A 56,564-nucleotide genomic window follows, 5' to 3' on the forward strand; every position below is an offset into this window, starting at 1 on the left:
AGCGCTCTTCCAGGCTGACCTGTTCCGTCGCGAACCCGCGGACCCGGACGCCGGCCGGCCCCCCCCCCCCCCCCACCCCCCCCCGCCCCCCCGCCCCCCCCGTCCTAACAGGCCTGTGCCTACAGGGCTGTGCTGCTGCCGCTTTTGCTGCTTAGGCCGTTTGCCCGGCGTGCTCGCCTTCTGCGATTTCCTCCAGGAGTTTGTCGTTGAAGGCCGGGAGGTCGTGCGGGTTCCGGCTGGTCACGAGTCCCTGGTCGACCACGACTTCCTGGTCGCTCCAGTTGGCACCGGCGTTCTTCAGGTCGGTCTGGAGCGTGTGGTACGAGGTGACGTTGCGGCCGTTGATGACGCCGGCGTCGATCAGCAGCCAGGGTCCGTGGCAGATCGAGGCCACCGGCTTGTGCTGCTCGAAGAAGGCGCGGGTGAAGGCCTGGGCGTCCTTGTCGACACGCAGATGGTCCGCGTTGACGACGCCGCCGGGGATCACCAGGGCGTGGAAATCGGAAGCGTTCGCCTCCGCGGCGGTGAGGTCGACGTCGAATGTCTGACCTTTTTCGGTGCCGTTGTAGCCCTGGAGCTTCCCGCTCTTGGGAGCCACCAGCGTGGGCTCGCCACCGGCTTCCTTGACGGCGTTCCAGGGGCTGGTCAGCTCCACCTGCTCCACGCCGTCCGTGAGCAGAAAGGCGACTTTCCTACCGGCAATGCTGTGCTTTGACATGCGTCCTCCTCTGGTGCCCGGGGAGGTCCGCGCAGCCGTTGCACCGGCCCGGATCCTCCGCTCGGGGAGTTTGATGCCTTACAGGATTCACTCTAGGAAGCAACAAACTAATAAGCAAACTGATTATGTCGGCTCCGGCTGCCGCATGCTGCGCGTCGCCTGCACCCATTGACTCCGCCGGCTGACGGTCCTCTGGCCAGCGCATCGCGCCCTCGATACTCTGGCGGAAGGACCGCTACCCGAAAGAAGGCCGTGATGGACGAACAACATATCCTGGAACGCATCTCAGCGCTGGTGGACGAGGAGCAGGCACTCCGCGAGAAGGCCCCGTCCTCTTCGGCGGACTACGAACACGGTCCGGAGCATGCCCGCCTGAAACGCATCGAGGAGGATCTGGACCAGTGCTGGGACCTCCTGCGGCAGCGGCGGGCGAAAAGGCAGTACGGGGAAAACCCGGATGAGGCGGAGCCCCGGCCGGTCAAGCAAGTGGAAGATTACGAGTCCTGAGCTCCCGGAGCGGCCCCGCTGAAGAGCCGGGCCTGATGGGGAAGCGCTGACAGGCGGGTGTGCCATGTTGATTGCGTTGTTGGGCGACGTCATGCTGGGCCGGCTGGTGAACGAGCGGCTGAGGCGGGTCGGCGCCGAGTACCCGTGGGGAGATACGGACTCCGTGCTGCGCCGGGCCGACCTCACGGTCGCCAACCTGGAATGCGTCCTGGCCGCCGGCGGGGAACCCGAAGCGGGGAAGGTGTTCCATTTCCGTTCCGACCCGAAGAACGTGGAGAGCCTCCGATCCGCGGGGATCGGGATGGTGTCGCTGGCCAACAACCATGTGCTGGACTACGGGGTCAGCGCCTTCCGGGAGATGCTGCCGGTGCTCGACTCGGCCGGTATCCTGCATGCCGGTGCCGGATTGGGCCGGGATGCCGCCCAACGCCCCGCGGTGCGCAGGGTGGCGGGTACCGCCGTCGGGCTCATTGCCATCACCGACAACCAGCCGGGCTGGGAAGCGGACCGCGGGCCCGGCGTCTACTACGTGCCAGTGGATCGCACCGACCGCCGGGTGGCGGAACTTCTGGCCCTGGTCGGGCGGACGAAGGCCCGCGTCGGGCTCCTGATCGTCTCCGCGCACTGGGGGCCGAACTGGGGCTCCGGGGTGCCGTCCGAGCACCGTGAGCTGGCGCGGGCCCTCATCGGGGCGGGGGCCGACGTCGTCTACGGGCACTCGCCGCACATCTTCCGCGGCGTCGAGATCTTCCGGGACCGGCCCATCATCTACAGTGCCGGGGACTTCGTAGACGACTATGCCGTGGATCCGCTGGAGCGCAACGACCAGTCGTTTATCTTCCTGCTCGACACGGACGGGGGCACGCCCCGCACGCTGCGGCTGCATCCGACCGTGATCACGGATTTCCAGGCCCGCCTGGCAGGCGGGAGTTCCCGGCAGATCGCGGAACGGATGCAGCGGCTAAGCCGGCACCTTGGGACCGCGGGCAGCTGGGACGCCGCCGGCGGGTTCCTGGCGATCCCGCTCGCGGCCGGCTGAGCTGCCGCCCGGCACCGGCGGGGCCGTTCCGATCTCCCGGTTCACGGCCGGCATGATTTCGGTGGCCAGCAGCTCGATGGACCGGGCCGTCTCGGCAAACGGCAGGCCGCCGAGGCCGATCTGGGCCATGTAGCGGCTGTTGCCGAGGGTCGCCTGGATTTCCAGCAGCTTCTCGATGACCTGCTGCGGGCTGCCCACCAGAAGGCCACCGCCGGGCTCGGTCCAGTCATCGAAGGTGGAGCGGGGAAAGTGATCCACCGGGCGGGGCATGTTCTGTTCAAAGTAGGCCCGGTAGTAGGGGTAGAACGTGTCACGGGCCCGCTGCGACGTCGGGGCCGCGTAGAAATGCCCGCCGGCCCCCACCTGCAGGGAGGCTGGATCGTGGCCGGCGTCAGCGGCGGACTGGTGGTAGAGCTCCACAAGACGGCGGAACCGGGCGGGTCCGGACAGGAGGGCGACGAACAGGGGAAGCCCCAGGCGTCCGGCCCTTGCGAAACTCGCCGGTGTTCCGCCGACGCCCGCCCAGACGGGGAGCCTGGCCTGGACCGGGCGCGGCGCGATGTCCATGCCGGGGATGTTCTGGGTCAGGGTCCCCTGCCAGGTCACTGCGGCGTTGTTCCTCAGCTTCAGCAGCAGCTGCAGCTTCTCCTCGAACAGGGCGTCATAATCCTCCAGTTCATGGCCGAACAACGGGTAGGACTCGAGGAATGCGCCGCGGCCGGCAATGATCTCCGCGCGTCCGTCGGAGATCAGGTCCAGGGTGGCGAACTGCTCGAAGAGCCGCACCGGGTCCTGGGTGGAGAGCACCGTGACGGCAGTGCTGAGCCGCAGCGTCGTGGTTTCCCTGGCGATGGCGGCCAGCACGATTTCCGGGGCGGACAGGGCGAAGTCGCGCCGGTGGTGTTCGCCGAGGCCCAGGAACCCCAGGCCTGCCTGGTCCGCCAGTTTGGCGAGCTCAATGATCTCCTTCAGGCGCCGCTGCGGAGACAGTGCCGTGCCGGTGCTGAGGTTGCGGGAAAGCTCGCCGAAGGTAAAAATGCCGAAGTCCATATTTCATTGAACATTCAACCATCGGATTTCATTCCGACCGTCCGCTTCCACCGGCCACGACGGCGGTGCGTCGCGGCATCGTCATGCCGTTAGCCGCCGGGCGCCAAGCCGGGCTATGATTTAAGCGGACCGCCGTTTGAGGCGTCCCGGCTCAAGCAGGGGGCATTCGCAGGGTAGCTTTTGCCCTCACGCCATAAGGCCCGCAAGTGCTTAACCAGCCATTCAACCCACTCCCCCTCGATGAACTGACCGCCGTTTTCGCGCGCATCAAAAACCTGCTCCTGACCGAGGACAAGGTGGACCATGCGCTGCAGCTGCTGGTGCAGGCTGTCAGGGATGCCATCCCGGGATCGTGCGGGGCCGGAATTTCACTGTTCGACGCCCAGGGGCGCGGAAGCAGCACTGCGGCGACGGAACGGCTCGTGGAGCAGGCGGACGCCGCCCAGCACCATTTGGGGCAGGGCCCGTGCGTCGCTGCCTGGACGGCAGGACGAACCATCCTGGTGCACGATGCTGCCGCGGATGCCCGGTGGCCGCTCTGGAGCCAGGCGGTCGCTGCGTTGCCGGTCCGCTCCCTCGTCAGCACTCCGCTGGGCTCAAGCGGCACACCAATCGGGACCCTGAAGATCTACGCCGCCCTGCCGGCTGCCTTTACCGCCGCGACCGGGCAACTGCTCGAGAAGTTCGCCGTTCCGGCGGCCACCCTGATGGCCCATGTCCAGGGCCCGGAAACGCCGCGGCACCTGAGCGGGCCGTTCAAAAGCGCACTCGCCAGCCGCGACAACACCAACCGCGCCTGCGGGATCCTGATGGAACGCCACGGGCTGACTGCCGAGCAGGCCTTCCTCGAACTGCTGCGTCGTGCCCGGACCGACGGGACGCCGCTGTCGCGGGTCTGCTCCGATCTCACGGACGGCCCGCGCATGCCTGCCGTCGGCTGACGCGCGGCCGAAGCCCCTTCAGCCCGGCGTCAGCGCTTCTTGGCCATTTCCCCGCTGACCGTCAGCTGTTCCGCAACCTCGCGGAGCTTGATGTTCAGCTCTGAACTGGCCCGCGAAAGCAGCAGGAACGCCTGCTGGGCGGTGATCTTGTACCGCTCCATCAGGATTCCTTTGGCCTGCCCGATCAGGTCCCGCGTGTCCAGGGCCAGGGTGAGCTGGCTGATCTGCTGGCTGCCGGCGACGGCGACGGCGGCGTGCGCAGCCACGAGCGCACCGATCCGCTCCGATTCGGCGTCGAAGACCCCCGCGTCCTTTCCGAAAAGATTCAAGGCTCCGAGGTGGTCACCATTCACAAACAGCTGGAAGGACAGCATGCTCCGCGCTCCGAGCCTGAAGGCCTGCCGCGAGAACTCCGGCCAGCGCGTATCCGTGCTGAGATCGGGAACGCTGACAATCCGTTCATCGTAGGAGGCCTCCATGCAGGGACCCTGCCCGGTGTCGCTTTGCAGGGCATCCACCCGGCGCGGAAGGTCGCTGGACGCGGCACGCGATTCGATCGTCCGGTTGCCCGTGATCAGGCTGACCGAGGCCTCGGCAGCGTGCGGCACCAGCTCCAGCGCGGCGTGCACGATGCCGTCCAGCATGGATTCGGGGTCCTCCTTGTGCTGGAGCTCCCGGGCGATGTCGCCCAGTCGAACGGCCAGCGCGTCTGCACTGATCGGAGCGGTGTCCCGCGGACCCCGCGTCTGTTCCCCGGCTTCAGCTGAATTTGGCACCATTATGGCGCCCCCTTTTTGCCTCGTTGATTCCCGATGCTGCTCCTCATCGAAATATACCCCTGAGAGCGGTTCCCGGCAGCGTGACTGGGGCAAAAATCTAACCCCCAGGTAACCCCGTTCCAACGTTGTCGTGTGAGACTAGGGCATCGGACTCAATCGAGACTGGCAACCGAGCTGCACCGCAGACTCTCCAAGGAGCCACGCAGACATGAACAGCCAAGACCACCACGCCCCAGGCAGCCCCCAGATTCACGAAGGCAGCGAGACCCGGCCCGACCTCAGCAGCCTGCACGTCCGCGAGGACGTGGCCATCACCGGGCTCTGCGGCAACGTCCATCTGCCCACTGGCCGGACCTGCGACGTGTCCGAACGGCACGAGGGATCCTGCAACTTCGTTGGTCCGGACGCCGCGGAAAATCTGGCGGCACACTAAACACCAGGGGGTTACGGCAGCCGGGACTGGTTGCCGCCCGGGGACCGCGCGTACGCTCGCCGTGTGGACATTGTCGAATTCCTGTCCGAGCGGATCAGCGAGGACGAGGCGGTAGCACGGACCCTCCTCGGCGACCGGACCGTCTCGAAATCCGGAGCCTGGTACGAGCAGCGCCTGCTGCTCGAATGCGAGGCCAAACGGCGCCTGATCCGGATCGTCGAATCCGCCCGGCAGGCGGCGCTCGCGGAACTGGTCAGCGAGACCGGACAGGACGCAGGCTGGATCCCCCAGTCGCTGGAATGGATGGAACAGTCGCTCAACGCCCTGGCCCTGCCCTATTACGACCACCCGGACTTCGAGCAGGACTGGCTCCGCGCCTAGGCGTGTTGCCTGGTCGCCTCTCCGGCCGGGCGCCCGACGGCGGCAAGGTCCCGCCGTCGCCGGATTGCGGCCTGCTGGTCCCGGCCAAGTAATGCCAAAGGTCCGTGTGCAACGGGCATCCGCGGGCCTAAGCTATGACCGGGGGGCGCTCAGTAGCGAAGACGCTTAAGGGAGGCCACTATGTTCAGCCATGACCGCCGTCGGGGATCATCACGGGTACCAGCGCTTGCAGCCGCCGGGCCGCGCCAGAACCCCGGGACGGCCGCGCCTCCCCCCAAAAGAAGGCCACGAATCCGACGCATCGTCGGGATCCTGGCAGCGTTCAGCCTGGCTGTCGCCGCAGGCGTCGTCGCGGCGGTCCCCGTAAGCGCTGCCGACCAGGAACAGAAATACATCGTGGTGCTGAAGGACAGCGCCGTTGACGCCGGCACCGAAGCCGCGGCCCAGCAAAGCAGCTATGGCCTTGCCGTTTCCACGGTTTATCGCAATGCCGTGAACGGCTACGCCGCCACGATGACGCCGTCCGTCGCGACGCGCCTCGCTGCTGATCCGGGCGTTGACTTTATCACCGTGGCCAGGGAATTCCAGAAGCCCTTGGACCCCTCGCCGGCCGCCCAAGTAGCGCCGCACTGGTGGAAGAGGATCGGCGGCACCGGCCCCGCTGACGGGCAGCACGGCACAGCGGACCCTGTGGACGTCAACGTGGCGGTGATCGACAGCGGCATCGACGGCACCCATCCGGACCTCAATGTGCGCGGCGGCATCGACTGCTCCTCCGGCTCGCCGGTCAAGGTGACCCCCACGGACAAAGTCGGACACGGGACTTTCGTGGCCGGGGTGATCGGTGCCAAAGACAACAACCAGGGCGTCGTCGGCACGGCGCCGGGAACCCCGCTGTGGTCGGTACGCGTAGTGAATGACGCCGATGTGATCACGGAAGAAATGCTTATCTGCGCCATCGACTGGGTGACGGCAACGCGCACGGACAATGACCCGGACAACGACATTCAGGTGGCCAACATCAGCATCGGCGGCCCGGGCGCCGACACCGCCAACTGCGGCAAAGGCATTGATCCGATGCACTATGCGATCTGCCGCTCGGTCAAGGCCGGCGTCGCTTACGCTGTGGCCGCCGGAAACTCCGGCGCGGACATCGCCGGCTTTGTCCCGGCCACCTACGACGAGGTGCTGACCGCCACGGCGATGGCGGACTTCGACGGCAAACCGGACGGCCTCGCGGCCCCGGTCTGCGGAACCGAGGACTGGACCAAGTTCGGGCAACTGGACGATCGGCCGGCGTTCTTCTCCAACTACGCCACCGACCCCAAGGACAAGGCCCACACCGTCGCCGCCCCGGGGGTCTGCATCTCCTCCACATCTCCAGGAGGCTACGCGGTGGCCCACGGAACCAGTTTCGCGAGTCCCGTCGTCGCCGGCTCGCTGGCGCGGTGCATCAGTAACGGGGATTGTGAAGGCTCGGGCAAGGCAGTGATGTCACAGTTCCTGGACATCACTGCCGAGTACAACAAGCACCACCGGGGTTTCGGCTTCGAGGGCGACCCGTTGCGCCCGATCGAGGGGAAATATTACGGATACCTCGCCCAGATCGCGTGGTACTGACCCGGCCCGGGGAACAGGGACAGGGGACGGTCTCCGGTCGCGGCCGTGCCAGAGACCTTTGCCCCCGGCACGGCCGCATCGTCCCCATCGGCCGCGGGCACCCAGCCCGGCCGGGCCTGACAGAATAACCCCATGGAAGTCGCCCTTGGATTGCTTGCCCTCACGTCGGTGATCTGTGCGGGCAGCGCGTTGGGGCGGAAAATCAATGTCTCCGTGCCCCTGGTCCTCGTACTGGCAGGCGTCATCGGTTCGTTCCTGCCGTTCATCCCGGACATCGAGTTGAACCCCGAACTCGTGCTGGTGGGGTTGCTGCCGCCCCTGCTCTACGCCGCAGCGCTGCAGACATCCTTGTTCGATTTCGGCTCCAACCGCCGTGACATCGGTTTGCTTTCAGTCGGCTACGTCATCTTTGGCACGATCGCAGTGGGCTTCGTCGTCTGGTGGCTGTTCCCCGAGATTCCCCTCGCGGCCGCGATGGCCCTCGGCGCCGTCGTGGCACCGCCGGACGCCGTCGCGGCGACTGCCATAGCGCGCAAGGTGGGCATGCCCCGCAGGATCGTCACCATCCTCGAAGGCGAGTCCCTGGTCAACGACGCCACCGCCCTGGTCTGCCTCCGGGCGGCTATCGCCGCCATCGCGGGCGCCGTCTCAGCGGCCGGGTTGGCCGGAGGGTTCCTCCTCGCGGCCGGCGGCGGTCTGGCGGTGGGACTGGCTGCGGCCTACGTCCTGACACAGCTGCGCAAACGGATCCGGAACGTCGCAATCAACACCTCCCTTTCCCTGATGGCACCTTTTGTCGCCTACCTCCCGGCGGAGGCAATCCACGCCTCCGGGGTCCTCGCCGTCGTCGTTGCGGGTCTGGTGATGGGCACAAAGGCGCCGTCCATGCCGAATGGCGCAGCGCGGCTGAGCCAGCGCAGCAACTGGCACACGGTGCAGTTCCTGCTCGAGAATGCGGTCTTCCTGCTGATCGGCCTCCAGGTCAGGACCATCATTGAAGGGGTCCAGGGCGACTCGCTGGGGCCATCCCGGATCTGGGCCGGCTGTGCCGTGATCCTGCTGTCGGTGCTGCTGGTCCGGCCGGTCTGGGTGTTTCCTGCGACCTATCTGCCGCGGCTGGTTCCGGCCATTCGGCGGAAGGACCCGGCTCCGCCGTGGCAGTACGCTGCGATAGTTTCCTGGGCCGGCATGCGCGGTGTGGTCACCCTCGCGGCGGTGCTGGTGCTGCCGGCGGACCTGGAACACCGTTCCGTGCTGATTCTGGCAGCCATGGTGGTGGTCGGCGGAACCCTGACGCTGCAGGGCTTCACCCTGCCTTCGCTGGTCCGGCTGCTCCGGGTGCAGGGACCGGACCAGCGTGAGGATGCCCTGAACCAGGCGTCCTTGATGCAACTGGCCACGGCGGCAGGTATGGCGCGGCTGCAGGAACTCCGGACCGACGCCGATCCCCCCGAAGTCGTGGCGATGCTCAAACGGCGGACCCAGGAACGCGGGCTGGCGGCATGGGAGCGTCTCGGCCGGCCTTCGTCGGAGGCCGCAACGCCGAGCCAGCGCTACGCCCACCTGCGGCTGGCGATGCTGGACGCTGAACGGGACAAGGTTCTGGAGTTGCGGCGGGGCGGCGGGTACCCGCATGAGGTCCTCAGCTTGGTACTGGACCGGCTGGACGTTGAAGAATCGATGCTGGACGCGGCAGTGGAGGACCTGGACATGTCCAGCGGCGGCGGCGGCGAGGGTGTGGCCCAGCCGGGCGGGGTCTGCGCGCACCTGGAGTCCGCGCGGGATCCCGGGATTCCCGGGGTTCCGGATAACCCGTATTGCGCGGAATGCGTCCGGGAGGGTACGACGCCGGTCCACCTCAGAATGTGCCTGGCCTGCGGCACCGTGGGGTGCTGCGATTCGTCGCCTGGAACCCATGCCTCCAAGCATTTCGCCGCGACCGGCCATCCCGTCATGCGGAGCATCGAACCGGGCGAGGACTGGCGCTGGTGCTACGAGGACGACCTTCTGGGCTGACAGCAGCACGAAATATCCCGGGCCGGCCCGGTGTTTGCCCGCGCATGACAACAATCGGAATCATCGGTGCAGGACATATTGGCAGCCAGCTAGCTCGCAAGGCGGTGCAGCTCGGGTACGAGGTCGTGATAAGCAACTCCCGCGGGCCCGAAACCCTCACGGAGCTCGTCGCGGAGCTGGGCCAGCATGCCCGGGCAGCCACGGCGGCCGAGGCGGCAGCGGCGGCCGACTTCGCCGTCGTCACCGTGCCGCTCAAGAGCGTCGGCGCCGTCCCGGTGGAGCCGCTGGACGGCAAGATCGTGCTCGACACGAACAACTATTACTGGGAGCGGGACGGCCGGATCCCGGCACTGGACAACGGCGAGACCACCACCTCGGAACTTCTGCAGGAACATCTGCCCGAGTCCAAGGTGGCCAAGGCGTTTAACCACATCATGTCCACGCAGATCAGCACCGACGGGACACCCGCCGGCTCACCAAACCGCCGTGCGCTTGCCACGGCCAGCGACTTCCCGGAGGCTGCGGAACTCGTCACCAGGCTCTATGACGAGTTCGGCTTCGACACGGTCAACATCGGCCTGCTGTCCGAGAGCTGGCGTGTGGAGCGGGACCGCCCGGCCTATGTCGTGCGGCAGGACGCAGCTGAACTCAAGGAGAACCTGGACCGGGCGCCACGCACCATCTGGGACCTGGGCGGCGCCGGACTTGACGGCGGCGCGCTGGACCGCCGCCGGCCGTGTCCGGGGTGGTCCGCAGGTCCGGGTGCGCGCTCCCGGAGCTGCGGCGTTCGTCCCGGCACAGCGATTGGGTGGTCCAGTACACTCGTGCAATGAGGCTTCTGTACATTACAGAAAGTGTGCCCAACCGGGACCCCGTGTTCGGGGACGGCAGCTCGATGATTCCTTATGAGATTCTGAGGAATCTGCCGGCCCACGTGGCAGTAACCCTGCTGACATACTCGGGCCCGGTCGGGCTGCCGGACGAGGTCCGCAGCCGCTGCGAAGGCGCGCAGGTCCTGACTCCCCGGAACCGCAAGGCAGCGCTCGTGCGGTCCTTTGCCGGGCTGGCCGGCGCGGGGAAGCACGAACGGGCCACTGCGGAAGCCATTTCGACGGCGGCCAGGCTGTCGGCCTGCAGCGATGCCACCCTCATCCACGGCCCGCACGCGCTCTTCCTCGCCCGGCATGTGCAGGGACCGGTTGTGTTGCAGACAGTGGACCCCTGGTCGATCCGGACCGGGATGGACACCGCCATCGCGCCCCGATTCCTGCGGCCGGCCTACCGGCTCAGGGAGCGCCGGACACTGCGGGCCGAACGCCGGCTGCCCGCACGCGCCCGGCTCCTCACCGTGGGGGCAAAGGACGCCCTCGAATGGTCCCAACGCCTGGGGCGGCCGGTGCGGAGCATCCCGAACGGAGCCGAGCAGGCTTTCCGCGGCGCCGCAAGGCAGGCCGGACCGGTGGTCTGCTTCGTCGGCAGCCTGAACTACGGGCCCAACATCGACAGCGCGAAAGTCCTGATCAGCACGATCGCCCCCCTGGTGTGGGAGCAGGTACCGGACGCCCGGTTTGTCATCGCCGGCCGCCGTCCCGGGCCCGAGGTCCTCGCCCTGGCCGGCCCCCGGGTGGACGTTCTGGCCAATGTGCCCTCGGTCCTCGACGTGTTCCAGTCCGCCGACGTGGCAGCCTTTCCCGACGAACACGGCGTCGGGATCCGGAACTCGGTCCGCGAGGCGCTGGCCGCCGGCCTTGCCGTGGTTGCCACGCCGGTCGCCGCCCGCGAACAGGATCCTCATCCCCTGCTCACCGTCGAACAGGACACCGGGAGGTTCGCCCAGCACGTCGTGGACCGGCTGGCGGGGATCCGGCCGGTCCCTGCAGGGCGTGCCGCCGATGCCGTCCGGACCTGGCAGACAGTCACGCACGAATATCTGGAGGAGCTGCGCAGTGCGATCCATCCGGGCAGCGCAGGCCTGCCGCTTGGAAGCTCGCCGGCATGACATACGCCCCCGGGGAACTGGCCCGGACCGGTGTCCGGGGGGCCATCTGGCAGGGGATGGCCTTCGCCAGCGGGAAAATCATCGTACTGGTGACGACTATCGTGCTGGCCCGGCTGCTCTCTCCCGACGAGTACGGCCTGGTGGCCCTGGCGCTGGTCCTGATGGGCTACGCCGAGACCATTGCCGACGCCGGAGTGGCCCAGGCGCTGGTATACCTGCCACGCACCGGTGTCATCGCGAGATCCGCGCTGCTGATCTCCGTGGTGCTCGGCTCAGTCCTAGGCCTGGGCGCCTTCCTTGCAGGGCCCCTGATCGCGCAGATCTTCAACCTCCCCGACGTCGAACCGCTGGTCCAGGTCCTGGGGATCTCCGTACTGGCCACCTCGCTCGGCGCCGTGCCCGAGGCCCTGCTGCGCCGGGACCTGCAATTCAAGAAGCTCACGGCGGCTCCCGTTATCCGGGCCGCCACGATGGGCACTGTGACCCTTGCCCTGGCATTTTCGGGCCACGGCGCCATGTCGCTGGCGGTGGGGACGGCTGCCGGTTCCGTCGCTTACGCAGCGACGTGCTGGTTCCTGGTTGGCCGGCGTGCACCGTGGCAGATCTGGCGTGTGCGCAGGGACGCTCTCCAAGCCAATGTGAAATACGGCGCCCCGGTCGCCGGCAGCAGCATCCTGGCCCGGCTGATCTTTGACATCGACTACCTCATCATCGGCCTGCTACTCGGGGCGCATGCGCTGGGCTTCTACACGCTGGCCTTCCGGTTGCCCGAGGTGCTGATCCTCAACGTCTTCTTTGTCCTGTCGACTGTGCTCTTTCCCCTCTACGCCCAGGTGCGCGGCGAGCCGGAACGGCTCCGCGCCGGCTACCTGACCAGTGTGCGGATCCAGTCCCTGTACGGTGTGACCACCGGGGTGGGGCTGGCGGTTGTGGCGCCCATTGTGGTGCCGCTGGTCTTCGGCGAGAAGTGGCTGGAGGCCGTGGTGCCGCTGGTCTTCCTCGCCCTCTACGCCGCGGCCCGTTCCCTGGGCGCTGGTGCCAACGACGTGTACAAAGCCATCGGCCGTCCGGGTCTCTCGATCTGGGTATCGCTGGTGCGGCTGGTCATCCTGCTGCCTGTCCTGCTGTACGCAACCCAGTGGGGCATCGTGGGCGTCGCGTGCGCACAGTTCGTCGTCGCTGTGGTCTTCGCCGTCGGCATGCAGCTCGTGGCTGCCAATGTCATCGAGCTGCGGGCCCGCGAACTGCTCGGCGCAGTGGCTCCCGGGCTGGTCAGCGGGGCGGCCGTGGCGGTGGCGGGACTCGGCGTCCTGGCGGCGCCGGTCCTGGGCGGAGTGACCACCCTGGTCTTGGTTGTTCCCACGGCCGTTGCCGTGGTCTACGCGATTATTCGCTTCGGCTTCCGGCCCCTGCACGACGAACTGGTTCAGCTCGTCCGGCGCCGCTGAGCCCGAACAGCCGGAATAGCCCCAGACTCAGCGGTCCCGGTTCTCCGGCCGGCGGCCCGTCACGGTTCCCTCCGGGACCGCCACGTCGAACAAGCGGACCATCAGGGCCAACCGTGCAATGACGGCCTTCGCCAATCCGAAGCGGACTCCCTCGTGCAGCGACAGGGTGTCCAGGACCGCGGTGGCTGACGCTGTCGGCACCAGGCGCTCCGGGCTGTCCAGGTTCGTCGCGTGCCAGTAGACGCTGACGTCTTCGAAACCGTGCCGCTCAAAGGTGCGCTTCCACCCGGCCAGCGTGCGCGGGCCGGAGCGCCGAAGGAACGACCGTTTCACCTGGGCGCAGATCCACCCGCCGGGCTGGACCGCGGCTGCGGCGTCCTCGAAAAGCGGCAGCGCAGGCTCCCTGAGCAGAACAACCTCAAATGAAGCGGCCGGGGTGCCGTCGCGCGGCGACTGGATGCGGACGGCGCCGGGGTCCAGCAGATGGAGCGCCGCCATCAGGTCCGGGCCCACCGCGCCGCCGTAGCCCACGCTGCGGGGCTGCAACACCGGCACCAGGAAGCGCCAGTCGAGCAGCCGCCATAAGTGCAGCGAGAGTGCGGCAGCATCGCCCGGGCCTGACCCGGAGGTCTCCGGCGTCCCGGGGCACATCCGGCCCCACACCGTTTTCGTGGCCAGCCGCTGGACCAGGTGCTGGGGCTGTGCGGCGTCGAGAATGCGGGCTCCCGGCAGGCTGTCGGCCAGCTGGAGATAGGACTGCCGCCATTTCTCCAAGATGTCCGCCGTGTGTTCGCCCTTCCGGGTGAACATCACCTCCCCCGGAACGTCCAGGATCAGCAGCAGGTCAGGAGCCACGGCCAACCGCACTGCCAGGGCGTTGGACAGGCGGGTTTTGGGTTGACTGTCCGCAGCGCCGGGCAGCAGGGCGTCGTAGGCGACCCGATCCATCAGCACCACCCGTCCGCGGAACCGGTGGTACCGGGCGGCCATGCCGCCTTTGAGGACCCGGAACATCTTCTTCGTGGTCCGTCCCCCGGGGACCCGGTGGAGCCAGGCGTCCCAGGGACCCGCACCCCACAGTCCCATATAGACGTAAGCGGTGGGGATCGGGAACTCGGCGCGCAGGCCGTGGAGCAGTGTGGTCTTGCCGGCCCCGTCAGGGGCCATGACCCCCACCATCAGGCCCCGGCCCGGGAGCCTCGGGCTGAGCTGGCGCAGCCCGCGGTTCGCCAGGGCGAGTGCCTGCGTGCGCAGGGGCGCTCCGGCGGTCCAGCCGGACCTCAGCCGGGCGGCCATGGCGGGCGCATCGTCGAATCTGCCGGACCGCACCAGTTCCAGCAGTTGCGCGGCGGCACCTGCCCCGCCGCGCTGATCCAGGTACTGGGCGATACGGTCCTCCGGCATCGCGACGGCGGCGGCAGCCCGGGCGGTTTCTTTCCGCTGCGGCTGGATCTCCCCTTTGTCCAGCGCCAGATGGAGCAGCTGCAGCCAGGCGTGGTCGGACGGCGCCGGCATCCACAACCCGCCGTTCCGGACCCGCCGCTCGAGGCAGCCCGGCGCCAAGGGGGTCCGCCACTGCTGGAAGGGCCCGAAGGAGATCTCCGTGACAATGTCCAGTTTCAGCCACAGCTCACCGGAGTCCGCGTAGCCGAAGTAGAAGCGGTGGCTTCCGTGTCCGGCGGCGCGCACCCGGCACAGCCCGATCCCGTTCATCAGCCCGTCCAGTCCCGGCAGCAACCCGGGGGCCACCAGGATGTCCACGTCGCCGGAGGGCGCGGCGAGGTCGTCCTCGCCGCGGAGCAGGACCCAGGGCAGCCCCGTTCCGTCAAGGGCGCTAAAGGCCTTGGCTACTGTCGGGTGCACGCTCGGCTGGCCGGTGCGCGGGTCAGCAGTCATGGGCGCCGCCGTCGGGCGTGTCCCGGCGGGGTCCGGGCGCCGCTGCGAAGCGATGGGACCATGGGCGTGAGACCTCCTTGGCCGGGTTACCAGTTAGCTGCCACGAGGAGCTGCTCGCCACCGCAATCAGCTGCATCATTCACGACACACCAGCGACCAAACAGCCGTGGTAGCTGAAGCCTACGGTCTGCACCGCCGGGTGTCACCCGTAGCCGTTTCTGGCCCGGGCCATCCGGATCCACTTGAGCAGGGCATGGTTTCCACGAGTACCTACTCGCCCAGCCAGCCCTGGCCGCCAGAGGTCGGCGGCGCGCGCCTCGACTGGCGAGTCATGCCGTCGCCAGCTCTGTTCCGACCCGGAGTCAAAGCGTCGGAAGCACCCTTTCGCGTACCTGCTTGCGCAGGATCTTGCCGAGCATCGAACGCGGCATATCAGGGATGGCAACGATCCGCTTGGGAACCTTGTACCCGGCGAGGTGCTCGCGGCAGTGACCGCGGAGGGCGTCCTCGTCCAGCGTGGCGCCAGGTTCAAGTTCGACGGCGGCGACCACCATCTCACCTCCCCGCTCGAGTGGTTTGCCGACGACGGCAGCGTCCATGACGTCCGGGTGCAGGCGCAGCACCGACTCCACTTCGGTGGGTGAGACGTTGAAGCCGCCGGTGATAATGAGCTCCTTGGCCCGGTCAACGATCGTGGTGAAACCGTCCTTGTCCACGGTCACCACATCGCCGGTCCGCAGCCAGCCGTCGGCGGTGAGGGTCTTGGCTGTTTCCTCCGGGTTGTTCCAATAGCCCTGGAACACCTGCGGGCCTTTCAGCAGCAGCTCCCCCGGTTCGCCCGGCGCCACCTCGGATGTGGGATCGTGCAGGTCGACGACCTTCATGGTTGTCGAGGGGAACGGCACGCCAATGGTGCCGTTCCGGCGTGTGGGGTGGAAGGGGTTGCCCAGCGCCACCGGAGAGGACTCGGTCATGCCGTAGCCCTCCACGAGCAGCCCGCCGGAAACCGATTCCCACAGCTCCACGACATGATCCGGCAGGTTCATGGCCCCGGAGATGCAGTACTTGCAGGACCGGAGCGAGATGCCCTTCTCTTTGGCGGCCATGGCGGTGCGCTCATAGATCGGCGGCACCGCGCAGTAGACCGTGGCGGGCGACTTCTTCATGGCATCCAGCACCAGGTCCGGGTCGAACCTGGGGAACAGCACAAGCAGGCCCTGCTTGCGGATGCCGTAGGTGAGATAGAGCGTCATGCCGAAGGCATGGAACATCGGCAGGATCGCGTAGAAGACTTCCTTGCGGTACTCGGCCCCCTGCATCCAGGCCTCACCCTGGAGGGCGTTGGAGTACAGGTTGAAGTGGGTGAGCATGGCGCCCTTGGGACGGCCGGTGGTTCCGGAGGTGTACTGGATCGCGGCGAGGTCATCCACCGAGGGGCGGGGATGTTCCGGAGCGAGGCGTCCGTGGCTGAGGAGCTGCTTCCACGGGATGGTTCCCGGCGCAGGGCCGGTCAGCGCCGCACGGGACTCACGCAGTTTCTCGACGGGCAGCTTCAGCGCAAGGCGCTTGATGGCCGGAAACGCCTCGAGGAGGTTCACGGAGACCACATGGTCAATCTCGATGTCGGACGGGAAGTCACGGATGGCTGCCGCGGCCTTGTCCCAGGTGATGACGACGCGGGCCTGGTGGTCCTCGAACTGGTGGCTGAGTTCCCGGGAAGTGTACAGCGGGTTGTGTTCGACGACGACGGCGCCAAGGCGCAGCACCGCATAAAAGGCGACGACGTGCTGCGGGCAGTTCGGCAGGATCAGGGCCACCCTGTCACCGGCGCGGACACCCAGCCGCCGCAGGCCCTCGGCGGCCCGGTCGACCTGTTCGCCGAGTTCGGTGTAGCTGGTGCGGCGGCCGAAGAACTCCAGCGCGGGGGCACTTCCAGCCTCAGCCACGGAACGTTCCAGCATGGCGACGAGCGACTCGGTAGGCAATTCGATGTCAGCCGGGACGCCCGGCTGGTAGTTCTTCACCCAGGGCCGCTGATCCGTGTTCTCCATGGTCACATCTTGCCGTGAACCGCGGTCCGTCGGCGAATCCGGGGCAGCCTTGCGATCAGGCTGCCTGCCAGCGGGCCGGGAGCGACTTCAGCCCGTAGATGATGGTGCTTTCCATCCGTTCGAGGCGCGATCCCGGGTCCAGGGTCAGTCCGGGCAGCCGGGACAGGATGCCCTCCAGCGCGATCCTTGCTTCAAGTCGCGCAAGCGGGGCCCCGAGGCAGAAGTGGATGCCGTGGCCGAACGCCAGATGCCGGATCTGGTCCCGGTCGATGTCGAACCGGGCGGCCCGCTGGAATTGCCGCTCGTCGCGGTTTGCGGAGCCGATCCAGGCCACCAGCGGGGCGCCGGCAGGAATCTGAACGTCGCCGAGGGTGGTGTCGGCAACCGTCACCCGGTACATGGACTGGACGGGTGACCGGAAGCGCAGCACTTCCTCGATGGCCTGCGGAAGCAGGGATGGCTCCGTCAGTAACCGCTCCATGGTTCCCGGCACTTCTGTAAAGCAAAGGACCGCGTTGCCTATCAGGTTGGTGGTTGTCTCGTTGCCGGCGACGAGCAGCAGGGCGCAGAAGCCCAGCAGTTCGGCCACGCTCAGTTTCTGCCCGTCAATCTCGGCGGAAAGCAGGTTGCTGATCAAATCGGTGCCGGGCCGGCTCCGCCGCTGTTCGATCAGGTCCAGGAAGTACCCGGTCATCTCCGCGTTGGTGGCCTGGTGGTCCTCATTCGTCGCACTGGTCCGCGTTTGGCTCACGATGACATCGGACCACTGCTTGAAGCGGTCACGGTCCTCGGTGGGGATGCCCATGAGTTCCGAGATCACGATGACCGGCAGCGGGTAGGCCAACGCCTGGATCAGGTCCGCGGTTCCGAGGGCAGCGATCCCCTCCAGAAGCTCCTTCGTGAGATTTGAGATCCGGGGAGCGAGCGCATCGACAGCTTTTGGCGTGAACGCCTGGGTCACCAGTGAGCGCAGCTGCCGGTGCCGCGGCGGGTCGGTGGTGATCAGGCTCGAGGCGAACAGGTGACCTGTCTCGGAGGAATCCTCGCCGCGCATCCGTGAGGAAAACCTGGCATGTTCGGACAGCACCCGCTGCACGTCGTCGTACCGGAAGACGTGCCAACTCCCCGACTGCTCGTCGTGAAAGACGGGTGCGGCTTCCCGCATTCTCTCGTAATGGGGAAAAGGATCCAACGGATTGTCGTTGGCCGGGGCGAATTCCATGACTGGCCTCTCTGCTCAACCCGGCGAGGTATCGGCCTGGCCGATCCGTCGGGGCGTCGGATTATTGGACCGTGGGACCCTGATTTTATCCAAGCCAGCCCCCCACGTCAGTAGCTCGTGACGACGTGCCGCCAGAGCCAGAAATCGCGGTCGTCCAGGATAGCGGCCCGCAGCTGCGCCGACCCCGGCGCCGGTACGTCCTCGGAAGCAAGCCGGAAGGACAGCGTGGCGGTCGAGCGCGCCCAGGCCGCAATGACCAGCAACGGGAGCAGCCCCGGATCAATGTCCCTGAACACCAGATGCTCACGCAGTGGCGCAAGGGCCCACCCGCCGGGCCCGAAGGCTTTGTCGAAGGCCGCAAGCTGGGCGACCCGGGAAAACGCCATGTCGGACGATTCACTGAGGTATTGGAGGTAGAAGACGAGGTCGTGTGCCGGCACTCCGTAGAGCGACGACCGTTCCCAGTCCATGACCTGGAGCCCGCCGCCGGCCTGCACCAGGAGGTTCGGGTGGCTCAAGTCGGCGTGTTCGAACACGGCCGGCAGCGTGCTGTCCCGCAGTGGCCCCAGCAGTTCGTGGGTGCGGCGGACCAGTGCGGACACTTCGGCGTCCCCCGGCAGCAGCGAGGCGAGGGCCTCCAGCGGGCGCTCGACAGTCCGCCCGTACCAGTCCCCGTTGTCAGGTCCCGGCCGGGTGCAAGGCAGGCCGGCTACAAAGTCCACGCCCAGGGCGACCGCCCCGGCGAGATCCCCGGCGACCCGTTGCGGGTCCAGCGGAATTCCGGTCAGAGCGGTCTCCACCAGGACGGTGTGTTTCCCCCTCTCCAGGGTCGCCACAGTGTGGGGGATTCCTTCCACCCGCCCGCCACTGAGGGCGGTGAGCTGACGCAGCATTTCCGCCTCCCGCTGGACGCCTTCGTTATCGCCCGGGCACCTCGGTACCTTGACCACAAGGGCGGGACGGCGGGTTCCACCCGCGAAGATCAGCCCCACCACGTGCCGGGAGGTGGTGAATTGCGGCGTAATCATGACGGTGTCCCACTGCGGGCCCAGCCCGAATGCCGCGAGGCCCCACTCGTCGTAGTGCTCGCGAAGTACTGAGTCGATGAAGTTCACGGCTGCTCCCCGGGTTCCGGCGCCTGCGAATCGGGCTGCGCGGATTCGGCCGGGCCGGGGGCGGATCCCGCCAGCTGTCCCACGACAGTACCGGTGGCAGCGCGCTGCAGGAGCGGCTGAGGCTGGGCAACATCAGGCACCCACGTCCTCGGGTGCCGCTTCGCCTTTTTCAGATGGGCGTGACGCCGTATTTCGAAGACCTCGGCCAGGTGCCCGCCGTTCCCCGGGAACGAGATCCGGCCAGGCGCGTCGAGCACGAGCAGCGCGTCGGGGTCGGGCCCCAGCGCAAAGGCCGTGGCGGATTCGGTCCTGCTTCCGGCAGTGGTCCCGGCTGAACCCGGCATTGGAATGTCGTAGGCCGGCCGGTGTGCAACAACCTTGTGGCCCCGAAGGCAATGGTATTTTGCGGCCAATGCGCCCCGGAGCTGCCTGATGAGTGTCAGGCCGCGCCGCCCGCCCGGAATCCGCGTGATCCAGCTGTCCCATCGTCCGGGCCCCTGCCTGCCCAGGGACATGTAGCGGCTGTGAATGGGAAAGTTCTCCCAGAGCCGGTGCAGCAGCGTCGTCCTGCCCGCACCTTCCGGTCCCGTCACACCAACCACAAGCCCACGGCTGAAGCGACTGGGGAAGGTGGGGCTGAGCAGCCGGAGCACCCTGTTTCGCAACACGGTCAGGCGCGTGCGCAGGGGTGCGTTCCGGGTCAGGGCTGACGCCATGCGCAGGGCCGGATCACGAAAATCGTCAAAGCTGCCAGACCGGACCAGCTTCAGCAGCTCCGCGGCGGTGCCGGGTCCCACTTGCCGGTCTACGTACGCCGCGATGAAGTCGTAAGTCGAGGCCAGCGCGCCGGCGACCCGGACGGTTTCCATCTGCTCAGGCCGGACCGCCCCGCCCTTGTCCAGCATGGTATGCAGGAGCTGGAGCCATGCCTGCTCGGTTGTTGCGGGGAGCCAAAGCAGTCCGTTGCGGATGCGCCGTTTGAGGCAGCCACCGGCCAGGGGGGTGTGCCACTGTTGAAACCGTCCGAAGGAGATCTCCGAGACGATGTCCAGTTTGAGCCACAGATCTTCCTCGGCGTCGTAGTTGAAGTAGAACCGGTGGCTTCCGTGCCCGCGGGCCAGGACCCGCCGGAATCCCACACCAGCCAGCAGCGCGTCCATGCGCTGGCTCTGGCCCTCTCCTACGAGGATGTCCACATCGCCGCGTGGTCGGACCAGGTCATCTTCGCCGCGCAGCAGCACCCAGGGCAGTCCGGAGGCGTCGAGGGCCCGGAGCGCCATCGCAATCGTCGGGTGAATATCCGGCTGCTCGCCGCTCCATTCCCCGGGATCGGGCTGGCGGTTTGTAGGGTCTTCCATGTGCTGCTCCCCTGTAACAACGGAAATGATGGCTGGCGAATCCTGCCGGAGAAGTCCCCCAAAACACGTCGGTTCGTGCTGCATTAGGCCTTCACCTCCGTCCCGGTGACGGGTGGGAGGCTAGGGCGCGTAGGCATACTGCACGACCCAATCGATTTCCAGATGTCCGGAAGTTTCAGTGTCGGGTGAGAACGAGTCCGCTCCATCCTTGGTCTCAGCCTGCAGGGTCACCCGCATATTGGTGTTGGGAACCCCTTCGGAAATAGAGGTCTCACCCACTAACTCCCCGTCCCAGAACCACTTCACTTTGCCGGGCGTCCATTCCGTCGTCGCCACATGCCAGTCGGTCGCGTCGGTCCGCGAATAGTAGCGCGTGGAAGGGTCGAACCGGGCCGGTCCTTTGAGTGTCGAATCTTTGATGGCCGAGACGCCGTACATCTTCCCGATCAGTTCGCCTTCAGGCCAGTCGATCTCGCCCTCAATCCAGTCATCGCTCGAGGGCCAGAGCATAAAGGCGATTTTGTAGCCAGGCAGCTTGTCGGACCGGAACCGGATCGAGTAGCGGCCATAGGTCTGGCCGGCGTAGCCGAAGGGGACAACGCTCGCTACCCGTGGCGTGCCGTTCTTCGAGTGCAGGTAGTAGTCGAGTTTTCCGCTTTTCACAGAGAGCACGGAATCCGGTGTGTAGCGACCCTCGCCGGAGGTGTCCTCGAGATCGTGATAACCCCGCATGTCCGGGCCATAAACCTCACCCACCTGGCCCATCCGGGCCGGCGTCGTGAAGTCCTGGGCGCCGGTTTGCTTCCAGCCCGGGAGGTCCCCCACGGGCATACTTACCGGCATGGCGGTCGTCGAGGATCCCCGCGAAAAAAACCAGACCACGGCGATCAGGAGGGCGGTGGCGACGACCATCGCCACAACTCTGGCGTAAGTCCCGCCTCCGCTGCCCAAACTAACCCGTTTTTTTGATTTGGTAGATGCGGACGGCTCCATTGTCGAATACATGATCGGCTTTGTCCCCTGCAGCTAGCTCCCGTTCAAGAGCGGGGAGCATGTTGACATCGAATAGTTTGTCTTTGATCGCTTTTGCAAGCTGGGAGTCAGAGAAAACGACGAAGATGCGCTCAGGTTTCCAGTTGTTGTTTGCGTAGCGCTCCACATCCTCCGGTTTCACGCGTCCGTGGGATTTCTGGATGAACTTGGTCAGCGAGGTGACCCTGCCCCATTCCAGGTAGCTGGGGTAGTTCGGCCCTATCAGGAGCGGAAAGAAAGCGTTGGTCTCAAAAATTACGTCCCCGGCCCCCACACGTGCGTCGAGCCATTGCGCCGCCGCCACGTCTTCCTTGGGTACCCGGAATTTAGCTTCCTGCTGGAAGTACACAATCGTGAACAGCACGGCCATGATGGTCAGTGAAGCGGTGGCCCCCAGCACAGCTTTCCGGGTTCGAACGGGCCCCGACCAGAACAGCCACGCCGCGCCGACCGCCAGCCACGGGAGGGCGAAGAGGAAGACTCGGAACTTGGCCTCCCCGCCATACGACTGACCGAGGAGCCAGAACATTGGCGCCACCGCCAGCCAGGCGACGATAACCGTCTGCCGGACGTTGCCTCGAAGCATGTTGCGGACGAAACCTGCCAGCCCGAGCAGTCCGACGATGAGCGAAAGGGCATCGGGAGTGCGGGACAGCCAACGGGAACCGTCGTCGATCCCGCTGACTGCGGGCAGTGTGTAACTTGCGTTCTTGAAGAAGTTAAAGCCGCTGAAGACGCCGTACTTATGGGCCACGAAGTCGAGGTTGGGCAGCAGGTACACGAACGCCATGAGCGCCAGCACCGGACCGATCCACTTCGGCCTGAAGTAGCCGAAGACGAAGAGCGGGAACAGCGAGAGGATGGCCATGTATGGAGTCAGCTGATGGCTTACGACCGTCACGGCCTGCAGGAAGAGAATTGCCAGCGCCGCCGGCAGGACCATGGCAGTGCTCGGGTGGGGGGCATGAGTCTGCGGACCGGCCGGGAGCCCCCGCCTAAGCCGCTCCTGCAGCCTGTGCAGCCGGCCCTCCACCTGGGTGGCAATGCGGATCGGCGTGCCGCGGAGGAAGGTCAGTGCGATCAGGCACATCGTCAGGTACAGGGTGTAGGAAAATGCCTGGGGTGAATAGTAGTTCTGGTTCACCCAGTTGCTGAGGGTAAAGACCAGGGCCGCGGTCCAGTAGATCCGCGGGTTGGAAGTGAGGGTCCGCGCAATGGCGAGGACGATCACGACGTCGAGCATGGCGAAACCGAACTCCGCCAGGGCCGCATAGTCCACAGCGTTGCGGTAGCCGACAACTTCACCCATGAAGGCGCTGACCGAGAAGAAACCCGGCCACCGGTTGTAGATGTCGATCGAGGGATCCACTTGGCCCGTGGCCCCGATGTAGTTCGTCACGGCGATGTGTTTGTAGGACCAGGGCAGCCGGGGAACACTGATCACCATGGCCGCCGAGGCGTAGAGCATGGCGACGAGCCCCGTCGTGGAGGCTGCCAGGAAGCCGGTGGACGCCATTTTTCGCGCCGCGACCGCCCAGATACACAGCGCCACGACAGCGGCGACGGCGACGAACCAGATCAGCGGAAACGTTGTCAGCAGCCCCCTGCTACCGACGAGGTCTTCGCCCGTCAGGGCCAGGGCCACGCCCCACAGCAACATGGCGAAGCCCAGGGCGGCCCACGGCAGATACGCGGACGGACGCCGGCCCCGGAACGCCTCCAGAGTCCGCAAGGAGCGCCAATTGAACGTACGTCCGCGGACCGGATGCCCGTGAACTGAATGCCGCCCCGTTCCAGTCCCGGCGGGAAATAGGGCGACCAAAGCCGATGCCGCAATCAGGATGGCGGCCGCCACGGGCCGGGGATGCCACAGGTGGGTCCACGCCATGATCACCGCTGGAACGGTGTAGACGGCTGCGCTAAACGCCACGGTCCAGACCAACCGTGCGGCCGGATCGGCGTCGGGAAGCCGCCGGACCAGGACCCATCCTGGCAGCACGAGACAGCCCAGGAGGGTCACGGGCGCGAGCACCGGACCGCCCAGGTCACACAGAATAAGGACGGCCAGGAGGAGGCCGGACCCCGCCAGCCCAAAGTCAATAGGCCGGTCTACCCTCAGCGCCGACACCGATCGCTTCGGAGACTCGGGGGTTGGTGTTTCGTCGTGGAGTAAGAGACTCATATGGCTGATACTTCCTTGATCGATCTGCGGGGACTGCGCGGAAGTCGGCGTCCCCTCGAGACGCGTTCCCCCAGGAACTGCGTGTGCCATCGGCCGTGCCAGGGGCCTGAAGCCCTGCCTATGTCTTCCCCGACCGGCGCTCGAGGAGGTAACTGAATGGTCCCCGGGCCACGGAGACAAGCTCGGTCCGCAGGGCCTTCGCGACCTGCCGGTCCCGGGGGACCGGCGCCGCCGCCGTCGCCGCGCTTTGCCCCAGCGAGTGATTCCGTGCGTTCCTCAGGAAATGCAGCGCACCTTGCGGGCTTCGGGCAACCGCCAGACGAGCTGTGCGCGGGTTCAGGAGAATCTTTGTCAGCCACGATCCGAGCCCTTTGCCGTACCCACGAGCCTGGACAATAAGATCCTCCAGCTCCGCCCGGTGGCGGTGCCAGACAATCGCGGAGGGCTGAACCACGAGCGAGTGCCCCGCGAGGATCACCCGGGTAAACATGTCAATGTCCTCGCCGCCGCCACTACGCGTCCCCACGCCCAGCGCCGGATCAAAGGCCCCCAGCGCCAGAGCGGTCCGTCGATCGAGCGCGAAGTTCGCTCCGGTACCGAAGGCCCCTACGCTGAACGGAAATGTCGGCAGATCGGCTGGAGGGTCCGCCATGGAGAAGACTTTCGGTGCGATGGTCTTGGACCAACTAACACGTTCGTCGAAGTAACCCTGGGCGGGCGAACGCAACTCACCGGCCGGCACCAGCCCCGTCACGCAGGCAACATCGCGGGCCTGCTCAAAGCCGGCCGCAATACCCCGAAGCCAGAACTCGTCCACGACGACGTCGTCATCCGTGAACGCGACGATGTCTCCGCGCGCATTGCGCAAGCCGGCGTTGCGCGCCCTCGACAGCCCCGGCCTGGGCTCGGAGACGAGGGTCAAGCGGGGGTTTCGAAACTCGTCACGGACCATGTCACGGGTCTCCGCGGTGCTTGCCCCGTTGTCCACGACGATGACGTCGAAGTCCGGGTAATCGAGGCGCAGGATCGCGGTGAGCGCTCCACGCAGCAACGAAGCACGGTCCCGCGTGCACACGATCACGGTGATCGACGGCGTCGACGACGTCTGGGACGCCGCGGCTGCGGGCAGTGCCGCCGCCGCGGACTCCAGGACGCCGCAATCCAGGACGCCGCCTGGCGCGTCAACGTCGATGAACCCGCGCACGGACGATCCGCTGCGCACAAGCAGGCGTGCGCGGTGATAGCCCATGGAGTCCTGGAGCCTCAGGTGGGTGTAGCCCGCAAGCGAATTGAGATCGACGGCGCCGACCCACAGGGCCCCGGCCCAGTCGGGCACCGACTCGGTCCGCATCGACGGTGCAAGGTCCAGTCCTGCGTCCTCGGGTGCCACCACGGACTCATTTCCGACATCAATCACGTGGCTTCCCTCCAGGAAGGGCGGCCATTGGGGACGGGAGTTGAGCCGGCCAGGAGCGATCCCGAGCTTTGGGCCATCCTGCGGCCGCGGAAGTATCCTGCGGCTGTGACCGCCAGGACCGCCAAGTAGGTGCCTGCCCGGCGCAAACCCTGGGGGTCGGCGCCGCGGCTCCAGTCCGCCAGGGCGGAGAATACGGCCCGCGGCAGGACATTGCGCACGTACCGCCGCTCCGGGCCCAGAGCCCGTTTATGGCCCACGACGTGGCTGACCTGGGCCTTCGAGATGCCTTCCGACCAGGATCGTTCCAGCATGTAGCGGAACGTCCCCCGCTGAACCGGAACAAAGTGATGGACCAGGGCCGCCGGCTCGTACACGATGCGCGACCCCGGGGAACCGATGGATGCCCGGATGCAGATCTCGGTCTCTTCGCATCCCAGCGGTTTCGTCCCCTGCCGGCCCAGGGAGAGGTTGAAGCCACCCACCTGCTGGAGCACCTGAAGCCGGAAGGACATGTTGGCGCCGATGACATTCCGCACTTCGGAGGCCACTCGTGGCATACCGCGGTGGCTGCAGCCGACAATCCAGTCCAGTTCCGGGCCGAAGTGACCGGGCCGGCTGGCTTCCCACACCGGTTCAACCTTGCCACCGACGGCAAGTACATCGGAATCGTCGTAGAGGGCCGTCAGCTTCTCGAGCCAGTCGGGAGCCGCAACGGCGTCGTCGTCCAGAAACGCCACGATCTCGGAAGTTGCCAGGCCCACTCCGGTGTTCCGGGCCCCGGAGAGCCCCTGAAGCCCGGAACTCTCCACCAAGGTGACGTCCTGCACGGCGGCCACGAGCCGCTTGTACAGGTCCTCGTTGTGGTCAACCACAACGATCACCTGCTTCGGCTGGAGCGTCTGGGCGTGGACGGAGTCAATGACGTCCATCAGCAGCTCCCAGCGCTGCTCCGTGTAGGAACAGATGACCACGGAGGCGGAGGGCCTGAAATTGAAGTTGAGCACCTTAGGCTTCTTCCGCCGCGGTAAGGAGGCTTTGCGGATCCGTGGGTGTCCGGGCAAACCGGACATTTGGATAGGTGTACTTCACCCGCCGGAGGGCTTCGGGCCTTGCCCCCGCGGTTGGCGCTTCCCACGTTGTGCACTCCCTGGCCAGTGTGCGCAGGACCCGCCAGCCGTCGCGGAAGGTCTGCAGGTTAGAGACTCCGGAGATGCGGTCAAGTTCGAAGCTGGGCACTTCCGCAATGCGGAGACCTGCGCGGGCCGCCCTCACGATCAGCTCCGTCTCGATCTCGAAGCCGTCCGACTCCAATTCAAGAACCTCGAGGCATTCCCGGCGCAGTGCAATGTAGCCGTAGCAGAGGTCCGAGTAGTTGCTTCTCAGTACGGTGTTCGCCAATCCCGTCAGTACGCGGTTGCCGGTGTTCCGCAGCCAGGTCAGGTCCTCCGAACCGCCGCCGGTTACGTAGCGCGAGCCTTTGACGAAGTCGTAGTCATGCTGGAGGGGAGATACGAACCAGCCAATTTCCTGCGGGTCCATGCTCCCGTCCGCATCGAGCATGACGATGATGTCTCCCGAAGCCGCTGCGAAGCCCGCGCGGACAGCGATGCCCTTGCCCTTGCGCGGTTCCGCCACCACCACGACGTCGACCCTGAGTGCCCGGGCCACGTCGATGGTGTGGTCGTGGGAGCGCCCGTCCACGATGACGACTTCATCCACGTAGGAAGGCATCCGTCGCAGAACCCAAGGCAAATTCATTTCTTCATTGAGTGTTGGAATTACTACGCTCACCGAAGCCCTTGGTGAGGCGGTAATTGGCTTAGACGCCAAATTGGGGACCAGATTTGGAATAGACAAAAGCCTCTCCACTTCATGAAATCTACGGACGCATACGGCATTGCCGTCTACGAATGAGAACCTAAAGAATGGATTCAGAGAAATCCGTCAAATTATGCTCAACCCATACCCCAGCTGCCACCGAAAGGTGGCCGTGTCTAGAGCCTAAAGTTCACCCAAAGGTGTGTCACGAGTGGCTAATACTTGGTTGTTCGTTCCACTCCATGCGTGATTCCCGTGCCTCTACTTGGGTCTTCGGGGCGGCCTACTCGGGGAATCACGAGTCATTGGCTAGCGGTGTACTCGGTCAGCGGCAATTGGGCTGTATTTCGTTGAGTTTCAGCGCTTTTCTCCCGATACTGAAACCGTACGCCGGCGGGATGGCAAGGTCTGGTGCCGGCGTATGCCGCAGCCAAAACGCAGTTCCACGGCGGCTGCGGGGTCGGGGGGAAACGGGATCCTGGGAGCGGGTTGCACCCATGGGGCATATCGCGTATTCCATGAAAGTTCTTTCTCCGCCAGGAGAGAACGAAGAAAAACTCCAAGAAAGAGGAATACCCTTTTCACTTCTGAAGCGAGTGGCTAGCATCACCCATTCGGGAGTCATCTGCATAACTCACCATGGAAACGGCGATGGAACTCATGAACGAATCGGCGATCAAGATGAAAAGAATAGCCCGCTGGCTTAGCCAGATAGTCGTTATGGCATTAGTTGCGGCCGGGGGGCTGCTGGGAATTTCAGGCAGCGCGTCGGCGGCCAGTGACTACGGTTATCCCAGCGTCAGCTACACCGGGGTGAGCAACCCGCCAACATCGGACAAGCCGCAGAGCAAGCTCTGGTTCAACGGCGGATCGTGGTGGGCGGACATGTGGACCACGGGCACTGGCTGGCAGATCTACCGGCTGGACGTCCCCACGAAGACCTGGGTCAGCACCGGCGTCACGAACGACACCCGCGCCAGCACCCTGGCGGACACGCTCTGGGACGGCACCCATCTCTACATCGCCTCCCACGTGGTCACCGTGTCCACCGATACATCGCCGAAGGCGTCGGTCCCGGGCCAGCCGGCCAACCTGTACCGCTACAGCTACTCCGGCGGGACGTTCACCCTGGACAGCGGCTTCCCCACCACCATCACGAACAACAGCAGCGAGTCGATGACCATCGACCAGGACAGCACCGGGGCAATCTGGGCCACCTGGACCCAGGTCGCCGGCAATTCGACCAGCGGCTTCACCAGCACTGTTTACGTCAACGGCTCCGCGCCGGGCGGGACCAGCTGGAGCTCCCCGTTCGTGATCCCTGTCTCCAACCCGAACCCTGCTCCGGATGACATTTCGGCGGTCGTGGCCTATGGCAGCAACAAGATCGGGGTCATGTGGAGCGACCAGCTCACGGGCTCCGTCCGCTGGGCGACGCGCACCGATGGGACCAGCCCCACCGCGACGTCCTCGTGGAAAGTCCAGGACGCAGTCAAGGGCAACAAGCTCGCCGACGACCACCTGAACCTCAAGTCCCTGCAGTCCGACAGCTCCGGCAGGGTCTTCGCTGCGATCAAGACCGGCCTCAACGACACTTCGACCAACCAGAGCCTGGCGCAGTTGCTGCTGGTGGTCTTCAAGCCCGGAACCGGCGCGTTCTCCCAGTCAACCATCGCCACGATCGGGGACTGCGTGTCCCGCCCGCAGATCGTCCTGGATACCCAGAACAACATGGTTCACGCCTTCCACACGGCCCCCGGCACCGGCGTCAGCGGCTGCGCCTACTCCGGCATTCCCGGCGCCATCTATGAAAAAACGGCCTCCATGGACAACCCGGTGTTCGCGAGCGGCCGCGGCACACCGGTCATCCAGGACGGCTCGTCCGACAACATGAACGATGTGACCACCACCAAGCAGAGTGTGAACAGCACCACCGGCCTCGTGGTGCTGGCCAGCAACAACGCGACCAAGCGCTACTGGTTCTCCTACCGCACCCTGGGCGGGGGAACACTCCCGCCGCCGGCAGCACCGGTAGCCTCGTTCACCGCATCTCCCACCTCGGGGACTGCGCCCTTGAACGTGGCCTTCACTGACACGTCCACGGGTTCGCCAACCTCCTGGGCCTGGGCCTTCGGGGACGGCGGGACCTCCACCACGCAGAGTCCCTCGCACAGCTACTCCACCGCAGGCACCTATACCGCGACCCTGACTGCCACCAACGCCGGGGGCTCGACGTCGGCCAGCAAGACCATCACGGTAACCACGGGCACCACACCGCCGCCCTCGTCGGGGATCACCGCCGGCGCCTCAACCACCGCAAGTAGCACAACGGCCACCACGACCGTCACGCTGCCCAAGCCGTCCGGCACCGCTGCCGGCGATGTCCTGGTCGCATCCTTCACGGCGGACCAGAATCCGACCACGTCCGCCGTCCCGGCGGGCTGGACAGCCATCGTCAATAACCTCTCCATCAGCACCGGAGCGCGCGTATTCGCGTACTACAAGGTGGTGGGGTCCGCTGACCCGGCAAGCTATAGCTGGACGCTGAGCACCGCGGTGAAGTGGGGCGGCGGAGTCACCGCGTACCGGGGCGTCAACAACACCACGCCTCTGGACAGCGGGGTCGCCACCGCCACGAACACGACGTACACGGCCACCAGCATCACCGCCCCCAGCATCACGACGGCGAGCAACAACGCGATGCTGATCGGCGGCGTCGGCTTCGACAGCTCCTCACCGGCGGCCACACCCCCCAGCGGCTGGATCGAACGCTGGGAAGCCCCGGATGCACAGATCGCCGAACAGGCCGACCGGCTGCAGGCGACGGCGGGGGCCAGCGGCACGGCCACCTGGACCTTCACCGCAAAGGCCGTCTCGGTTTGGCGGACGGCACTGAAGCCGGCCTAAGCCCCGGCTGCCGGGTGCAGTTCGGCCCGGAGCCCAGGTTGCGCAAAGGACGGTGCCGGGCGGCTGTCAGACCGCGGACCAGCCGCCGTCGGAGGCGAGGATCGCGCCGTTGATGTTGGTGCCGTCATCGCTGAGGAGGAAGGTGATCGAGGCGGCCAGTTGCGCCGCAGTGGCGGGGGCCGGGATATTCGCACCCATCAGCGGTCCGAGGCGCTCAGCCGCCAGCTGGGAACCCCAGGTGGCCTCGATGTTGGTGATGGTGGCGCCGGGAGCCACGGCGTTGAAGCGCAGGCCTTTGGGCCCATACATCACCGAGGAGTTCTTGGTCAGGCCGACGACGGCGTGCTTGGACGCGGTGTACGCGGCGCCGGCGGCGGAGCCCCGGAGCCCTGCCTCGGACGCGACGTTGACCACCGAACCGGAACCGGCCTCAAGCATCAGCGGCACGACGGCGCGGGTCAGGCGCATGAGGGCAGTGACGTTGATCCGGAAGACCCGCTCCCAAGTGGCGTCGTCGACCTCGTGGATCGGTGCGAAGTGGTCCATGATGCCCGCGACGTTCGCGAGCGCGTCGACACGGCCACCCGCGGCGGCGACAACGGCGGCGACGGTGTCTTCATCGGAGATGTCACCGGCCACCGTCACCAGGTTCAGGCCGGTGTTCCCGCCGGCCAGGGCGACCAGCCGCTCCGAACTCACGTCGGCGGCGATCACCTTGCCGCCCTCCCTGGCAACACGCAGGGCCGTGGCCAGGCCAATGCCTGAACCGGCACCCGTGACAATGACCGTCTTGCCCGCGAAGCGGCCCGCGGTGATGGATTCCTGCCATGAAGCTTCGGTGCCCATGATGTCCTTCCGAAAGTTTCCAAATGCTGACATCTGCCACCTTATGACACGCTGTGTCATTATGAAAGGGTGAATACTGGTGGGATGTTCCCGCAAGACCCCAGGCCCGCTGGCACGCGTTCGGCCGGACGTCCCGCGACCATCGATCCGGACGCCATCGCCAGCCTTGCCCTGCGGCTCTTCGCCGAGAACGGCTACGAACAGACCTCCATGGCGGACATCGCCGTGGAGGCGGGGATTGGGCGCAAGAGCCTGTACCGGTATTTCTCCAGCAAGGCCGATCTCGTCTGGGGCGGCATGGAACCGGTGATCGAGGCCTCCGGGCGGGCCCTCGAAGCTGCCCGGGCGGGCCGCGAAAGCGACGGCGGCCTGATGGCCGGACTGCGGGCCGCCGCCGTCGCCGGCGTATCGGTGATCCCCGACCTCTCCGTCTCGCGCGGGCGGCTGCGCCTGATTGCCGAACATTCCGAGCTGGCCAGCCGGAGCTACGATTTGCTGGCACCCCAGCGCGAGCGGACGCGGCGATACCTTGCCGAGCTCGGGGTTCCCGAAGGAACCGCAGGATTCCTGTCGGCGGCCTACCTGGCCGCGACTTTTGAGGCGTGGATGCAGTGGGCTGCGGGCGCGGACCCGGATCCGGTGCCCTATCTGCTGGCTGCCGTCGATGTGCTGCAGGTGCCGGGGGCCTGAGCTGTGTTCCGAGGGGCTGGCCTGGTCCGCGGGCGCAGGCTGTTCCCAGGGGCCGGGCGGGTCCGCGGGCGCGAGACGTTCCGGCGGGCGACCGGCGGGCCGGGCGGGTCCGGATGAGCGGGCTGCCGGAACAAGTTTCGCTGCGCATTTACGCTGTCGCTGCGGGCAATACCGTGCGCTGCGGAATTCCGCTAGCGACAGGTATTCTTCGAAGCGCCAGCTGTTTTGCGCAGCGTCAGACGGCGGCGGCGGGAGGCGCGCCCCCGCGGTTTGACGGGCACGTCCCTAATTGACCACAGTGAGTCAGTGCCTGCGATCGTTGAAACCATAGTCCCGCCTCCCGTAGTTGCGGCCGACCGCCCGTGGCGGCGGCAGGTCGCGGGCCTGATCGGCTTTCTGGCAGTCTCCTGGGCTGTGTCGGTGCTGGGTTCCCTGCCGATCCGGGCGAACAGCAGCGGCTGGTACGCCCAGGCGGACAAGGCGCCGTGGACTCCCCCGGCCTGGGTCTTTGCCTCCGTTTGGCTGCTGCTCTACGCGGCCATGGCGGTGGCGGCGTGGCTCGTGTGGCGGCGGCGGGACGCCCCCCGCCGGGATCCGCTCAGGGCCTACGGCGCCCTGCTCGCCTTGAGCCTGGCGTGGCCGGTGACGTTCTTCGGCCTGTACCCGCTGCTGGGGGCCGCCGCCCTGTGGCTGGCGCTGCTCGTTATCGGAGCCCACGCCGTGACAGCGACAGCCACCGTTCTGCACTTCGGGCCGATCAGCAGAACCGCCGGCCTGCTCATGCTGCCCTACATTTCCTGGCTGGTGTTCTCGGCGAGCCTGAACCTGTATGCGGCCGTCAACAACTGAGGACTACAACTGAGAATCCTGGTGCGGTGGGAGCCTGGTGTGGAATCCCCCGGTGGAGTGACATCCTGTAAGCACTATGACTGCACACGAAAAGGAACACGGCACGTCCCACAACGTCGGTGAGGCACCGGACGGCATTTCTGCGGCTGCGAGCGGCGGGGCTGCGGATACGAACGGCAACGGCGCCGGGGCAGGGTCCGGGTCGAAGGCTCCCGGTGCCGTTTCGGCCCCGGACCGGAGCCGCCGCGGAATCCTGAACCGGGCGCTGGGAGGCGGAACCGACCCTGATCCCCGGTTCACGCTTGCCAACGAGCGCACGTTCCTCGCCTGGATCCGGACCTCGCTGGCGATGGTGGCCGGCGGCATCGCCGTGGAGGCTTTCACCTCGGAACTGTTCGGCCCGGAACTCCGCAAGACCGTCGCCGTGCTGTTGCTCCTGCTCGGGTTGGTCACCGGCGGCGGCTCGTTCTTCCGCTGGCTCAACGTGGAACGGGCCATGCGGCGGCAGGAGCCGCTCCCCGCGCCGCTGCTCGCTCCGATCCTGGCCATCGGCGGAGCGCTCGTTGCCGCCGTGCTGATCGTCTTCGTCATCGGGCGTCAGGCCTAGCCGTGGCGAAACCCAGGCCCGCGCCGGTGCACCAGGACCCGGGGCTCCAGCCCGAGCGTACGGACCTCGCCTGGCGGCGGACCTCCTTTACCCTGATCACGGCGGCCTGCATCTTCCTGCGCTGGGTGCCCCACTACGGCTGGTTTGCCGGCACCCTGGTGGCGGCATCGCTGGTGGTCGCCCTGGGCATCGCCCTCACGCAGCGACGCCGCTACCACCACCACGCCAGCGGCATCGGCGGAGCGGCCATGGCCGCGAATGTCCGCGGGACGGCGGCCATCGCCGGCAGCGTTGTGGTCCTCGCCGGACTGGGAATCTTCACGGTCTTGTACCTGCCGCTGCAGCGCTAACGCCGAGGCAGCGCTACCGAACCAACGCAGACGAGGAGGCAGCGCTACCGAGGCAACGCAGACAAGGGGGCAGCGCGCGCGGCAATGCGGGATCGTGCATCAGCCCAGGAAGGACAGGTGGATGTCGCTGCCGTACCGGCGGATGATGTCCCGCTTGGCGCTGTGGAAGGCGTCGAGGTCTCCGGCGTGCCCATGCTGTTCAATGCGGCGCCGGGCGAGTTCATCGGAGATCACGTCCATGAAGAGCTCGGCGAGCAGCAGCCGCGCGGAATCCCGGAAGCGCCCGCGGCCGTCAACGTAAAGCCGCACGGTGGGGGCGCCGGTGTTGATGATGACTTTGCGCTCCGCGGCGCTGTAGACGGCCCGGTCGGCGCTGTTGTGCAGGTTCCGGAACTCGTAGCCGACGAACAAATCCACGCCGTGGTCCCGGGGCACCCGGTGTGCCAGCGGGTGCTCAGCGGGGTGGCCGGCGGCCCGGATCACAGCAGCGTGCGGGGGCTGGCTTTCGCTGCGGTGGGAGGCGTGCTCGGCCACCACGATTTCACACCACGCCCAGTAGGCGCCTGCCCGGACGGTGATTTCGCCCCGCTCCCCCGGCAGCTCCCCCGTGACGGCCCACTCGATCCGCTGGATGCCCTGCAGGGCTGAGACCGGAATGGCCACTGGCGCCGGCTCAATCCGCATCGTCGCCGGCAGTCCGAGCTCAAAGGTGAGCTGTGCGCCGTCGGGCAGCAGGCCTGCATCGAGCAGCAGGGCAACGTGGAACGGGTGCCCGGGTTTCCGGTAGTAGAACGGGGTCGTGAAGCGCAGCGCGGCCGGCGGCTCCTCCTCGGCCGGGGTGGGGCCGGCGGCTTCCGGGGATGACTCGATGCCCAGACCCACGACGGCCGCCTCGCTCATGTGATGCAGCAGCCGCTCGATCATCTCGGCGGTGCGGCCGGAGGTGGTGGCCCGTTCCAGATGCGTGAGTTTCTCCTTCTCAGCCGCCACGGCGCCTCCGATCATGGCGCTGACGGCGCGGGAGAACGCTGCCACAAGCGGATCCTTGAAGTTCAGGCCCTCCCGCTCGTCGCTGATGACCGCCTTGCCGCGGCCCAGCATCTCGGTCAGCGCTGCGCAGCGGACGGAGCCGAAGAGATACTCCGTTCCCACCTGGTTCTCGTACTCGAACAGTGTGCAGTCGAGCGCCGCCATCCCGGACAGGACCACCAGGCCGTTGGTGCGTTCGTCGCCCTTGAGCGTCAGCTCCACATCCTTTGCCCGCTTCAGTGTGAGCGTGAACGGATATTCCTGCCCCTCGTGGCTGAAGCTGCCCGGTTGCTCCGGACCGAGGAGGAGGATGGCCGGGGGTTCCTCGAAGCGGACAGGTTCGCTGCCGTTGGGCCCGGCTTCCTGTGGTCCGCTGCCCGGCCGGCCCTGCCCCAGCTCCACCGTCCGGCGGTCCAGCACCTCCCGCAGGTAGACGTTGTCCGAGAGGGACTGCAGTAGGGTGGCGTGCTGGGTGATGGTCACGTGGGGATTGTCGACGACGATTGTCACCCGGGTGCCGCTCCCGGTGACGTCAAAGGGAATGCCGAGCCGGGCGTAGTCCTCGGGAAACGCCCGGCGGTCCTCCTCGCCGTCATCGTAGAGGTAGCCGCCGTTCTCGCCGCGGAAGACGTCGATGCGGGTGAACCGGGCGTCCTTGAGGGTCTCGATCCAGCCGTGGCCCAGGCCGAAGATGGCCTGCTTGAGGCCGCGGCCGAAGTACCCGCGGCCGTTGCCCTCGCCGCGGGAGAGGGGGCTGTGCGCGCCGCCGTAGGTGAGGATGCGGGCTGCCTCTTCGAAGGACATGCCCTCCGCCTGGTCGGTGACCATGAGCACGGCGCCGGTGTGGTGCCGTTCGTAGCCGACCTGGACGCGGCCGGTCACCGGGAACCCGGTCTTCTCCAGCCGGGCGTAGCTGTCGTCGCTGTTGGTGATCAGCTCCACCAGCGCCTTCTCCACGGACGCGAAACGCCGGGAGTCAATCCCGATCACCCGCTGGTCCACCTGGATTTCGGCAACCGTCATGGCGTCTCCCTCACTCGCAACCCCGCTGTTGCACCAGCTATCGGCGCCGGACGGGTGCCGATAGCTGGAGCCTAGCAGTTTGGTGCTTCGTGGCGCGGGGTGCAGGATCTGCCGCCGGCGGGGTGTTGCACGCAACGGCACTGAGGAGAGCCGGCGGGGTGTTGCACGCAACGCCACTGAGGAGAACAGCCTGGCTACCCTTGCGTTGTCACCGGCCGGGACTGCCCCGGCATTTGTTGCCCTCGGTGCTTGGGGAAGTGGTCGAAGACAATCCCACCGAGACATCAGCCGATGGGCTCGGAACGTTGCCTAACCTCAGTAGCTGACGCGAAACAAGTAGTCCGAGAGGCCAAACCGAGAATCCAACCGAGAGTAGGCAGCCAAGAGTTGAGTAGCCGGTACTCCTGACCTGCCGCAGCCCCGCCTATAGCCTGAGCCGAAAGAAGAGGATCAGGCTGCCTGCCGGGTCCTAAGTGGAAGGACCAACGTGCAACCAGCCCTCGCAGCGCCCGGTGCCACCGGGCGGGCACCGGCCGACAGGGAATCAAAGCATCCGCAGCATTGCGTCCCTGCCCTGACCCGACGCGGCGTTTTTCCGTGAAGGGCCGCACCATACGCTGGCTGTGCTGCCTTCTCATCCTGACCGGGCTGTCAGGGAGTGCAGTTCAGACTGCATTCCCCATTCCGCCGCCAGCTTCTGGCTCGGGAACCACAGCATCAGAATCTGCCGCAGTCGATCCAGCGCTCACCAGCGCCCCGGGAACTGACATGCCGGTGGCGCCGCCTTCATCCGATAGCGGGGCTGGCATCCCGACGGAAGTGCCTCCACCTAACACCGGGGCAGGCATTTTCGCCGGAGCATCTTCCGGCAATCCCGCTGGAGTTGATTTGCTGTCTGCAACGCCGGTCCTGGACACAACGCGGCGGGTTCCGCTCGGCGTCCGCGGCTCATGGAATCTGATCTTCGACGATGAGTTCGAGACCCTCAACACAGCATCCTGGACTCCTTACTGGTTCAATGACTGCAACCCCAAATCTGTGATGAACAACGTCAAGACCTGTTCGAGCAACGTCAAGGTTGCCAACGGCGAAGCAGTTCTTAGGCTCACCGATGCCGAGTCCGGCGCACTTCTTTCCACCAATCCCAAGGACGGCGTACCCGGCCATGTGGGCTTCGAGTTCATTAGCGGCTTCGTCGAAGCGCGGATCTACTTCCCGGGAACCTGCAGCGGCACGATCCACAACTGGACGGCGTGGTGGACAGCGGGGCAGCGGTTTCCCCATACCGGAGAAATCGACATAGCGGAGGCCCTTGCCGGTGATATGTGGAGCGTTTACCACTCGGCGGAGGGTTCGAAAAACCGGAAGGCCTCCGGCTGCTGGGCCGGGGCCTACCACACGTACGGTTTGCACCGGAAGGCCGGAGCCAACGACATCTACTATGACGGACGGCTCGTTCACTCCTATGCCACGAATGACGGCAACAGCCCCCATTATCTAATCCTGAATGTGGGCGTTTCGGTGGACCCGGTGACTTTCGGCGAGCGGGGCAGCGTGAGGGTGGACTATGTACGGGCGTGGCAGTAGGCGATTCCGGCATACGCCGTCGCCTGCCATGGTCTGATCCAACGCCGCACTAACCATCGCCCCAGCTTGCCACGGGACCGAACCCGGGATGGTCTCGACCGTCGGCCGGTCCGCTCACGAGCTGCGTAGGATGGGCATTCCAATTAGCGCTGCGAGAAACGAGCCAGGCAGCTCTGTGAGCCACACGCATCGGTTGCTCCACAACTGCCGTTCTTGAGACTCAAGAGGGCCGTTGTGGAGGAACCGATGCGCGGGGACCAGTGGCTAGACCGTGGTGACCTTCAGCAGCAGGGCGTGTTCGGGGTTCAGGACCGGCATGGGCAGGCCCACTTCGGCCAGGAAACGGCCGTTCGCCGTGGCCCCGGATGCCAGCCACGCCGGCGGCTGGACCTGGGTGAAGGTGCGGGCGTAGTCGGCATCGCCCGGATCGGGGAAGACCGCCTCCACCCGGTAGTCCGCATCGGCCGCAAGACCCGGGATGGCGATCCGGCCGGGCTGCTCCGCGGCTGAGGTGCGGGTGCTGACCAGGGCGAACAGCGCCGCCGTCGAGCCTGGCACGGCCTGCAGGACTGGGCCGCCTGCTTGCCCGCCGGCCGCGGCGCCAGCCGAACCAGCCACCACGCCGTGCAGCATCAGCGAGTCATCCGCGACGTCGGCGCGGACCATCCGGCCGGAGTGGATCAGGCCGCGGTGCTCCTTGTAGATCCCGATGAACCGCTTGAGCTCCTCGCGCTCCGCGCCCTGGACCTGCCGCACGTCCCATTCCATCCCGAAGTGCCCGAACAGGGCGGTGATGGCGCGGAAGGACAGGTCGTGGGTGCGGGCTGTGGTGTGCGAGGTGGTGGGGCCGACGTGTCCGCCCACGAGCTCGGGCGGGACCACCAGCCCGGTCCAGCGCTGGATGGTCTGCCGTTCCAGGGCGTCGTTGCAGTCCGAGGCCCAGATCCGGTCCGTCCGCTCCAGGATGCCGAGGTCCACGCGGGCTCCGCCAGAGGAGCAGCTTTCGATCTCGACGCCGGGGTGCGCGGCCCGCAGGGCGTCAAAGAGCCGGTAGGCGGCGAGGGTCTGTTCGTGCACCGAGGCACGGCCGGCGTGGCCGTGCTCCAGCAGGTCACGGTTCTGGTCCCATTTGAGGTAGCTGATGTTGTTTTCGCGCAGCAGCGCATCCACGCGGTCATAGATGTACTGCCAGGCCCCCGGGTTGACGAGGTCAATGACGTGCTGGTGGCGCCACTCCAGCGGCAGCCGCCCGCCGTCCTTGTAACTCTGTACCGAGGGGCCGACAATCCACTCCGGATGCGCCCGGACGACGTCGGAGTCCAGATTGACCATCTCCGGCTCCACCCAGAGCCCGAACTCCATGCCGCGGGAGGTCACGGCGTCGATCAGCGGCGTGAGTCCGGAGGGCCACAGCGACTCGTCCACGTACCAGTCGCCGAGGCCGGCGTGGTCGTCGCGGCGGCCGCGGAACCAGCCGTCGTCGAGCACGAACCGTTCGACGCCCAGCTCGGCGGCGGAATCAGCGAGCAGGATCAGGGTGTCGAGGTTGTGGTCGAAGTACACGGCCTCCCAGGTGTTCAGCACCACCGGGCGCGGCTTGCCGGCGCCGCGCTGTCCAGTCCGCGGCAGGCCGGGTCGTGCGCCCGCGGCGGGCAGCACGTGGTGCGGCCGGTTCCGGAACCAGGCGTAGAAGGATTCGCTGATGCCGTCGAGGCCGCGGTCCGAGTAGGCGGCGAACAGCGCGGGTGTTGTGTAGCTGCCGCCGGGGGCGAGGACGACCTCGGCCGGGCCCAGCAGTTCGGAGCCGCCGATCATCGTCCGCCCGTCCGCGGCGCTGTCGGCGAACTGTTCGTGGTTGCCGCTCCAGGCCAGGTGGGTGGCCCAGACTTTGCCGTGGCGGTTGCCGAAGCCGGCGGTTCCCGCGGCGAAGAGCAGCGAGGAGTCGTGGCCGGTGCGGCCGTGCCGTCCGGTCCGTACCCAGGTGCCCTGCGCGATGGCCCGGCGCTGCGGGTGGCGTTCGCGGCACCAGCGCCCGGTCAGGTCCAGGAGTTCGACGGCGTCGGGGGCCACCGGGAGCACTGTCGCCAGTTCGTCGAGCTGGTAGGCCGTGGTGCCGGTGTTGGTGACGGTGTGGCGCAGTTCCAGCAGGCCGCCGTCGTGGAGTGTGAGGACGGACGAGACGCGGATCCCCGCGTCGGCGTCCGCCTGGATGATGACGACGGCGCCGGCGCCGTCCGCTGCCACCTCCGCCACGCGGAGCCGGACGGAGAAGTCGTGGCCGGGAACGCCGTCGGCGATCCGGTGTCCGCGCAGGCCGGGGCGGCCGCGCCAGCTGGAGGAGGCCTGCGGCAGGAGCCCGGCGGGGACGGCGGCATCGGCGGCGGAGTGCGGAACGGGTGCGGCGAGGATGGCCAGGTCCGGAAGGGAGGGGCCCAGATCGGCGCCCCAGTGGATGACCTCGGCCTCTCCGCTGTCGAAGCTGATCACCAGGCTGGTGCTGGCGGAGCGGAGGTACAGGGGATCCATGGCAGGTCTCTTTCGGTGGTTCGGGGCGCGTCCAGGACGGTGGGAAGTGCGGTACGCAGTGCAGGAATCAAAGGGGGGTGGTGCCGGATGCCGCCGCCGCGAGGAGGTAGCGGCGGCATCCGGGGCGGGTGGGCCCTACTTGAAGAGGGCGTTGACCTGGCTGTTGGCTTCGGTGAGGGAGCTGGCCGGCTTCTTGCCCGCGAGGACGGCGTCCATGGCCGGCTTCATGATGCCGTCCACCTTGGCGGCCTTGTCCGCGATCGGGAAGAGGAACGTGGTGCTGTCCTTGACGTGGGTGGTGAAGGCGGAAACATCGGTGCCCTTGGCCTTGAAGGCTTCGGCGGCCTTGTCGGCGGAAGTCGTGATCGCGGGGAAGACCACGGCCTTGGAGGCTACAACGTCCTGGCAGGCGGTGGAGCCGAGGTATTCGACCCACTTGACCGAGGCGGCCGGGTTCTTGGTGCCCGCCCAGATGGAGTCAGCCAGGCCGTTGAACATGCTGGCGCGCTTGCCTTCGGGGCCCTTCGGGGTGGGGGCAAACGCCGTTTCCACGCCCTTGTAGCTCTGGTACTGGCCGATCAGCCAGTCACCCGTGGTGTTGATGGCAGCCTTGCCGGCGCCGAAGTTGTCCGCGAGGCTGGCGCCGACAGTGGTTTCCAGCTTGGGCATGTAGCCCTTGTCGATCAGGCCGGCCCACCAGGCGATGGACTCCTGGAAGCGCGGATCGTCATAGTTGAACTTGGTGCCCCACGGGTTCTTGTCTGTGGCGGTCCAGCCGGTGGTCGCGGTCAGGAAGCTCCACTCGGTCTGCCCCTGGCCGGAGCCGCCGCCGGCCAGGCCGAGGCCGTAGACCGCGACGTTGTTCTTGTCGAAGCCGGCTTCGTCGCCGCGCTTGCCGTTCTTGTCCACGGTCAGGTGGGCGATTGCCAACTCGTAGCTGCCGCCGTCCTTCGGGTTCCAGTCCAGGTTCGCCATCTGCCCGGCGGTGAGGCCGGCGGAGTCGGTCATGGCCTTGTTGTAGAAGAGGCCTACGGTGTCCCAGTCCTTGGGCAGCCCGTAGCGCTTCCCGTCCTGGCCGACCCAGAGCTCCGGCAGGCCCTTGGTGTAGCTGTCGAGTTTGATGCCGTCCTTTGCGACGGCGTCGTCCAGGGAGAGCAGCTGCTTCTTCGCCGCGTACTCGGGGTACTTGGAGAGGTGGTTGGTGAAGACGTCCGGGGCGGTGCCGGCGACGAAGCCGTTGGTCAGGGTGGTCCAGTAGTCGTCCCAGCCGCGCTGGGTGATTTTGACCTTGATGTCCGGGTTGGCCTTGGTGAAATCGTCGGCGCACTGCTGGTAGGCGGGGAGCTGGTTGGCGTCCCAGAGCCAGTAGTTGATTTCCCCCTTGGCTTCGGAGGATGCCGGGGCGGAACCGCCGCAGGCGGACAGGGAGAGGGCGATGGCTGCGGCGGCGGCGACGGCGCCGAGGGTCTTCTTCATGGTGAACCTTTCAGGGCTGTGCAGGGTGGTTGTTCGGGGTGGTGGTGCGGGGTGCGGGTGCGTTGGTGGGGCGGCTATTTGATGCCGGAGAAGCCGATGGAGTTGACCACGCGCTTGCCGAAGGCGATGAAGAGCAGGAGGACGGGCAGGGCGGCGATCAGGGTCGCGGCCATCAGGCCGGACCAGTCGGGGGCTCCCTGCGGGGACTGTGATTTGAAGACGCCCAGTCCCACGGTGAGGACGCGGACGCTTTCGTCCTGGCCCACCAGCAGCGGCCAGAAGTATTCGTTCCACTGGCCGATGAAGGTCAGCAGGGCCAGGGTGGCCAGCGGGGCGGCGGCGTTGGGCAGCACGATCTGGAAGAAGATCCGCAGGTGCTTGGCGCCGTCGAGCATGGCGGCTTCCTCGACTTCGCGGGACATGGAGAGGAAGAACTGGCGCAGGAAGAAGATGGCGAAGGGCGTCATGAACAGGAAGGGCAGGGCCAGTCCGGCGAAGGTGTTGAGCAGGCCCAGGTTCTTGATCATCAGGAAGTTGGGCAGGGCGGTGAAGATCGGCGGGACCATCATGGTGGCCAGGAACAGGCCGAAGACCATGTTCCGGCCGGGCCAGCGGAGCCGGGAGAAGGCGTAGGCGGCCATGGCGCTGAAGAACACCTGCCCGGCGGTGGTGACGGAGGCGAAGATGATGGAGTTGCGCAGGTACAGCCAGAAGTTGATGGCTGCGCCGGAGCCGCCCTCGGCGATGGCCTCCTCGGGGGTCTGCAGCCCGAGGACCCGCTTGAAGGCGCCGAGGCTGAAGTCCGCCGGCAGCAGGTTGCTGGCGTTGGAGGCGAGCGAGGCGTTGCTGGAGAGCGCGGTGCGGAGCATCCAGAGGAACGGGGCCACCGTGACGATGATGGCGACGATGACGAGGGTCCAGGCCCCGGCGCGGCGCCAGTTGAAGGGCTTCTTGTAGGCGCCCTGCCGGGCGGCCTTGCTGCCGGGCTTGCCGCCTGGCTTACTGCCAGATTTGCTGCCGGGTGTCTTGCGGGAGAGTGCGGAGGTTGTCATGGCTGGTTTTCCTTAGTCCAGATCCGATTCGTTGCCCTTGAGGAACTTCATCTGGATGAAGGCCACGAGGGCGAGAATGACGAAGAGAATGACGGACAGGGCCGAGGCGTAGCCGAAGTCGGATTCACCGAAGGCCTTCTGGTAGATGTACATCTGGATGACGCGGGAGGCGTTGATGGGGCCGCCGCCGGTGGTGACGGCCACGGTGTCGAAGACCTGGAAGGACCCGATCACGGTGACCACCAGGACCAGCACGAGCACGGGGCGCAGGAGCGGCATGGTGATGCTCCAGAAGGTCCTGGTTTGGGATGCGCCGTCGAGGGACGCGACCTCGTAGACATGGCTGGGGATGGACTGCAGGCCGGCGAAGATCAGGAGGGCCGTGTAGCCCATGTGCCGCCAGACGTTGACGCCGGCGATGGTGGGGATGGCCCACTGCTCGCTGCCGAAGAAGGCGATGCGGGGCAGGCCGAACCAGTTGATGATCTCGTTGACGATGCCGATCTGGTAGTCGAGCATCCAGAACCACAGCAGCGCCACGATCACGTTGGCGACGAGGAACGGCAGCAGCAGCGCGCCCCGGATCAGTGTGGATTTGGCCACCCGGTGCATCAGGAGCGCCAGCCCGAGGGCGATGACGGTCTGGAAGCCGATGTTCAGGCCGACGTACTGGAGGGTGACGGCCATGGCGTTCCAGAACAGCTCGTCCGCGAAGATTGCGGTGTAGTTCTTGGTGCCGATCCACGTGGGATCCCCCAGGACGCTGTACTCGGTGAAGCTGAGGTAGATGCCGCGGATCGTGGGGATCAGGAAGAAAGCGACGAAGCCGACCATGGCCGGAAGGATGAACAGCAGCGCGATGCGCAGGTCGCCGAGGCGGCGTCCCCGGCCGGGCCGGGGAGTTTTCCCGCGCTGGGGGTGCTTGGATCCGCCAGCCACGGGATCCGGAAGTTTGGTGATGGTAGTCATCGTTGACTCTTCCTGGTGGGTGTGATGTGGGTAACAGCTGGAACAGAATCTACACGAGTAGATTCGGCGTGGCAAGAGATTGTTCAGGGAAACACAGTGTTTTTCTTGTACCAGCCAGTAACCATTGACTCGAGTAGATTTTCCGTGGGACGCTGTTGCCGGATGCCCGCGCGGGCACAGCGCCCGGCTCTCCGGGCAGATCGGGACAGGCAACAATGACGTTTTCCATCGGGGTCGTCGGTGTCGGCCAGTTCGGCGGCCACTTCGCCCACCTCTTCAAGCTCCACCCCGGCGTCAGCCAGGTATTCGCCGTCGACGAACGTCCGGAGCGTGCCGAAGCTGCCCGCGGGCACTGGGCACTGGACGGCACCATGGCCAGCTTCGAGGACCTGCTGGCGTCCGACGTCGACGCCGTCGCCATCTTCACGCAGCGCTGGACCCACGGTCCGCTCGTGCTGCAGGCCCTGCGGGCCGGCAAGCACGTCTATTCGGCGGTCCCGATGGCCGTCACCGAAGAGGAGATTGCCCGCATCATCGAGACGGTCCGCGAGACCGGGCTGGTGTACGCCATGGGTGAGACCAGCTACTACAACCCGGCGACGGTCTACGCGCGGGACCAGCACGCGGCGGGCAGGTTCGGCCGGATCTTCTACGCCGAAGGTGACTACGTCCACGACATGGACCTCGGCTTTTACGAGGCCTACCAGTACAGCGGCGGCGAGCGCTGGAAGGAAACAGCAAGTTACCCGCCCATGCTCTACCCCACCCATGCCATCGGCGGCGTCCTGGGCGCCGTTCCGGCCCACGCCGTGAGCGTCAGCTGCGTCGGGGTCAAGGATGACCGGCCGGACGGCGTTTTCGACAAGGATGTCAGCATGTTCGGCAACGATTTCTCCAACGCCATGGCCCTTTTCGAACTGAACGACGGCGGGGTGATGCGCACCAACGAGATGCGTCGTGTGGGCTACCCCTCGCACATCCGCGAATCCCGATTCCGTTTCTTCGGCACCGAGGCCAGCTTCGAACAGCTCGCCACCGTCAGCGTGTGGCAGGACAAGAAAGCGGTCCACGACGTCTCGGCCCGGCTGGAAACCCGGCCCAGCATTCCGCTGGACGATCCGTCCCTGGCGGACGTCGCCCCCGAACTCCGGGATGCCTTCATCTCCGGACTGGCGACGGTGCACGACAGCAGCCGGCTCCCGGAGGAATTCCGGGGTGCGCCGAACGGGCACGAGGGGAGCCACCAGTTCCTCGTGGACGATTTCGTGACCGCGGTCAACAGCGGGTCCCTCCCGCCGGTCAACGCCTGGGTGGCGGCACGCTTCACGCTGCCCGGCATCGTGGCGCACGCCTCGGCCCAGCGCAACGGTGAACGCCTGTCGATCCGCGATTTCGGCGATGCGCCGCCCCGCGGCTAGCTAGCATGGACTCCATGACGACTTCGGCAGTGCACACACCCCGCGGCCCGGTGACCCGCAAGGACGTCGCGCGCTACGCGGGCGTGAGTACCGCCGTCGTCAGTTATGTCGTCAACGGCGGGCCGAAGAAGGTGGCCCCGGCGACGGAGGCGAAGGTCCAGGATGCCATCCGCATCCTGGGCTACCGGCCGAACGCTGCGGCGCGGGCGTTGAAGCTGGGCTCCAGCGAGACGATCGGCCTGGTCATCCCGGACAACACCAACCCGTTCTTCTCGCTGCTGGCCCATGCCGTCGAGGACGCCGCCGCCGCCCGCGGCTACGCCCTGCTGCTGACCAACTCGGACGGAAACCTGGCCAAGGAACGCCGGAACATCCGCAACCTCGCCTCCCGCCAGGTGGACGGCGTGGTTCTCGCCAGCGTGCTGTTTGAACCGGACCTCGAGGCACTTGAATCGGGTGAAATTCCTGCGGTGCTCCTGAACCACGGCGGCAAGGCCCCCGGCTTCAACAGCGTGGGCGTGGACCTGGCAGCCGGAGCACGGATGGCAGTGGAACACCTGATCGGACACGGGCACACCAACATCGCCCTCGCCATGGGCACCAACGTTGCCCAGGATTACGACCTCCGGGAAGAGGGCTGGCTGCAGGCACTTGCCGCGGCAGGGCTGCCGGAGGGCCCCGTTGTCCGTGGCACCTTCAGCCGGGACGGGGGGTATGCGGCCGGCCAAAGGCTGCTCGCCTCGGCGAACCGGCCTGCGGCCATCTTTGCCAGCTCGGACATGCAGGCGATCGGCATCCTGCGCGCCATCCATGAAGCCGGCCTCACCGCGCCGGGCGACATCGCTCTGACGTCCTTCGACGGCTCGGCCGAAGCCGAATACAGCTGGCCCGCCCTCACGACCGTGGAGCAGCCGGTCCGGGTGATGGCGGAAGCGGCCGTCAGTGCGCTCCTCGGGGCACGCCGCGGCGAGCCTGCGGAGCACCGCATCTTCCCCACCGAGCTGCGGATCCGGCAGTCCTGCGGCTGCCCGGGGGCCGGAGTTCAGTAGCCCTGCGGGTTGCTCTTCTGCCAGCGCCAGTGGTCCTCGCACATCTGGTCCACCGTCCTGGTGGTGGACCAGCTGAGGTCGGCCAGGGCCGAGGACGCATCCGCCCAGAACGCGGGCAGGTCCCCGGAGCGGCGTCCGGTGATCTCGTAGGCGATTCTTTTGCCGGCGGCCTTTTCGAAGGCGCGCAGCACCTCCAGTACCGAGGAGCCTTTCCCGGAGCCCAGGTTCCAGCGGTAGACCCCGGGGCGGCCCGTGATGCGGTCCAGCGCGGCGACGTGGCCGGCGGCGAGGTCGACGACGTGGATGTAGTCCCGCTGGCAGGTCCCGTCCGGGGTGTCGTAGTCGCCACCGAACACCATGAGCTTCTCGCGCCGGCCCACCGCCACCTGGGCGATGAACGGCACGAGGTTGTTGGGGATGCCCTGCGGGTCCTCGCCGATCCGGCCCGACGGGTGGGCGCCCACCGGGTTGAAGTAGCGCAGCAGCGCGATCTGCCAGCGGCCGTCGGCGGCGCCAAGGTCCGCGAGGATGTCCTCGACCTGTTCCTTGGTGCGGCCATAGGGGTTGTTGGCCCCGATTTCCATCTTCTCGAGGTACGGGACCGGGTTGTGCTCGCCGTAGACGGTGGCGGAGGAGCTGAAGACGATCGAGCGGACTCCATGGCGGTCCATGACCCGGAGCAGGTTCAGGGTGCCGACGAGGTTGTTGTGGTAGTACCGCAGGGGTTCCCGGACGGATTCGCCGACGGCCTTGAGTCCGGCGAAGTGGATGACGGCGTCGATCGTGTGCCCGGCGAAGACGGCGTCGACGGCGGGCTCGTCCACGAGGTCCGCACGGTGGAAGAAGGCGGGGGTGCCGCTGAGTTCGGCCACCCGGCGCAGTGATTCCGCACTGGAGTTAACCAGATTGTCGATGACCACCACCTCGTGGCCGGCTTGCTGGAGTGAGAGGACGGTGTGCGAGCCGATGTAGCCGGTGCCGCCGGTAACCAGGATTCTCATCGGACGCGCTCGGCTCCGGCGGCCGGGGTGACGGTAAAGATCTCCGGCGCGGTGAAGCCGGCGCCGGCGAAGGCGCGGACGACGGCGTCGCGGACCTGCTGCTCGTGCTGCACAGGGGTGAGGGCGATTGCCGAGCCGCCGAAACCGCCGCCGGTCATCCGCGCGCCGATGGCGCCGTGGCTGCGGGCTGTGTCCACGGCGAGGTCCAGTTCGGGGCAGGATATCTCGAAGTCGTCCCGCATGGAGGCATGGCTGGCGTCGAGCAGGGGCCCGATCCGGGCCGGGCCCTGGGACCGGAGGGTGTCCACGGTCTGCAGCACGCGGTCGTTTTCGGTGACGATGTGCCGGACGCGCCGGAAGGTCACCGGATCGAGCAGCCCGCTGGCCTCCTCGAGGTCCGTGACGCCGACATCCCGCAGGGCCTTCACGCCCAGGACCTCGGCGCCGAGCTCGCAGGACGCGCGGCGGGAGGCGTAGCCGCCGTCTGCGTGCGAGTGGGAGACCTTGGTGTCGATCACCAGCAGCACGAGGCCGTCCTCCTGTGCCTGGAACGGCACGAGTTCCACGGACTGGTCGCGGCAGTCGAGGAAAACGGCCCGGCCGCTCGCGCCGCGCAGTGACGCGGACTGGTCCATGATGCCGGTGGGTGCGCCGACAAAGGCGTTTTCGGCATGCTGGGTCAGTGTGACCATCTCCTCGGCGGTCAGTCCGGCGCCGGTGAGGTCGTTCAATGCTGTGACGACGGCGCACTCGATCGCGTGAGAGGAGGACAGCCCTGCGCCGGGCGGGACGTCGGAGTCGAGGAGGAGGTCAAAGCCGGAAACCTCGATGCCGTGCTGCTGCAGGGCCCAGACCACACCGAGGGGGTACTTGGCCCAGCCGGTGACGGTGCCCGGAGCCAGGTCAGCGGCGTCGGCTTCGACGAGCCCCTGGTCCCCGACGGTGGAGAGCAGCCGGACGGTGGAGTCGCCCCGGAGCCGGACCGCCGTCGTCGCCCGCTTGTCGATCGCGAACGGCAGGACGAAGCCTTCGTTGTAGTCGGTGTGTTCGCCGATCAGGTTGACCCGGCCGGGGGCGGCCCAGATGCCGTCCGGTGCCGCGCCGAAGGTCGCTTCGAAACGGCTGGTCAGGCTGGCCGGCAGGCCGCCGGTCCCGGCGTCGGTGCGTGTGGTCGTGTTCATGCGGGGGCGCCTTCCGGGGTCTTGGCGGTGCGGGTTCCGGCGCCGGCGGGTGCGGAGGCGGCTTCGCGGGCCGCCCCAGTGGCCACCTCGCGCAGCCGGGCGGCGACGGATTCGGGGGTGGTGTCGTTGATGAAGGCGCCCATGGCGGCTTCGGAGCCGGCCAGGTACTTGAGCTTGTCGGCGGCGCGGCGGGGGGAGGTCAGCTGCAGGTGCAGGTGGCCTGCCCGGCGCATGGCCGGCTCCAGCGGGGCCTGGTGCCAGGCCGCGATGTAGGGGGTCGGCGTCGGATACAGGGCGTCGAAGCGCTTCAGGAGTTCCGGGTAGAGCACCGCCAGTTCGTCCCGTTCCGCCCCGTTCAGGGCGGCGAGGTCCGGGATCTCGCGGTGCGGGACGAGGTGGACTTCCAGCGGCCAGCGGGCTGCGAAGGGGACGTAGGCGCTGAAGTGTTCGCCCTCGAGCACCATCCGGCTGCCGTCGCCGCGTTCGGCCCGGAGCAGCGAGGACGTCAGCGTCGACGAGCCGTCCGAGGCGTCGGCGTATTCGCCGGCCGCGGCGGCCAGGACCGCGGCGCGGGGCGTGATGTAGGGGTAGGCGTAGATCTGCCCGTGCGGGTGGTGCAGGGTGACGCCGATGTCGGCACCCCGGTTTTCGAACGGGAAGACTTGCCGGATGCCGGGCAAGGCGCTGAGGGCCCCCGTCCGGTGTGCCCAGGCGTCGATCACCGTTCGGGTGCGCCGCCAGCCCAGTTCGGCGAAGGATCCGGTGTGCTGCGGGGTGAAGGCCACCACTTCGCAACGGCCGACGGCGGGGCCGGTGGTCCCCCAGCCGGGCGCCGCGGGAACGTCGTGCGTGGCGGGACCGAGCGAGGGAAAGCGGTTTTCGAAGACGGCGACGTCGTAGTCCGGTGCCGGGATTTCCGTCCCGTTGGCCGGCGTCGTCGGGCAGATCGGGCACTGGTCCGCCGGCGGGAGGTGGGTCCGCGACTGCCGGTGCGCGGCGACGGCGACCCATTCGCGGCTGAGCGCATCGAAGCGCAGCTGGCCGGGCTCGGGGCGGGGCGGCAGGTCCCGGTGGTCCACGAGGGATTCCGCGGGGCGTTCGGCTGTGCCGGCGTCGTCAAAGTAGAGAATCTCGCGGCCGTCGGCCAGCCGGGTCATCGTGGTTCGCGTCATGGTTTCAGTTTTACACGATAAAACATTTTCAAACAATAGAGAACAAAATAAAGCAGGAATTGTGTGTGTTTGGTGGTACGCGGAAGTTAGGATGGACGGAGGAAGCCAGCCCGGTCGCCGTCGTCCGCTCCCTATTTCCCTGTCAGCACCCACGAAGGACGCAGAATGCTAGCCGCAGCCCGCCATTCGGCCATCATCGCGGAGGTCCAGCGTGAACGCATCGTCCGCGTCACGGACCTCGCGAAGCTGCTGGGTGTTTCGCTCATGACGGTCCGGCGGGACATCGAGGCGCTGGATGCCGCGGGCGCCGTGGAGAAGATCCATGGCGGGGCCAAGCTCCCCGGCGGCGTCGGCACCCACGAGCCCGGCTTCGAGCTGAAGGTCACCCAGCTGCAGGACGAGAAGATGGCGATCGCGCATGAGGCAGCGGCCCAGGTCCGCGAGGGCATGGCCGTGGGGCTCAGTGCGGGCACCACCACCTGGGCGCTGGCGCAGCTGCTCTCCGCCGGCCCCCGGATCACCGTGGTCACCAATTCGGTGCGCGTCGCCGACGTGTTCCACCAGAGCTCCTCCCCCTCCACCGTGATCCTCACCGGCGGCGAGCGCACGCCCTCCGATGCCCTGGTGGGGCCGCTCGCCACGTCCTCGCTGAAGCAGCTGCACCTGGACGTGCTGTTCCTGGGCGTCCACGGCGTGGATGCCGACGCAGGGTTCACCACCCCGAACGTGCTGGAGGCCGAGACGGACCGCGCCTTCGTCGCCGCCGCCCGCCGGGTCGTGGTGCTCGCCGACCACACCAAATGGGGGACCCTGGGCATCAGCACCATCGCCGCCCTGGAGGACGCCGACGAACTCATTTCCGACGTGGGACTGCCCGGGGAAGCCCAGCGGATCCTCAGTGAGCGGGTGGGCCGGCTGCGGCTGGCGGGCGGCAGCACCCCAACAGGTGCCCGACCGTAGTTCCTGCCAGCAGGACCGCGGAGATGGTTTTGGGGCATGCCCGAAAGCTACAGGTACGACGTCGAGGTCCTTCACCTTCTCGTGTCCCCGGCGCACGCCTACTTCGGCCGCTCCCGCGAAGGCGCAGCTGACGTCCCCACGACAGACGCCGAACGGGTCGAGCTGGTGGCCGGCAAGGGCATCGTCGGCGACCGGTTCTTCGGCAAGGCCGCGCACATGGATGCGGCCGTCACCCTGGTCGCGGCCGAAGCTGCCAGCGCGGGCGCGGGAGGGGCCCGCGGGTGCGCGGGCTCTACGTGCCGGGGGGCGGGTCCGGCCGGTGGCGCAGGACCCTAAGTGCGTCCGACCAGGCGATGACCTGGTCAAACAGGATCCCCAGGGCCCGCTCCGCCTTGTCCGACGGTGTGAACGTCCGGTAGTCCTCGAATTCGGTGGCAAGCGGCAATGCCACCTGGGCCCGCACGTCCGCCATCTGCAGTTCGCCGGCAACCTGCCGCAGGTGCTCCACGGCGCGGATGCCGCCCGCGCTCCCGTAGCTGACAAAGGCTGCAGCCTTGTTGTTCCACTCCCCATAGAGAAAGTCCAGGGCGTTCTTCAGGGACGCTGGAATGGAATGGTTGTACTCGCCGGTGACGAAGATGTAGCCGTCGAAGCGGGCCACGGCCTCGGCCCAGGCGATCGTGTGGGCGTGGTCGTGCTGTCCCCGGGAGGGCGGCAACGGCTCGTCCAGGAGCGGAAGACCAAAGTCGGCCACGTCAAGCATCTCGAAACTGGCGTCGGCGCGTTCCGTCGCGCGGGCATAGACCCAGTCAGCCACCGGCTTTCCGAGCCGGCCCGGCCGGGTGGATCCGACCACCACCGCAATCTTCGCCATGACCGCCACCTGCCCCCAAGAAACGCACTCCTACGAAGTGAATAACAACCATCGGCCGCCGGACGTTCCCGAATTGCCCGGCCGCCGGAGTCATTTTGGCCAGCTGCGCGCAGACTTGTAGGACAGGCAGGGCCACGCGGCCCTGGGTTCCGGCGTCGAGGGCGGTACACCATGAAAGCGATTCAGTCCCGGGCCGCAGCGCTGCTGCTGGCGATGCTCCTCGTGGGCGGATGCGCCCAGGGCGGCGGAAGTTCCGGTGCGGCTACCGCGCCGGCGGCCAGCACGACGACGGCGGGCGCTGCCAGCGCCGCGACGGCGGCGGCCACCATCACTATCAGGAACTTCGATTTCGGCACCCCGGTGACGGTCGCACCGGGCGCCGTTGTGATGGTCACCAACATGGACAACGCGGCCCACACCGTCACTGCGGACCAGGGCTCGGCATTTGACGTGGATGTCCGGGGTGGCGGCGGGACTGCCACGTTCACGGCCCCGTCGGCGCCGGGCACCTACGCGTACCACTGCACCTATCACCCCAATATGCACGGGACGCTGACGGTTAAATGAACATGGCCTTGCGGGTGCTGACAGCCGTCGCGTTGTTCATCGATGCCGGCGTCCATATCCATCTGGCCCCGGGCTATCAGGCCGCCTCCCCCGGCGGGATCGGGCAGGGCACCCTGTTCCTGCTCGAATCCGCCGCGGCCGTGCTGGCAGGGCTCTATGTTCTGATCCGGGGCAGCAGAGCCTCCTACGCCCTGGCCCTGATTGTGGCGCTGAGCGGTTTCGTCGCCGTGGTGTTGTACCGCTACGTTGATGTTCCGGCCTTCGGTCCGTTCCCGGCGATGTACGATCCGGTGTGGTTTTTCGAGAAGTCGCTCAGTGCGGTCGCGGAAGGGGCAGGAGCCCTCCTGGCCGCCGTCGGCCTCTTCCGGTCCGCCCCCCGGGGACGGGCCGGCGCAACCGGCTCGTTGTGACCGTCCCGGATCGCGGACTAGGCTGGGCAGCATGACGTTGGGGGACGCTATGAATAGACCGCTGCCCGGGGCTCCAGGGCATGAGCACGAGCGCACGAAGGCGCCCTCCGGCGTCGGCGCCGCACCAACACCGGTTTTGAACCCCGGAGAGCTGCAGTCTCTGATCGATCATGTCGGCCCTGCTGCCGCGGCCAGGTTCGCGGATGATTTCCTCGACCTTCTTGAGGACCGCCTCATCCGCGTGGACGATGCGCTGAGCCAGTCCGACCCAGTCTCCGCCCTGAACGCCGTCCTCGTCCTCAAGGCAAGCTCGGCCATGCTCGGCGCGGAGCAGCTGACCCTTTTTTGCTCAGGCCTGGAGGCGGAACTCCGCGGACAACGGATGCCCCACGCCGGCGCACTCGCGCGGCTGGCAGCCGACTTCGCATCAGCAGTGCGGGCTGTCATCGCGAGCACGTTTCCACGCGATGCCAGCGGTCCGGTGCCACGGGTCGGAGCGGTTGATCACTGCGGGGCGAGTTCGCCGTAGAAGTAGGACGCCGTGACGCCGCCGTCCATGAGGAAGTCGCTGCCGGTGATGAACGCGCCGTCCTGGCCCAACAGGAGCGCGGCTACGGTGCCGACCTCGTCCGGAGTGCCGCCCCGCCCTGCCGGGGACAACTCGATCATGCGCCGGTACCCCGCGCCGCGGGGGCCGGTCAGCTCGTCTTTGGCGAGCGGGGTGAAGATGATGCCGGGGCTGATCGTGTTGATCCGCGCGCCCCGCTTGCCCCACCGAACCGCTTCGGCCATCACGCGGAGCGAGTTGCCACGTTTGGCCAGCTGGTAGGCGTGGAGGGAGTCAGTGACCTGGTCTGGCTGGAGCATTGGCAGCGCCAGCAGCTCGTCGGCCGGCGTGGTGGCGAGGGCGGTGTTTTCCTCGGGAGTCAGCGCGCCCAGGCGGTGCCCTGACTGCGAGGCAATGACCACACCGGCGCCGCCACGGGCGATGACGTTTCCGAATTCCTCCAGCAGCACAGCAGTCCCGTACAGGTCCACGGCCAGGATGGTCGACGGCGACGCCTGGCTGGGCGAGACACCTGCGGCGTGGATGACACCCGTGACATCGCCCAAGGCCGCGGCCCTCTCGACCAAAGCGCGAACGGAGGGTCGCGAAGAGACATCGACGGTCAGTGTGCTGACCTGGAAACCGGCGTTGCTCAGCACCTCGGCCGCCGCGTCGGCGTTGTCCTGGAACAGGTCCGCCAACACCACCTGCTTGCCGGAGCTGACGCGCCGCGCGATTGCCTGACCGATCGACCCCGCCCCGATAACAACAATGACATCGCTCACGATGAACTCCTGTTCTGCGGTGCCGGCACGGTTGCGTCGCTGGTAGTGGCCGTCCAGCTCGCGAGCAGCTGCAGGGCATCCTGGGCGGCGGAACCGGGCTCGGCGCTGTAAACGATGAGAGAAAGACCGGGATCGGCCGGGAGGTCCATGGCTTCGAAGGACAGGACCAGGTCGCCGACCACGGGGTGGTGGACGGCCTTGACGCCGGTCCGGTGAAAACGCACGTTCTGCGCGGCCCACTGGGCCCGGAACTCCTCGCTGCGCACGGAGAGTTCGCCGATGAGGTCGGTCAGTGCCCGGTCGTATGGGCTGCGGCCGGCCTCGATGCGCAGGTTGGCCACGAGGTCCGCGGCGGCGCGGTCCCAGTCCAGGAAGAAGTCGCGGGCCCGCGGGCTCAGGAACACGAACCGGGCAACGTTCACGGGCCGGACCGGATCGGCGTAAAGCTCTGAATACAGCGCACGGCCGAGCGGGTTGGCGGCCAGGATATCCCTGCGCCCGTTGCGCACATAGGCCGGAACATCACCCATCGCGTCAAGAATTCTCTGTACGGTCGGCCGGATCTGCTGCTGCACGGGCCGGCTCCGCCGCTGCGGTGCGGGGCCTGAGGCCCGGGCCAGGTCGATCAGGTGCGCGTGCTCCGGCTCATCCAGCTGCAGCGCCCGGGCGACGCCGTCAAGGACGCTCCCCGAGGCACCGGCGAGGTTCCCCCGCTCCAACCGGATGTAGTAATCGATGCTGACACCGGCGAGGAGGGCAACTTCCTCCCTGCGGAGGCCGGGCACGCGCCGGTTTCCGCCGTGGGCGGGCAGCCCGGCTTGCTCCGGGCTGACTCTGGCACGGCGCGAAGCTAGGAACTCGCGGACCTCTTTCCGGTTATCCATATGTCCACCCTAGAATCCTTCCCCCGGGTGCGGGAGGCACTGTCAGTACCTGTAACAACAGCCCCTCCCGCCCGGGGAGCATCTCCTGTTGGATGGAGATGAATCCCCACGACGAGAAAGGACAGCGATGACTCGGACCGACGAACTAGTCGCCCCCGGTCTCACAATGAATCCCGATGGCAACAGCTACGGTGCCAACGGGCTGCAAGCGGCGGCACGCCGCCGCTGAAGGCCCCCGCCCCCAGCGCACGCCACCCCTTCGGACGTCGAGGTGCACCCAACCCCTCGCCGCCGCCATCCCCCACGAAAGGACCACCCTCATGGCTACCTGGCTCATCACAGGATGCTCGACCGGACTCGGCCGGGCCCTCGCCCAGGCAGTGCTCGCCCACGGCCACAACGCCGTCGTCACAGCACGAAACCCCAGCACGCTGCAGGACATCGCCGCAGCCTTCCCCCACACGGCGCTAACTCTCCCCCTCGACGTCACCGACCGGGCACAGATCAGCTCCGTGGTGCAACAGGCCCGGACGCGTTTCGGAGGCATCGACGTGCTGGTCAACAATGCCGGCTACGGCTACCGCGCCGCAGTTGAGGAAGCGGACGACGCCGACATCCGGCAGTTGTTCGACACGAACGTCTTCGGCGCCGTTGACATGATCAAGGCGGTCCTCCCGGACATGCGCGCGAAGAGGGCGGGGTCCATCCTGAACATCTCCTCCATCGGAGCCCGCATTTCACCGGCCGGCTCCGGATATTACTCGGCTACCAAGGCCGCCCTGGAGGGCCTGTCCGGGTCCCTCCACAAGGAACTCCAGCCGCTCGGCATCAACGTCACCGTCATCGAGCCCGGTGCCTTCCGTACGGACTTCGCCGGCCGGTCGCTCACCCAGTCGGCGACGGCGCTCCGGGACTATGCGGACACGGCCGGGAAACGGCGCAAGGAGCAGGACACGGTCCACGGCACCCAGCCCGGCGACCCGGCAAAGGCCGCAGAAGCCATCCTGACGGTCGTCGAAAGTCCGAACCCGCCGTCGCTGATGGTCCTCGGCAAAGACGCCTTCGACGCCTTTGCGGCGGTCGCCCAGGCAGAGCGCGCGGAACTGGACCAGTGGCGGGACCTCAGCCTCAGCACGGGCATCGGGGGCTGAGCCACGGCGGGAACCCGGCCGCCACAGTGCTGACACCATTGCACCCTGACGGCCGGCACCCGGACAATGGTGCGCATGACCGCTGTGACCCTGTCTGCCTTTGCCGGGCTGTGCCTGTTGCTTTCCGTCACCCCCGGCCCCGATACCTTTCTAGTGCTGCGGATCTCGCTGCATAGTGCCGGAGCCGGCATTGCCGCGGCGCTCGGCTCGGCTGTGGCATCCCTGATCTGGGCCACGCTGGTGGGAGTGGGGCTCGCCGCCGTCTTGGAGGACTCCGCGGAAGTGTTCCGCTGGCTCAAGATCGCAGGCGGGCTGTACCTGCTGTACTTGGGAATATCGTCGCTGATCCGGGGCCGCCGCGCGGCAACACCTTCCGCAACGGCCGGGCACTCTCCCCGCCGAGCCGTCAGCCGAAGGGGAGGGTTCGGCGCCGGCGCGCTCTCCACGCTGCTCAACCCCAAGGTCGGCCTGTTCTACCTCGCCGTCGTTCCGCAGTTCATTCCGCACGGCGGCAACACCTTGGACACCGCCATGGTGCTTGGTGTGATCGAAAGCGCCATCGGCTTCCTCTATTTGGTGGCCGTATCCATCGCGGCAGTGAAAGCAATGGCCTGGCTAGAGCGCCCCCGGGTGAGCAGCTGGCTCGACCGCGGCAGCAGTGGCATCATCGCCGCACTCGGCCTGGGCGTGCTGGCATCCAGCACCAGCTCGTAGCTGGGGAAGGTTGCTGCGGCGTTCCATTCCCGCTCGGCAATCGCAGCTCTGGTCTCTTGCTTGCGGCAGTGCCAGTATGTTGGGCATCAGGCTCAATGTAGGCGCACCTGCTCCGGGCAGAAGGAGTCATACTCATGACCTACGTCAATTACCTCGGCGATGTGGGGCCGGGCGACGTCGCCCTGGCCGGCGGCAAGGGGATCGGCCTGGGCGGCCTCATTCAGGCGGGGCTTCCGGTCCCCGCCGGGTTTGTGCTGAACACCGCAGCCTATGCCGAGTTCGTGGAAGCCAACCACCTCGGGGCCGGCATCCAGGCGCTGGCCGCGCTTCCGCCTGAGGCGTCACCGCAGGACTACGAGGATGCCTCGCAACGGATCCGCGCCCTGTTCGGCGCCGGAACCATGCCGGCCGCGATCGCAGCGGAACTCGGCGCCGCCTACCGGCGCCTAAGCGACGGGGATGCAGCCGTGGCGGTGCGGTCCTCCGCTACGGCCGAGGACCTCCCCTCGGCCAGCTTCGCCGGGCAACAGGAAACCTACCTCAACGTCGTCGGGGTGGATGCCCTGGCCGCGGCCGCGACGGACTGCTGGGCTTCGCTGTGGACGGCCCGTGCCATGGCGTACCGGGCCCGTGAGGGCATCGCACCGGACACGGTGCGCCTCGCCGTCGTGGTCCAGTGCATGATCGAGGCCGAGGCCGCCGGGGTGATGTTCACCGCCAATCCGGCCAACGGACGCCGCGACCAGCTGGTGATCAGTGCGGCGTGGGGCCTGGGCGAGTCCGTGGTCAGCGGAACGGTCAGCACGGATGACATCGTCGTCGAAGCAGGGACGGGCCGTGTGCTGTCGCGCCGCACAGCTGACAAGGAGACCATGACCGTCTACGCGGACCACGGCACCCGGGAGCAGCCGGTGCCGG

At 67.2% G+C, this 56,564-nt stretch carries 49 protein-coding genes and 2 pseudogenes (1 of these 51 running past the window's edge); 26 read left to right on the forward strand and 25 right to left on the reverse strand.

Translation table 11 applies throughout. The features are described from left to right. Positions 1-151: 151 nt before the first annotated feature. Positions 152-718: a type 1 glutamine amidotransferase domain-containing protein gene (locus tag QCD75_RS03300; protein ID WP_301225715.1), complete on the reverse strand. Its 567-nt coding sequence runs from the start codon at positions 716-718 to the stop codon at positions 152-154. A 255-nt stretch (positions 719-973) separates the two neighbouring features. Between QCD75_RS03300 and QCD75_RS03305 the strand changes: the two genes are divergently transcribed. Both QCD75_RS03305 and QCD75_RS03310 read left to right on the forward strand, forming a co-directional pair. After that, the gene (locus QCD75_RS03305) at positions 974-1,225 is read left to right on the forward strand and encodes a DUF2630 family protein (protein ID WP_301225717.1); all 252 of its coding nucleotides are present in this window, start codon (positions 974-976) and stop codon (positions 1,223-1,225) included. Positions 1,226-1,289: 64 nt separating this feature from the next. Beyond that, positions 1,290-2,264, forward strand: a complete 975-nt coding sequence (locus QCD75_RS03310) for a CapA family protein (RefSeq protein ID WP_301225719.1) — start codon at positions 1,290-1,292, stop codon at positions 2,262-2,264. On the opposite strand, the gene QCD75_RS03315 is transcribed toward QCD75_RS03310, so the two are convergent. After that, positions 2,187-3,314, reverse strand: a complete 1,128-nt coding sequence (locus QCD75_RS03315; RefSeq protein WP_301225721.1) for an LLM class flavin-dependent oxidoreductase — start codon at positions 3,312-3,314, stop codon at positions 2,187-2,189. The two genes, QCD75_RS03310 and QCD75_RS03315, sit on opposite strands and share 78 nt — an antisense overlap. A gap of 206 nt (positions 3,315-3,520) precedes the next feature. Between QCD75_RS03315 and QCD75_RS03320 the strand changes: the two genes are divergently transcribed. Beyond that, positions 3,521-4,255 (forward strand): GAF and ANTAR domain-containing protein, encoded by a 735-nt coding sequence (locus tag QCD75_RS03320; RefSeq protein ID WP_301225723.1) that lies wholly within the window; start codon positions 3,521-3,523, stop codon positions 4,253-4,255. A 29-nt stretch (positions 4,256-4,284) separates the two neighbouring features. On the opposite strand, the gene QCD75_RS03325 is transcribed toward QCD75_RS03320, so the two are convergent. Next, entirely contained in the window at positions 4,285-5,034 is a 750-nt protein-coding gene (locus tag QCD75_RS03325) for a GAF and ANTAR domain-containing protein (protein ID WP_301225725.1), read from the reverse strand. A gap of 208 nt (positions 5,035-5,242) precedes the next feature. On the opposite strand from QCD75_RS03325, the gene QCD75_RS03330 reads away from it, so the two are divergent. From QCD75_RS03330 to QCD75_RS03360, 7 genes and pseudogenes are all read left to right on the forward strand, one after another. Next, positions 5,243-5,467, forward strand: coding sequence for a hypothetical protein (locus tag QCD75_RS03330; RefSeq protein WP_301225727.1), 225 nt, complete (start codon positions 5,243-5,245; stop codon positions 5,465-5,467). A gap of 63 nt (positions 5,468-5,530) precedes the next feature. Next, positions 5,531-5,848 carry a DUF6221 family protein gene (locus QCD75_RS03335; protein WP_301225729.1) on the forward strand — a complete coding sequence of 106 codons (318 nt, stop codon included), beginning with the start codon at positions 5,531-5,533 and terminating at the stop codon, positions 5,846-5,848. Positions 5,849-6,028: 180 nt separating this feature from the next. Then, the gene (locus QCD75_RS03340) at positions 6,029-7,468 is read left to right on the forward strand and encodes a S8 family peptidase (RefSeq protein WP_301225731.1); all 1,440 of its coding nucleotides are present in this window, start codon (positions 6,029-6,031) and stop codon (positions 7,466-7,468) included. Positions 7,469-7,600: 132 nt separating this feature from the next. Further along, positions 7,601-9,484 (forward strand): Na+/H+ antiporter, encoded by a 1,884-nt coding sequence (locus tag QCD75_RS03345; RefSeq protein ID WP_301225733.1) that lies wholly within the window; start codon positions 7,601-7,603, stop codon positions 9,482-9,484. 44 nt (positions 9,485-9,528) lie between these two features. Continuing rightward, positions 9,529-10,167 (forward strand): annotated as a pseudogene (locus QCD75_RS03350) (NADPH-dependent F420 reductase); the annotation flags it as partial. A 146-nt stretch (positions 10,168-10,313) separates the two neighbouring features. Further along, positions 10,314-11,483: a glycosyltransferase gene (locus QCD75_RS03355; RefSeq protein WP_301225735.1), complete on the forward strand. Its 1,170-nt coding sequence runs from the start codon at positions 10,314-10,316 to the stop codon at positions 11,481-11,483. Then, positions 11,480-12,931, forward strand: coding sequence for a lipopolysaccharide biosynthesis protein (locus QCD75_RS03360; protein ID WP_301225737.1), 1,452 nt, complete (start codon positions 11,480-11,482; stop codon positions 12,929-12,931). The genes QCD75_RS03355 and QCD75_RS03360 overlap by 4 nt, the downstream gene beginning before the upstream one ends. Before the next feature lie 27 nt (positions 12,932-12,958). Here the strand turns inward: QCD75_RS03360 and QCD75_RS03365 are convergent, their stop codons facing one another. The 10 genes from QCD75_RS03365 to QCD75_RS03410 form a co-directional block, all read right to left on the reverse strand. Next, positions 12,959-14,827, reverse strand: coding sequence for a hypothetical protein (locus QCD75_RS03365; protein WP_301225739.1), 1,869 nt, complete (start codon positions 14,825-14,827; stop codon positions 12,959-12,961). Positions 14,828-15,189: 362 nt separating this feature from the next. Further along, the gene (locus QCD75_RS03370; RefSeq protein ID WP_301225741.1) at positions 15,190-16,878 is read right to left on the reverse strand and encodes a long-chain-fatty-acid--CoA ligase; all 1,689 of its coding nucleotides are present in this window, start codon (positions 16,876-16,878) and stop codon (positions 15,190-15,192) included. Between the two features lie 55 nt (positions 16,879-16,933). Continuing rightward, on the reverse strand, positions 16,934-18,100 hold the full coding sequence (locus QCD75_RS03375) for a cytochrome P450 (RefSeq protein WP_301225743.1): 1,167 nt from the start codon (positions 18,098-18,100) through the stop codon (positions 16,934-16,936). Positions 18,101-18,207: 107 nt separating this feature from the next. Then, a complete protein-coding gene (locus tag QCD75_RS03380; protein WP_301225745.1) occupies positions 18,208-19,215 on the reverse strand; it encodes an aminoglycoside phosphotransferase family protein in 1,008 nt (335 codons plus the stop codon). Further along, positions 19,212-20,573 carry a hypothetical protein gene (locus QCD75_RS03385; RefSeq protein WP_301225747.1) on the reverse strand — a complete coding sequence of 454 codons (1,362 nt, stop codon included), beginning with the start codon at positions 20,571-20,573 and terminating at the stop codon, positions 19,212-19,214. Before QCD75_RS03385 ends, QCD75_RS03380 begins: the two co-directional genes overlap by 4 nt. A 120-nt stretch (positions 20,574-20,693) precedes the next feature. After that, positions 20,694-21,485: a glycoside hydrolase family 16 protein gene (locus QCD75_RS03390; protein WP_301225749.1), complete on the reverse strand. Its 792-nt coding sequence runs from the start codon at positions 21,483-21,485 to the stop codon at positions 20,694-20,696. 40 nt (positions 21,486-21,525) lie between these two features. Then, complete coding sequence (locus QCD75_RS03395; protein ID WP_301225751.1) at positions 21,526-23,787, reverse strand: hypothetical protein; 2,262 nt, start codon at positions 23,785-23,787, stop codon at positions 21,526-21,528. A gap of 118 nt (positions 23,788-23,905) precedes the next feature. Continuing rightward, positions 23,906-25,204: a glycosyltransferase family 2 protein gene (locus tag QCD75_RS03400; RefSeq protein ID WP_301225753.1), complete on the reverse strand. Its 1,299-nt coding sequence runs from the start codon at positions 25,202-25,204 to the stop codon at positions 23,906-23,908. Next, entirely contained in the window at positions 25,201-26,208 is a 1,008-nt protein-coding gene (locus tag QCD75_RS03405) for a glycosyltransferase family 2 protein (RefSeq protein WP_301225755.1), read from the reverse strand. Before QCD75_RS03405 ends, QCD75_RS03400 begins: the two co-directional genes overlap by 4 nt. A gap of 1 nt (position 26,209) precedes the next feature. After that, positions 26,210-27,073, reverse strand: a complete 864-nt coding sequence (locus QCD75_RS03410) for a glycosyltransferase family 2 protein (RefSeq protein ID WP_441005434.1) — start codon at positions 27,071-27,073, stop codon at positions 26,210-26,212. A 600-nt stretch (positions 27,074-27,673) separates the two neighbouring features. Here QCD75_RS03410 and QCD75_RS03415 point away from each other — a divergent pair. Further along, positions 27,674-29,929 (forward strand): PKD domain-containing protein, encoded by a 2,256-nt coding sequence (locus tag QCD75_RS03415; protein WP_301225758.1) that lies wholly within the window; start codon positions 27,674-27,676, stop codon positions 29,927-29,929. A gap of 66 nt (positions 29,930-29,995) precedes the next feature. Here QCD75_RS03415 and QCD75_RS03420 read toward each other — a convergent pair whose 3' ends face one another. Beyond that, positions 29,996-30,775 (reverse strand): SDR family NAD(P)-dependent oxidoreductase, encoded by a 780-nt coding sequence (locus QCD75_RS03420; protein ID WP_301225955.1) that lies wholly within the window; start codon positions 30,773-30,775, stop codon positions 29,996-29,998. 84 nt (positions 30,776-30,859) lie between these two features. On the opposite strand from QCD75_RS03420, the gene QCD75_RS03425 reads away from it, so the two are divergent. The 4 genes from QCD75_RS03425 to QCD75_RS03440 all read left to right on the forward strand — a co-directional run bounded on the left by QCD75_RS03425 (position 30,860) and on the right by QCD75_RS03440 (position 33,271). Then, on the forward strand, positions 30,860-31,465 hold the full coding sequence (locus QCD75_RS03425; RefSeq protein WP_301225760.1) for a TetR family transcriptional regulator: 606 nt from the start codon (positions 30,860-30,862) through the stop codon (positions 31,463-31,465). Positions 31,466-31,771: 306 nt separating this feature from the next. Further along, on the forward strand, positions 31,772-32,314 hold the full coding sequence (locus tag QCD75_RS03430; protein WP_367400624.1) for a TspO/MBR family protein: 543 nt from the start codon (positions 31,772-31,774) through the stop codon (positions 32,312-32,314). A 250-nt stretch (positions 32,315-32,564) separates the two neighbouring features. Beyond that, complete coding sequence (locus tag QCD75_RS03435) at positions 32,565-32,921, forward strand: YidH family protein (protein ID WP_301225959.1); 357 nt, start codon at positions 32,565-32,567, stop codon at positions 32,919-32,921. A gap of 2 nt (positions 32,922-32,923) precedes the next feature. Further along, positions 32,924-33,271: a DUF202 domain-containing protein gene (locus tag QCD75_RS03440; RefSeq protein WP_301225762.1), complete on the forward strand. Its 348-nt coding sequence runs from the start codon at positions 32,924-32,926 to the stop codon at positions 33,269-33,271. Positions 33,272-33,370: 99 nt separating this feature from the next. Here the strand turns inward: QCD75_RS03440 and QCD75_RS03445 are convergent, their stop codons facing one another. After that, positions 33,371-35,323, reverse strand: coding sequence for an ATP-binding protein (locus QCD75_RS03445; protein WP_301225764.1), 1,953 nt, complete (start codon positions 35,321-35,323; stop codon positions 33,371-33,373). Positions 35,324-36,211: 888 nt separating this feature from the next. Here QCD75_RS03445 and QCD75_RS03450 point away from each other — a divergent pair. Next, positions 36,212-36,910 carry a glycoside hydrolase family 16 protein gene (locus QCD75_RS03450; protein ID WP_301225766.1) on the forward strand — a complete coding sequence of 233 codons (699 nt, stop codon included), beginning with the start codon at positions 36,212-36,214 and terminating at the stop codon, positions 36,908-36,910. A gap of 264 nt (positions 36,911-37,174) precedes the next feature. On the opposite strand, the gene QCD75_RS03455 is transcribed toward QCD75_RS03450, so the two are convergent. From QCD75_RS03455 to QCD75_RS03470, 4 genes are all read right to left on the reverse strand, one after another. Next, complete coding sequence (locus QCD75_RS03455; RefSeq protein WP_301225768.1) at positions 37,175-39,436, reverse strand: alpha-galactosidase; 2,262 nt, start codon at positions 39,434-39,436, stop codon at positions 37,175-37,177. Positions 39,437-39,571: 135 nt separating this feature from the next. Further along, positions 39,572-40,912 (reverse strand): ABC transporter substrate-binding protein, encoded by a 1,341-nt coding sequence (locus QCD75_RS03460; RefSeq protein WP_301225770.1) that lies wholly within the window; start codon positions 40,910-40,912, stop codon positions 39,572-39,574. A 74-nt stretch (positions 40,913-40,986) separates the two neighbouring features. Then, positions 40,987-41,964 carry a carbohydrate ABC transporter permease gene (locus QCD75_RS03465; RefSeq protein ID WP_301225772.1) on the reverse strand — a complete coding sequence of 326 codons (978 nt, stop codon included), beginning with the start codon at positions 41,962-41,964 and terminating at the stop codon, positions 40,987-40,989. 12 nt (positions 41,965-41,976) lie between these two features. Continuing rightward, positions 41,977-42,933: a carbohydrate ABC transporter permease gene (locus QCD75_RS03470; protein ID WP_301225774.1), complete on the reverse strand. Its 957-nt coding sequence runs from the start codon at positions 42,931-42,933 to the stop codon at positions 41,977-41,979. Between the two features lie 215 nt (positions 42,934-43,148). Between QCD75_RS03470 and QCD75_RS03475 the strand changes: the two genes are divergently transcribed. Both QCD75_RS03475 and QCD75_RS03480 read left to right on the forward strand, forming a co-directional pair. Further along, positions 43,149-44,351, forward strand: coding sequence for a Gfo/Idh/MocA family protein (locus QCD75_RS03475; RefSeq protein ID WP_301225776.1), 1,203 nt, complete (start codon positions 43,149-43,151; stop codon positions 44,349-44,351). 5 nt (positions 44,352-44,356) lie between these two features. Then, a complete protein-coding gene (locus QCD75_RS03480; RefSeq protein ID WP_441005435.1) occupies positions 44,357-45,400 on the forward strand; it encodes a LacI family DNA-binding transcriptional regulator in 1,044 nt (347 codons plus the stop codon). Here the strand turns inward: QCD75_RS03480 and galE are convergent. The 3 genes from galE to galT are packed head-to-tail and all read right to left on the reverse strand — an operon-like array spanning position 45,394 to position 48,754. After that, positions 45,394-46,401, reverse strand: coding sequence for a UDP-glucose 4-epimerase GalE (gene galE, locus QCD75_RS03485; RefSeq protein WP_301225780.1), 1,008 nt, complete (start codon positions 46,399-46,401; stop codon positions 45,394-45,396). The genes QCD75_RS03480 and galE overlap by 7 nt on opposite strands. Next, the gene (gene galK / locus QCD75_RS03490; protein WP_301225782.1) at positions 46,398-47,582 is read right to left on the reverse strand and encodes a galactokinase; all 1,185 of its coding nucleotides are present in this window, start codon (positions 47,580-47,582) and stop codon (positions 46,398-46,400) included. Before galK ends, galE begins: the two co-directional genes overlap by 4 nt. Then, the gene (galT, locus tag QCD75_RS03495; protein ID WP_301225784.1) at positions 47,579-48,754 is read right to left on the reverse strand and encodes a galactose-1-phosphate uridylyltransferase; all 1,176 of its coding nucleotides are present in this window, start codon (positions 48,752-48,754) and stop codon (positions 47,579-47,581) included. Before galT ends, galK begins: the two co-directional genes overlap by 4 nt. A gap of 165 nt (positions 48,755-48,919) precedes the next feature. Between galT and QCD75_RS03500 the strand changes: the two genes are divergently transcribed. Then, a complete protein-coding gene (locus QCD75_RS03500) occupies positions 48,920-49,714 on the forward strand; it encodes a DeoR/GlpR family DNA-binding transcription regulator (protein WP_301225786.1) in 795 nt (264 codons plus the stop codon). A gap of 36 nt (positions 49,715-49,750) precedes the next feature. Continuing rightward, positions 49,751-49,984 (forward strand): annotated as a pseudogene (locus QCD75_RS03505) (molybdenum cofactor biosysynthesis protein); the annotation flags it as partial. A 22-nt stretch (positions 49,985-50,006) separates the two neighbouring features. Here the strand turns inward: QCD75_RS03505 and QCD75_RS03510 are convergent. Further along, positions 50,007-50,588, reverse strand: a complete 582-nt coding sequence (locus tag QCD75_RS03510; RefSeq protein ID WP_301225787.1) for an NADPH-dependent FMN reductase — start codon at positions 50,586-50,588, stop codon at positions 50,007-50,009. A gap of 171 nt (positions 50,589-50,759) precedes the next feature. On the opposite strand from QCD75_RS03510, the gene QCD75_RS03515 reads away from it, so the two are divergent. From QCD75_RS03515 to QCD75_RS03525, 3 genes are read left to right on the forward strand one after another with little or no spacing between them, the layout of a single operon-like run. Next, positions 50,760-51,155 carry a cupredoxin domain-containing protein gene (locus QCD75_RS03515; protein WP_301225789.1) on the forward strand — a complete coding sequence of 132 codons (396 nt, stop codon included), beginning with the start codon at positions 50,760-50,762 and terminating at the stop codon, positions 51,153-51,155. Next, on the forward strand, positions 51,152-51,565 hold the full coding sequence (locus QCD75_RS03520) for a hypothetical protein (RefSeq protein ID WP_301225791.1): 414 nt from the start codon (positions 51,152-51,154) through the stop codon (positions 51,563-51,565). The genes QCD75_RS03515 and QCD75_RS03520 overlap by 4 nt, the downstream gene beginning before the upstream one ends. Positions 51,566-51,614: 49 nt before the next feature. After that, a complete protein-coding gene (locus QCD75_RS03525) occupies positions 51,615-52,094 on the forward strand; it encodes an Hpt domain-containing protein (protein WP_301225793.1) in 480 nt (159 codons plus the stop codon). On the opposite strand, the gene QCD75_RS03530 is transcribed toward QCD75_RS03525, so the two are convergent. Both QCD75_RS03530 and QCD75_RS03535 read right to left on the reverse strand, forming a co-directional pair. Continuing rightward, on the reverse strand, positions 52,070-52,897 hold the full coding sequence (locus QCD75_RS03530; protein WP_301225794.1) for an SDR family oxidoreductase: 828 nt from the start codon (positions 52,895-52,897) through the stop codon (positions 52,070-52,072). The two genes, QCD75_RS03525 and QCD75_RS03530, sit on opposite strands and share 25 nt — an antisense overlap. After that, on the reverse strand, positions 52,894-53,781 hold the full coding sequence (locus QCD75_RS03535; protein ID WP_301225795.1) for a helix-turn-helix domain-containing protein: 888 nt from the start codon (positions 53,779-53,781) through the stop codon (positions 52,894-52,896). The genes QCD75_RS03530 and QCD75_RS03535 overlap by 4 nt, the downstream gene beginning before the upstream one ends. 320 nt (positions 53,782-54,101) lie before the next feature. Here QCD75_RS03535 and QCD75_RS03540 point away from each other — a divergent pair, with 320 nt between their 5' ends. The 3 genes from QCD75_RS03540 to QCD75_RS03550 all read left to right on the forward strand — a co-directional run. Then, positions 54,102-54,932, forward strand: coding sequence for an oxidoreductase (locus QCD75_RS03540; RefSeq protein WP_301225796.1), 831 nt, complete (start codon positions 54,102-54,104; stop codon positions 54,930-54,932). A 75-nt stretch (positions 54,933-55,007) separates the two neighbouring features. Next, positions 55,008-55,646, forward strand: a complete 639-nt coding sequence (locus QCD75_RS03545) for a LysE family translocator (protein WP_301225797.1) — start codon at positions 55,008-55,010, stop codon at positions 55,644-55,646. A 134-nt stretch (positions 55,647-55,780) separates the two neighbouring features. Next, positions 55,781-56,564, forward strand: the 5' portion of a protein-coding gene (locus QCD75_RS03550; protein ID WP_301225798.1) for a PEP/pyruvate-binding domain-containing protein. 1,883 nt of this gene lie beyond the right edge of the window; only the first 784 of its 2,667 coding nucleotides appear in the window; it begins with the start codon at positions 55,781-55,783; its stop codon lies off the right edge, out of view.

This window comes from Arthrobacter sp. PsM3, assembly GCF_030433895.1.
GTDB lineage: Bacteria > Actinomycetota > Actinomycetes > Actinomycetales > Micrococcaceae > Arthrobacter.

What these genes read in the sequence shown, in the direction of transcription:
- QCD75_RS03300 (WP_301225715.1), bottom strand. Translation starts at nt 718, where the DNA reads ATGTCAAAGCACAGCATTGCCGGTAGGAAAGTCGCCTTTCTGCTCACG.
- QCD75_RS03305 (WP_301225717.1), top strand. Translation starts at nt 974, where the DNA reads ATGGACGAACAACATATCCTGGAACGCATCTCAGCGCTGGTGGACGAG.
- QCD75_RS03310 (WP_301225719.1), top strand. Translation starts at nt 1,290, where the DNA reads ATGTTGATTGCGTTGTTGGGCGACGTCATGCTGGGCCGGCTGGTGAAC.
- QCD75_RS03315 (WP_301225721.1), bottom strand. Translation starts at nt 3,314, where the DNA reads ATGGACTTCGGCATTTTTACCTTCGGCGAGCTTTCCCGCAACCTCAGC.
- QCD75_RS03325 (WP_301225725.1), bottom strand. Translation starts at nt 5,034, where the DNA reads ATGGTGCCAAATTCAGCTGAAGCCGGGGAACAGACGCGGGGTCCGCGG.
- QCD75_RS03330 (WP_301225727.1), top strand. Translation starts at nt 5,243, where the DNA reads ATGAACAGCCAAGACCACCACGCCCCAGGCAGCCCCCAGATTCACGAA.
- QCD75_RS03340 (WP_301225731.1), top strand. Translation starts at nt 6,029, where the DNA reads ATGTTCAGCCATGACCGCCGTCGGGGATCATCACGGGTACCAGCGCTT.
- QCD75_RS03345 (WP_301225733.1), top strand. Translation starts at nt 7,601, where the DNA reads ATGGAAGTCGCCCTTGGATTGCTTGCCCTCACGTCGGTGATCTGTGCG.
- QCD75_RS03355 (WP_301225735.1), top strand. Translation starts at nt 10,314, where the DNA reads ATGAGGCTTCTGTACATTACAGAAAGTGTGCCCAACCGGGACCCCGTG.
- QCD75_RS03360 (WP_301225737.1), top strand. Translation starts at nt 11,480, where the DNA reads ATGACATACGCCCCCGGGGAACTGGCCCGGACCGGTGTCCGGGGGGCC.
- QCD75_RS03365 (WP_301225739.1), bottom strand. Translation starts at nt 14,827, where the DNA reads ATGACTGCTGACCCGCGCACCGGCCAGCCGAGCGTGCACCCGACAGTA.
- QCD75_RS03370 (WP_301225741.1), bottom strand. Translation starts at nt 16,878, where the DNA reads ATGGAGAACACGGATCAGCGGCCCTGGGTGAAGAACTACCAGCCGGGC.
- QCD75_RS03375 (WP_301225743.1), bottom strand. Translation starts at nt 18,100, where the DNA reads ATGGAATTCGCCCCGGCCAACGACAATCCGTTGGATCCTTTTCCCCAT.
- QCD75_RS03385 (WP_301225747.1), bottom strand. Translation starts at nt 20,573, where the DNA reads ATGGAAGACCCTACAAACCGCCAGCCCGATCCCGGGGAATGGAGCGGC.
- QCD75_RS03390 (WP_301225749.1), bottom strand. Translation starts at nt 21,485, where the DNA reads ATGGTCGTCGCCACCGCCCTCCTGATCGCCGTGGTCTGGTTTTTTTCG.
- QCD75_RS03395 (WP_301225751.1), bottom strand. Translation starts at nt 23,787, where the DNA reads ATGAGTCTCTTACTCCACGACGAAACACCAACCCCCGAGTCTCCGAAG.
- QCD75_RS03415 (WP_301225758.1), top strand. Translation starts at nt 27,674, where the DNA reads ATGGAACTCATGAACGAATCGGCGATCAAGATGAAAAGAATAGCCCGC.
- QCD75_RS03420 (WP_301225955.1), bottom strand. Translation starts at nt 30,775, where the DNA reads ATGGGCACCGAAGCTTCATGGCAGGAATCCATCACCGCGGGCCGCTTC.
- QCD75_RS03425 (WP_301225760.1), top strand. Translation starts at nt 30,860, where the DNA reads ATGTTCCCGCAAGACCCCAGGCCCGCTGGCACGCGTTCGGCCGGACGT.
- QCD75_RS03445 (WP_301225764.1), bottom strand. Translation starts at nt 35,323, where the DNA reads ATGACGGTTGCCGAAATCCAGGTGGACCAGCGGGTGATCGGGATTGAC.
- QCD75_RS03455 (WP_301225768.1), bottom strand. Translation starts at nt 39,436, where the DNA reads ATGGATCCCCTGTACCTCCGCTCCGCCAGCACCAGCCTGGTGATCAGC.
- QCD75_RS03460 (WP_301225770.1), bottom strand. Translation starts at nt 40,912, where the DNA reads ATGAAGAAGACCCTCGGCGCCGTCGCCGCCGCCGCAGCCATCGCCCTC.
- QCD75_RS03465 (WP_301225772.1), bottom strand. Translation starts at nt 41,964, where the DNA reads ATGACAACCTCCGCACTCTCCCGCAAGACACCCGGCAGCAAATCTGGC.
- QCD75_RS03470 (WP_301225774.1), bottom strand. Translation starts at nt 42,933, where the DNA reads ATGACTACCATCACCAAACTTCCGGATCCCGTGGCTGGCGGATCCAAG.
- QCD75_RS03475 (WP_301225776.1), top strand. Translation starts at nt 43,149, where the DNA reads ATGACGTTTTCCATCGGGGTCGTCGGTGTCGGCCAGTTCGGCGGCCAC.
- QCD75_RS03480 (WP_441005435.1), top strand. Translation starts at nt 44,357, where the DNA reads ATGGACTCCATGACGACTTCGGCAGTGCACACACCCCGCGGCCCGGTG.
- galE (WP_301225780.1), bottom strand. Translation starts at nt 46,401, where the DNA reads ATGAGAATCCTGGTTACCGGCGGCACCGGCTACATCGGCTCGCACACC.
- galK (WP_301225782.1), bottom strand. Translation starts at nt 47,582, where the DNA reads ATGAACACGACCACACGCACCGACGCCGGGACCGGCGGCCTGCCGGCC.
- galT (WP_301225784.1), bottom strand. Translation starts at nt 48,754, where the DNA reads ATGACGCGAACCACGATGACCCGGCTGGCCGACGGCCGCGAGATTCTC.
- QCD75_RS03500 (WP_301225786.1), top strand. Translation starts at nt 48,920, where the DNA reads ATGCTAGCCGCAGCCCGCCATTCGGCCATCATCGCGGAGGTCCAGCGT.
- QCD75_RS03510 (WP_301225787.1), bottom strand. Translation starts at nt 50,588, where the DNA reads ATGGCGAAGATTGCGGTGGTGGTCGGATCCACCCGGCCGGGCCGGCTC.
- QCD75_RS03515 (WP_301225789.1), top strand. Translation starts at nt 50,760, where the DNA reads ATGAAAGCGATTCAGTCCCGGGCCGCAGCGCTGCTGCTGGCGATGCTC.
- QCD75_RS03520 (WP_301225791.1), top strand. Translation starts at nt 51,152, where the DNA reads ATGAACATGGCCTTGCGGGTGCTGACAGCCGTCGCGTTGTTCATCGAT.
- QCD75_RS03525 (WP_301225793.1), top strand. Translation starts at nt 51,615, where the DNA reads ATGAATAGACCGCTGCCCGGGGCTCCAGGGCATGAGCACGAGCGCACG.
- QCD75_RS03535 (WP_301225795.1), bottom strand. Translation starts at nt 53,781, where the DNA reads ATGGATAACCGGAAAGAGGTCCGCGAGTTCCTAGCTTCGCGCCGTGCC.
- QCD75_RS03540 (WP_301225796.1), top strand. Translation starts at nt 54,102, where the DNA reads ATGGCTACCTGGCTCATCACAGGATGCTCGACCGGACTCGGCCGGGCC.
- QCD75_RS03545 (WP_301225797.1), top strand. Translation starts at nt 55,008, where the DNA reads ATGACCGCTGTGACCCTGTCTGCCTTTGCCGGGCTGTGCCTGTTGCTT.